The 57,671-nt window shown below is 35.5% G+C and carries 55 protein-coding genes (2 of these 55 running past the window's edge); 12 read left to right on the top strand and 43 right to left on the bottom strand.

Features of this window, described 5'->3' with window-relative positions:
• From F0362_RS03580 to F0362_RS03565, 4 genes are all read right to left on the bottom strand, one after another.
• Positions 1-128 carry the start of a class A sortase gene (locus F0362_RS03580; protein WP_001041715.1) on the bottom strand. The gene continues 505 nt to the left of window position 1, outside the view, so only the first 128 of its 633 coding nucleotides appear in the window; it begins with the start codon at positions 126-128; its stop codon lies off the left edge, out of view.
• 116 nt (positions 129-244) lie between these two features.
• Entirely contained in the window at positions 245-718 is a 474-nt protein-coding gene (locus F0362_RS03575) for a hypothetical protein (protein WP_001081109.1), read from the bottom strand.
• Positions 711-929 carry a helix-turn-helix transcriptional regulator gene (locus F0362_RS03570; protein ID WP_000154014.1) on the bottom strand — a complete coding sequence of 73 codons (219 nt, stop codon included), beginning with the start codon at positions 927-929 and terminating at the stop codon, positions 711-713. Before F0362_RS03570 ends, F0362_RS03575 begins: the two co-directional genes overlap by 8 nt.
• A 112-nt stretch (positions 930-1,041) precedes the next feature.
• Complete coding sequence (locus tag F0362_RS03565) at positions 1,042-2,304, bottom strand: 3D domain-containing protein (RefSeq protein WP_001105800.1); 1,263 nt, start codon at positions 2,302-2,304, stop codon at positions 1,042-1,044.
• Between the two features lie 220 nt (positions 2,305-2,524).
• On the opposite strand from F0362_RS03565, the gene F0362_RS03560 reads away from it, so the two are divergent.
• The 3 genes from F0362_RS03560 to F0362_RS03550 all read left to right on the top strand — a co-directional run bounded on the left by F0362_RS03560 (position 2,525) and on the right by F0362_RS03550 (position 4,880).
• On the top strand, positions 2,525-3,469 hold the full coding sequence (locus F0362_RS03560; RefSeq protein WP_000495005.1) for a methyl-accepting chemotaxis protein: 945 nt from the start codon (positions 2,525-2,527) through the stop codon (positions 3,467-3,469).
• A 132-nt stretch (positions 3,470-3,601) separates the two neighbouring features.
• The gene (locus F0362_RS03555) at positions 3,602-4,414 is read left to right on the top strand and encodes an undecaprenyl-diphosphate phosphatase (protein WP_000434781.1); all 813 of its coding nucleotides are present in this window, start codon (positions 3,602-3,604) and stop codon (positions 4,412-4,414) included.
• Between the two features lie 178 nt (positions 4,415-4,592).
• Positions 4,593-4,880, top strand: coding sequence for an antibiotic biosynthesis monooxygenase (locus F0362_RS03550; protein WP_000471244.1), 288 nt, complete (start codon positions 4,593-4,595; stop codon positions 4,878-4,880).
• An 86-nt stretch (positions 4,881-4,966) separates the two neighbouring features.
• On the opposite strand, the gene F0362_RS03545 is transcribed toward F0362_RS03550, so the two are convergent.
• On the bottom strand, positions 4,967-5,170 hold the full coding sequence (locus tag F0362_RS03545; RefSeq protein WP_001268335.1) for a hypothetical protein: 204 nt from the start codon (positions 5,168-5,170) through the stop codon (positions 4,967-4,969).
• Positions 5,171-5,342: 172 nt separating this feature from the next.
• Here F0362_RS03545 and F0362_RS03540 point away from each other — a divergent pair, with 172 nt between their 5' ends.
• Entirely contained in the window at positions 5,343-6,494 is a 1,152-nt protein-coding gene (locus tag F0362_RS03540) for a VanZ family protein (protein ID WP_000128034.1), read from the top strand.
• A gap of 7 nt (positions 6,495-6,501) precedes the next feature.
• Here the strand turns inward: F0362_RS03540 and F0362_RS03535 are convergent, their stop codons facing one another.
• The 6 genes from F0362_RS03535 to bdhA all read right to left on the bottom strand — a co-directional run bounded on the left by F0362_RS03535 (position 6,502) and on the right by bdhA (position 12,789).
• Entirely contained in the window at positions 6,502-7,815 is a 1,314-nt protein-coding gene (locus tag F0362_RS03535) for a D-arabinono-1,4-lactone oxidase (RefSeq protein ID WP_000948670.1), read from the bottom strand.
• Positions 7,803-8,975: an amino acid deaminase/aldolase gene (locus F0362_RS03530; protein WP_149889655.1), complete on the bottom strand. Its 1,173-nt coding sequence runs from the start codon at positions 8,973-8,975 to the stop codon at positions 7,803-7,805. The genes F0362_RS03535 and F0362_RS03530 overlap by 13 nt, the downstream gene beginning before the upstream one ends.
• Before the next feature lie 106 nt (positions 8,976-9,081).
• Entirely contained in the window at positions 9,082-10,083 is a 1,002-nt protein-coding gene (sph, locus tag F0362_RS03525) for a sphingomyelinase C (protein ID WP_000837526.1), read from the bottom strand.
• Between the two features lie 73 nt (positions 10,084-10,156).
• The gene (gene cerA, locus F0362_RS03520) at positions 10,157-11,008 is read right to left on the bottom strand and encodes a phospholipase CerA (RefSeq protein WP_000731002.1); all 852 of its coding nucleotides are present in this window, start codon (positions 11,006-11,008) and stop codon (positions 10,157-10,159) included.
• A 264-nt stretch (positions 11,009-11,272) separates the two neighbouring features.
• Positions 11,273-11,617: a potassium channel family protein gene (locus F0362_RS03515; protein ID WP_000947914.1), complete on the bottom strand. Its 345-nt coding sequence runs from the start codon at positions 11,615-11,617 to the stop codon at positions 11,273-11,275.
• 119 nt (positions 11,618-11,736) lie between these two features.
• Positions 11,737-12,789: a (R,R)-butanediol dehydrogenase gene (bdhA, locus tag F0362_RS03510; protein ID WP_000645824.1), complete on the bottom strand. Its 1,053-nt coding sequence runs from the start codon at positions 12,787-12,789 to the stop codon at positions 11,737-11,739.
• A 226-nt stretch (positions 12,790-13,015) separates the two neighbouring features.
• Between bdhA and F0362_RS03505 the strand changes: the two genes are divergently transcribed.
• Positions 13,016-14,170 carry an MFS transporter gene (locus F0362_RS03505; protein ID WP_000873273.1) on the top strand — a complete coding sequence of 385 codons (1,155 nt, stop codon included), beginning with the start codon at positions 13,016-13,018 and terminating at the stop codon, positions 14,168-14,170.
• 18 nt (positions 14,171-14,188) lie between these two features.
• Here the strand turns inward: F0362_RS03505 and F0362_RS03500 are convergent, their stop codons facing one another.
• The 12 genes from F0362_RS03500 to F0362_RS03445 form a co-directional block, all read right to left on the bottom strand.
• Positions 14,189-14,518: a hypothetical protein gene (locus tag F0362_RS03500; RefSeq protein WP_149889654.1), complete on the bottom strand. Its 330-nt coding sequence runs from the start codon at positions 14,516-14,518 to the stop codon at positions 14,189-14,191.
• A gap of 16 nt (positions 14,519-14,534) precedes the next feature.
• Entirely contained in the window at positions 14,535-14,822 is a 288-nt protein-coding gene (locus F0362_RS03495) for a hypothetical protein (protein ID WP_225988027.1), read from the bottom strand.
• Between the two features lie 375 nt (positions 14,823-15,197).
• A complete protein-coding gene (gene inhA2 / locus F0362_RS03490; RefSeq protein WP_149889653.1) occupies positions 15,198-17,597 on the bottom strand; it encodes a M6 family metalloprotease immune inhibitor InhA2 in 2,400 nt (799 codons plus the stop codon).
• Positions 17,598-18,041: 444 nt separating this feature from the next.
• Positions 18,042-18,689 (bottom strand): fructose-6-phosphate aldolase, encoded by a 648-nt coding sequence (gene fsa, locus F0362_RS03485; protein ID WP_000667666.1) that lies wholly within the window; start codon positions 18,687-18,689, stop codon positions 18,042-18,044.
• Between the two features lie 34 nt (positions 18,690-18,723).
• Entirely contained in the window at positions 18,724-19,650 is a 927-nt protein-coding gene (rbsB, locus tag F0362_RS03480; RefSeq protein WP_149889652.1) for a ribose ABC transporter substrate-binding protein RbsB, read from the bottom strand.
• Positions 19,651-19,664: 14 nt separating this feature from the next.
• Positions 19,665-20,600, bottom strand: coding sequence for an ABC transporter permease subunit (gene rbsC, locus F0362_RS03475; RefSeq protein ID WP_001074641.1), 936 nt, complete (start codon positions 20,598-20,600; stop codon positions 19,665-19,667).
• Positions 20,601-20,602: 2 nt separating this feature from the next.
• Complete coding sequence (rbsA, locus tag F0362_RS03470) at positions 20,603-22,087, bottom strand: ribose ABC transporter ATP-binding protein RbsA (protein ID WP_001217695.1); 1,485 nt, start codon at positions 22,085-22,087, stop codon at positions 20,603-20,605.
• Between the two features lie 18 nt (positions 22,088-22,105).
• Complete coding sequence (gene rbsD / locus F0362_RS03465) at positions 22,106-22,501, bottom strand: D-ribose pyranase (protein ID WP_000716145.1); 396 nt, start codon at positions 22,499-22,501, stop codon at positions 22,106-22,108.
• Positions 22,498-23,394, bottom strand: a complete 897-nt coding sequence (gene rbsK / locus F0362_RS03460; protein WP_001132876.1) for a ribokinase — start codon at positions 23,392-23,394, stop codon at positions 22,498-22,500. Before rbsK ends, rbsD begins: the two co-directional genes overlap by 4 nt.
• A 13-nt stretch (positions 23,395-23,407) precedes the next feature.
• Positions 23,408-24,379, bottom strand: coding sequence for a ribose operon transcriptional repressor RbsR (rbsR, locus tag F0362_RS03455; RefSeq protein ID WP_000104025.1), 972 nt, complete (start codon positions 24,377-24,379; stop codon positions 23,408-23,410).
• Positions 24,380-24,516: 137 nt separating this feature from the next.
• Positions 24,517-26,130, bottom strand: coding sequence for an MDR family MFS transporter (locus tag F0362_RS03450; protein WP_149889651.1), 1,614 nt, complete (start codon positions 26,128-26,130; stop codon positions 24,517-24,519).
• Positions 26,131-26,149: 19 nt separating this feature from the next.
• Positions 26,150-26,608, bottom strand: coding sequence for a MarR family winged helix-turn-helix transcriptional regulator (locus F0362_RS03445; protein WP_001132370.1), 459 nt, complete (start codon positions 26,606-26,608; stop codon positions 26,150-26,152).
• 271 nt (positions 26,609-26,879) lie between these two features.
• Between F0362_RS03445 and glpT the strand changes: the two genes are divergently transcribed.
• Complete coding sequence (gene glpT / locus F0362_RS03440) at positions 26,880-28,229, top strand: glycerol-3-phosphate transporter (RefSeq protein ID WP_000466380.1); 1,350 nt, start codon at positions 26,880-26,882, stop codon at positions 28,227-28,229.
• 128 nt (positions 28,230-28,357) lie between these two features.
• Here the strand turns inward: glpT and F0362_RS03435 are convergent, their stop codons facing one another.
• From F0362_RS03435 to F0362_RS03420, 4 genes are all read right to left on the bottom strand, one after another.
• Entirely contained in the window at positions 28,358-28,474 is a 117-nt protein-coding gene (locus tag F0362_RS03435) for a DUF4027 family protein (RefSeq protein WP_000834733.1), read from the bottom strand.
• A 208-nt stretch (positions 28,475-28,682) separates the two neighbouring features.
• Positions 28,683-29,105: a universal stress protein gene (locus F0362_RS03430; RefSeq protein WP_000277986.1), complete on the bottom strand. Its 423-nt coding sequence runs from the start codon at positions 29,103-29,105 to the stop codon at positions 28,683-28,685.
• 65 nt (positions 29,106-29,170) lie between these two features.
• Positions 29,171-30,622, bottom strand: a complete 1,452-nt coding sequence (locus F0362_RS03425) for a SulP family inorganic anion transporter (RefSeq protein WP_000487907.1) — start codon at positions 30,620-30,622, stop codon at positions 29,171-29,173.
• Positions 30,623-30,776: 154 nt separating this feature from the next.
• Positions 30,777-32,027, bottom strand: a complete 1,251-nt coding sequence (locus tag F0362_RS03420) for a cell wall-binding repeat-containing protein (RefSeq protein ID WP_149889650.1) — start codon at positions 32,025-32,027, stop codon at positions 30,777-30,779.
• 175 nt (positions 32,028-32,202) lie between these two features.
• On the opposite strand from F0362_RS03420, the gene F0362_RS03415 reads away from it, so the two are divergent.
• Positions 32,203-32,880: a response regulator transcription factor gene (locus F0362_RS03415; protein ID WP_000565472.1), complete on the top strand. Its 678-nt coding sequence runs from the start codon at positions 32,203-32,205 to the stop codon at positions 32,878-32,880.
• Between the two features lie 11 nt (positions 32,881-32,891).
• Positions 32,892-34,283: a sensor histidine kinase gene (locus tag F0362_RS03410; protein WP_000822530.1), complete on the top strand. Its 1,392-nt coding sequence runs from the start codon at positions 32,892-32,894 to the stop codon at positions 34,281-34,283.
• Positions 34,284-34,296: 13 nt separating this feature from the next.
• Here F0362_RS03410 and F0362_RS03405 read toward each other — a convergent pair whose 3' ends face one another.
• Positions 34,297-34,818, bottom strand: coding sequence for a dihydrofolate reductase family protein (locus F0362_RS03405; RefSeq protein WP_000085758.1), 522 nt, complete (start codon positions 34,816-34,818; stop codon positions 34,297-34,299).
• A gap of 75 nt (positions 34,819-34,893) precedes the next feature.
• Between F0362_RS03405 and F0362_RS03400 the strand changes: the two genes are divergently transcribed.
• Positions 34,894-35,880 (top strand): helix-turn-helix transcriptional regulator, encoded by a 987-nt coding sequence (locus tag F0362_RS03400; protein ID WP_149889649.1) that lies wholly within the window; start codon positions 34,894-34,896, stop codon positions 35,878-35,880.
• 51 nt (positions 35,881-35,931) lie between these two features.
• On the opposite strand, the gene F0362_RS03395 is transcribed toward F0362_RS03400, so the two are convergent.
• From F0362_RS03395 to F0362_RS03325, 15 genes are all read right to left on the bottom strand, one after another.
• Complete coding sequence (locus tag F0362_RS03395) at positions 35,932-37,356, bottom strand: DUF4367 domain-containing protein (protein ID WP_149889648.1); 1,425 nt, start codon at positions 37,354-37,356, stop codon at positions 35,932-35,934.
• Positions 37,322-37,879 (bottom strand): RNA polymerase sigma factor, encoded by a 558-nt coding sequence (locus tag F0362_RS03390; protein ID WP_000869268.1) that lies wholly within the window; start codon positions 37,877-37,879, stop codon positions 37,322-37,324. The genes F0362_RS03395 and F0362_RS03390 overlap by 35 nt, the downstream gene beginning before the upstream one ends.
• Before the next feature lie 179 nt (positions 37,880-38,058).
• Positions 38,059-38,493, bottom strand: a complete 435-nt coding sequence (locus tag F0362_RS03385; protein WP_000388979.1) for an HIT family protein — start codon at positions 38,491-38,493, stop codon at positions 38,059-38,061.
• A gap of 61 nt (positions 38,494-38,554) precedes the next feature.
• Positions 38,555-38,932: an OsmC family protein gene (locus F0362_RS03380; RefSeq protein WP_000778840.1), complete on the bottom strand. Its 378-nt coding sequence runs from the start codon at positions 38,930-38,932 to the stop codon at positions 38,555-38,557.
• A complete protein-coding gene (locus tag F0362_RS03375) occupies positions 38,907-40,334 on the bottom strand; it encodes an amino acid permease (RefSeq protein ID WP_001187119.1) in 1,428 nt (475 codons plus the stop codon). Before F0362_RS03375 ends, F0362_RS03380 begins: the two co-directional genes overlap by 26 nt.
• Before the next feature lie 205 nt (positions 40,335-40,539).
• The gene (locus F0362_RS03370) at positions 40,540-41,184 is read right to left on the bottom strand and encodes an amino acid ABC transporter permease (protein ID WP_000345979.1); all 645 of its coding nucleotides are present in this window, start codon (positions 41,182-41,184) and stop codon (positions 40,540-40,542) included.
• Positions 41,185-41,841 (bottom strand): amino acid ABC transporter permease, encoded by a 657-nt coding sequence (locus tag F0362_RS03365; protein WP_001112673.1) that lies wholly within the window; start codon positions 41,839-41,841, stop codon positions 41,185-41,187.
• A 102-nt stretch (positions 41,842-41,943) separates the two neighbouring features.
• Positions 41,944-42,771 (bottom strand): glutamine ABC transporter substrate-binding protein GlnH, encoded by an 828-nt coding sequence (gene glnH / locus F0362_RS03360; RefSeq protein ID WP_000916471.1) that lies wholly within the window; start codon positions 42,769-42,771, stop codon positions 41,944-41,946.
• Positions 42,772-42,783: 12 nt separating this feature from the next.
• Positions 42,784-43,512, bottom strand: a complete 729-nt coding sequence (locus tag F0362_RS03355; protein WP_162861747.1) for an amino acid ABC transporter ATP-binding protein — start codon at positions 43,510-43,512, stop codon at positions 42,784-42,786.
• Between the two features lie 137 nt (positions 43,513-43,649).
• Positions 43,650-45,110 carry an alanine/glycine:cation symporter family protein gene (locus tag F0362_RS03350; protein WP_000387486.1) on the bottom strand — a complete coding sequence of 487 codons (1,461 nt, stop codon included), beginning with the start codon at positions 45,108-45,110 and terminating at the stop codon, positions 43,650-43,652.
• A 159-nt stretch (positions 45,111-45,269) separates the two neighbouring features.
• On the bottom strand, positions 45,270-46,241 hold the full coding sequence (locus F0362_RS03345; RefSeq protein ID WP_097859426.1) for a phosphotransferase enzyme family protein: 972 nt from the start codon (positions 46,239-46,241) through the stop codon (positions 45,270-45,272).
• 205 nt (positions 46,242-46,446) lie between these two features.
• The gene (locus tag F0362_RS03340; RefSeq protein WP_000023361.1) at positions 46,447-47,046 is read right to left on the bottom strand and encodes a TasA family protein; all 600 of its coding nucleotides are present in this window, start codon (positions 47,044-47,046) and stop codon (positions 46,447-46,449) included.
• Positions 47,047-47,298: 252 nt separating this feature from the next.
• Positions 47,299-51,540: a S8 family serine peptidase gene (locus tag F0362_RS03335; protein WP_149889647.1), complete on the bottom strand. Its 4,242-nt coding sequence runs from the start codon at positions 51,538-51,540 to the stop codon at positions 47,299-47,301.
• Between the two features lie 403 nt (positions 51,541-51,943).
• Positions 51,944-52,585 (bottom strand): response regulator, encoded by a 642-nt coding sequence (locus F0362_RS03330; RefSeq protein WP_000590661.1) that lies wholly within the window; start codon positions 52,583-52,585, stop codon positions 51,944-51,946.
• 1 nt (position 52,586) lies between these two features.
• Entirely contained in the window at positions 52,587-54,419 is a 1,833-nt protein-coding gene (locus tag F0362_RS03325) for a GAF domain-containing sensor histidine kinase (protein WP_000648902.1), read from the bottom strand.
• 406 nt (positions 54,420-54,825) lie between these two features.
• Between F0362_RS03325 and gerKA the strand changes: the two genes are divergently transcribed.
• The 3 genes in view from gerKA to gerKC are tightly spaced (each overlapping or abutting the next) and all read left to right on the top strand, a layout consistent with a single transcriptional unit that may run on beyond the window.
• A complete protein-coding gene (gerKA, locus tag F0362_RS03320; protein WP_000139267.1) occupies positions 54,826-56,328 on the top strand; it encodes a spore germination protein GerKA in 1,503 nt (500 codons plus the stop codon).
• Complete coding sequence (locus tag F0362_RS03315) at positions 56,309-57,415, top strand: GerAB/ArcD/ProY family transporter (RefSeq protein WP_000185800.1); 1,107 nt, start codon at positions 56,309-56,311, stop codon at positions 57,413-57,415. Before gerKA ends, F0362_RS03315 begins: the two co-directional genes overlap by 20 nt.
• A protein-coding gene (gerKC, locus tag F0362_RS03310; protein WP_149889646.1) for a spore germination protein GerKC crosses the window boundary here: on the top strand, positions 57,396-57,671 show its beginning. The gene runs 849 nt beyond the window's last position; 276 of the gene's 1,125 nt are visible here — the first part of the coding sequence; the start codon lies at positions 57,396-57,398; its stop codon lies beyond the right edge, outside the window. The genes F0362_RS03315 and gerKC overlap by 20 nt, the downstream gene beginning before the upstream one ends.

Raw genomic sequence — 57,671 nt, 5'->3', positions numbered from 1 at the left:
ACAGCTTGCACATTTTCAGTCTGTTTCTTTTCAGCCTTATATCCATCATAAAATGGCTTTCCAATTAAAACCCCACCTACAACAAATAGAAGGATTGCTACTATACTATAAATTCTTTGCTTATTCATATACAATTCCTTTCCCTTACAAAATCTTACTCTATATAAAATGATAAAATAATATTGCTATATGTACAAGTATAAGCTGAAAAGAAACCTTCTTGCCGATGCAAGAAGGTTTCTTTTTAAGCAATTTTATTTCGATATAAAGACACGTGAAAAATCGTCATCTGAATAAAGAAGATACTAAATGCAATATATATCGGATATGCAGGAACATATAGAATAACAATTGGAGAAAGAGTTAAAAACCCAACCGCACAAGGCAACACATACCATAATGACATAAATGTAGTACGACAAGCCTTTTCTGTAATTGCCTTTTCACGCTCATCTTCTTGAGGAAATAATAGTGGAAACATCCAATACGAGAGCTCTTTATATTTTTTCTTTTGAATTTTATAAAGAACCGTCGATACAATACCAAATGTTAAAAGTAATCCGAGCGGTATTAAACTTATTGAAACTTCAAATGGTACTCTCTTCGTTTGAATAAAATTAGCGACTTCAATAGTAAAATAATACAACTCAATAAAAGCCCAACCTGCTAATACCATTAAAAGTACATTTAGCATATAAGAAAATACAAGTCTATTCATCCTCTTTCCCCTCCTTATTTAAAACAAACACATCTTCCATCTTTAACTGGAACACATCACAAATCGTAAGTGCCAATAACAACGAAGGAACGTAATCCCCTTTTTCAATTGCAGCAATTGTTTGTCTCGTCACTCCAACCTTCTCTGCTAATACACTTTGCGAAAAATTGAAGCGAGCCCTTAATTCTTTCACTCTATTTAAAATGGTCAATTTTACCACCTCTCACCATCATTGTATGCTATCCTTAACAAAATGTAAACTCAACTTAACATAATTTTCACAAAAAAATCCAACTTTACGTATTGTAAAGTTGGATTACGTGTTAGTTTAAAATTGTAACTTTAACATTTTTTCTGCCCCAATTACTAGATGAAGCTTTATCAGGCATTAAAACATCGATTTTGTGACCTTTAATTGCGCCACCAGTGTCTGCTGCAATTGCTTGTCCATAACCTTCAACATATACAGTAGAACCTAATGGAATAACACTTGGATCTACAGCAATTAATTTCATTCCTGGGTTTGCAGTTAGATTATAGCCTCCCCATGCAGAATACACTTGTTGGCCTGGTGCATAACCATTTTCAGCTGGATCTGCTGTATAAGCTGTTGCATGTACATATATTTCTCTTCCACCAGCAGTTGGCTTCGAAGGTTGTGCAGGTTCTACCTTCGAATTATTATTCGCAACAGGTTCAGCTGGTTTATTAGCTTTCTCTTGCTTTTGTTTTTCAGCAATTTCTGCTTGTGCTTTCACTAAAGCTTCTTGCTCAGCCTTTGCAGCCGCTTCTGCTTTTGCACGCTCTTCTGCTGCAATTCTTGCTGCTTCTTGCTCACGAGCAATCGTCTCTTGTACTGCCTTCATATTTGACTCAATTTTAGCTTTTTCTTCTGCTGCTAAATTAAGTTGGCTTGCAATCTGATTGTATTTAGCTTGAACTGTCTGTAAGTTATCTTGACGTTTTTTCAAGTTATCTTGCAAATCAGCTTGCGCTTTTGCTAATTTTTGTTTGTCTACTACTAAAGATGCTTCTTTTTCGTCAATTGTTTTCTTATCTTCTTCAATTTGACGAAGATCTTGTTCTTGTAGACGTAAAATTTCTTTATCAGCTTCTAAAATAGTAGAAACTGCATTCATACGTTGTAAGAAATCTGCAAAGTTTTTTGACTCTACAACAACTTCTACTACTAAACTTGTATTTGAACTGTTTTGAACAGAAACCATACGTTTTCTCATAATATCTTTACGAGCAAGGACTTTATCCTCTAAAACGACAATTTCATTCTTTTTTTGCTCAATCTGCTTATGTGTTTCATCGATTTTACGTTGAATAGCAGCTTGATCCTCTTTATTTTTTGCAATTGTATTATTTAAGTTATGTAGTTCGTTTTCAATACCTTGAATCTCTTTACTAACAGCTTGCTTCTCTTGCTCTTTCTTCTGCATATCTGCATCGTTTTGCTGCAATTGCTGTTGCATGTTGTTAAGTTTCTCGTCGTTTGACTCTGCTTTTACAGCGACTGTACTAGAAAGACCGATAATTCCTGCTAATACTAGACTACTGATTCGCTTAAAATAGTTCATAATCCGACTCCCTTCTTATACAGTTATACATGATTTATTTTACAGTTTGTTTACAATACTATTAAATACAGTTTATTTTTCATGACAAAAAATAGGGAATTATAAATAAAATGTAATAGATTCTTAAATATTTAACAATTCCTATATTTAAAAATTATAAAAGATGCTAAAATCCAAATATAGAGAAAATATAACTTCCAAAGGCGGTTGAAATAAATACATGTTTACTCAAAAGAAATCACTCCAACATAAAATTGATCAATTAGAAGATCGTATAAAAGAATTAGAGGCAGAATTAAAACAAAAAGATATTGAAAAACAAAATATGATTTCTTCTATCCATGACCGTGTGCAAAACGTCGTTCAAGAGCATCAACTTGTAAATAACCAGCACCATACACTCCAAAATTTAATTCAGCAATTAAACTCGTGTTTTGAAAATGTTTCAACACGTACAACAAATTCTAATGAATTAAATAGTGAAATGTTACAAAAAGAACAAAGCTTAATTCAGTCTATTGAAGAGATTATTGACTGCTCTAATGAAGGAAAAGAATCTGTTCACCGTTTACTTATTGTAATTAATAAATTAGGTGAACAATCTCAGCGCACGTCTAACAGTATGAATCATTTAAGTGAACGCTCAAAAGAAATCGAACAAATTGTAGAAGTCATTCAAAACATTGCAGCACAAACAAATTTACTTGCGCTAAATGCAAGTATTGAAGCAGCGCGTGCTGGAGAGCACGGTAAAGGGTTTGCGGTTGTTGCCAATGAAGTAAGAAAACTAGCAGAAAGTACGGCAGAGAGTACAAAGAATATTGGCAACTTAACGAAAAAAATTCAAGAAGAAATTGAAAAAGCATACGAAAACACAAAAGATAATTTACATTTAGTCGATGAAGGTGTAGAAATGAGTGCCGATACAAACGCTAGAATCGAAAACATTTTAATTATGATTCAAACGTTACAAAATGGTGCTACAAATGTTATTCAAGCAATTGAAAACCAAAAATCTTGTAATGATGATATATTAAGAGAATTTGCAAACACTCAACAAATGTTCCAAAAATTAAATACTACTATTATGAACCATATTCATGATGCAGAAAAAGTCGATGTTCAATTGACTAATGGTCTTCAAGAAACAGTATCTTCTCATTAACAATAAAAACCCCTTATATCGCTATAAGGGGTTTTTATTATATTTCGAATATTTATTTCTTCCCAATATTCATCTATATCTTTGTTATAATGGGAAAGTTGTTTCTTTAGACTAATTAACAAGGAGGATGTTATGGAACAATTTTACTACATTTTAAAATACTTAATTCTTGGTCTGTTCCAAGGACTAACAGAACCAATTCCGATTTCTTCAAGTGGTCACCTCGTTTTAGCACAACATTTGCTAGGACTAAAAATAGAAGGATTTAGCTTTGAACTACTTGTTAATTCAGCTTCATTACTAGCTGTATTACTTATTTATAGAAATGATTTAATTCGTCTAACAAAGAATGGTCTATCTTATATATTTACAAGAGCAGAAGATGCAAAATCAGATTTCTTCTTCATTATTTACCTTGTAATTGCAACTATTCCAGCAGGTGTAATTGGCGTTTTATTTAAAGATTATATCGACCAGTACTTAAAAGGCGTGAAAATGGTTGGGATTTCCCTTCTTATTACCGCTGTCGGTCTTTGGATTATTAGAAACTTACGCGGGCGTAAAAATGATGGTGACCTTTCTATGAAAGATGCAATCATTATCGGATTAGCTCAAGCTTGTGCACTTATCCCTGGAATTAGCCGATCTGGCGCTACAATTGTAGCAGCGATGTTACTCGGTATGAAGCAAGAGACCGCTCTTCGCTTCTCATTCTTACTATATATTCCTGTTAGCTTAGGTGGGTTATTGCTAAGTATTACAGATATTGCTAAAGATCCTAATTTAGACACATTATTCGTACCATATATCGTTGCGTTTATAGCAACATTTATCATGACATATATTTCATTAAAATGGTTTATGAACATTATGGCAAAAGGAAATTTAAAATATTTCTCTTTCTATTGTATTATCGTAGGGGTACTTACTATCATTTTCTTATAAAGTAAACTTACAAATTTAAAGCGAGTCATTCTACTACACTAAGATGGCTCGCTTTTTTATACTTCTATTAAGTTGAAGTGCCTTATTTACTTTAAATTTTCAGAATAGTATAATATTAATTATATTCCTACTAATAAAAATCCGTCTTCTTTACTACTATTATAAAAGAGGTGTTCCTATGTTTATTGTTACTAAACTAATTCATATTAAATATGGCTATGAGAATGATTTACTATATTCACTTAAACAATATTATCCATCAACTGGAACAAATGGTTTTATTAACATAGAATTTTCACATATGCATCGTACAGATGATGGAGCAAAATATATGGTCCGTATGTTATGGAAAACACAACAAGATTACCATGCGTGGCTTTCTCAAAGAAACGAAAATGAAACTTGGAAGCACAAAATGCAAAACTATATCCTTTCTTCCACATCCAATGCTACTTATATGCATTAAACTTCACTCGATATTCCTAAGGAGCTTTTCCTAATATAAAATGATAAAACCCTCTTACCTTTTCTCATCCAGTAAGAGGGCTTCCCTTATTTATAAACTTTCTTTTCTTGACAATACAAACGAATAACATGTTTATTTTGTTGAAATACATCATGCGTTAGGCGGATAATAATAAAATTTCGTTTTGTTTGATCATCATGAACAAAAACCTGTTCTCCCTCTTGAAAACGCCACACACTTTCAAAAGTTGTAATATGATCCCCACTTACAGAAAAAAGCTCATATCGCATATCTTGTACCCTCTCTCAACTTATAATAATCACAATATCCTTATATTAAATTTAGTATAACTTAATTCCATTAAAATTTATAATTTTTTCTATTTCAAAATATTTTAATTTTGTTTTAAGGTTCTTTTAACGTTATAATGATAAACGAATTTTCATTGAAAGGAGCCTCATTTTGACTGCATATTTATTTCCAGTAAAAACAGCATTTATTTTATTTCCTTTTTTAGCAATGTTTCTCTTAATACCTTTTTTAATATTTAACTACCGAAAGTATGGTTATTTAAATAAATGGCGTTCATTTATTTTGTACTCATTATTACTTTACTTATTAAATGCCTATTTTCTTGTGATTTTGCCGTTACCACAAACATATGATACTTGTAGCCTACAACCGGCTAATACGCAGCACATGCAACTATCACCATTTTATTTCATACAAGAAATTAGTAATCATACTTCGGCAATTTTAACGAAACCAGCTACTTATTTCTATTTATTAAAAGAATCTGCGTTCTTACAAGTAGCATTTAACGTTCTATTAACCGTTCCATTCGGTGTTTATTTACGTTATTATTTCCGACGTAGTTTCTTACAAACAGTTTGTATTTCTTTTTGTCTTTCACTATTTTTCGAACTGACACAGGTAACTGGACTATACGGTATATACAATTGTGCATATCGCTTATTCGATATCGATGATCTATTTTTAAACACATTAGGCGGCGTAATTGGTTTTATCATTGCACCAATATTTACGTACTTCCTTCCGAAAACAAGCGAATTAGATAGTCATATTGATTTAGAAACGAAACCAGTTGGATTCGTTCGTCGTCTTATCGCTATGCAAATTGATTGGCTGTTCTTATCTATCGTCGTTCCTGTCATTAAAAATAAAGGAAACTCTCTATTTATTTCTAATATCCAATCTTACACAAATGTATACGAACTCCTTTTCATTACATGTTCAATCTTTATTTACTTTATTATCATTCCATACTTTACAAATGGAAGAACGATAGGAAAAGCGTTGCTTCGTATTTACATTAAAGGAAAATCAGATCGTATTACGATGAAGGAACTATTCATCCGTTACGGTATATTCTATTTCGTTTTAGGTGGAATCAATTATATTCTTTCTAGTAGCTCTATCTTAAATCTTACAGAGCCTTTAGTATTACTAGTTATACTGTTATTCCAATTCGTAATTAACGGCATATTTATTATTCATGTTTTCTTACATGTATTTAGCCGTGATAAGTTACTATTCTACGAGCATATTAGTCAAACAAGAAATGCGATTATACTAAAAAAAGCTGACAAGTAATACTTTGTCAGCTTTTTTTCATAATCGTAAATAACTTTTCTGTATAAGGGTTTAAAAACATTCCTGTTTCATCTAGTGACTTCCTCATTTTTAGAAACGAATGCAATTCTGGATATATGTTTTGTAACTTTTCGTATGTTAACGTATGCATTTTTCCCCAATGTGGACGACCTTCATATTTCAGAAAAATTTTCTCCACTTCACCAAAATAAGCAGCATACTTCATACCTTTATACATATGAACAGCAATGTATGCCGAGTCTCTTCCATACGCTGGACTAAGCCATATATCATCACCTTTCACGTAGCGACATTCAATCGGGAAGTGTACCTTATACTTTTTCTTTTCAATGAGACTTGAAATTTCTTCTACAACAGCTCTCATATACTTTGAAGGGACACTGTACTCCATTTCATAAAATGGAACCGTACGTGATGTAGCGAACACCTCATAGCTTGGGCCGATTATTTTTGTGTTTGGTACAGCCTTAGCTGATAATCGACTTACTCCTTTACTTATGGAAGGAAACCATTTGCACCCTTTAGATAACAAAGAGAACATCCTATTTTCAAGTAACTCCACCTTTAGTTTATGCCATTTTAAATCAGTTCCTTTACTCGTTGTTTCATTTGTAAACTTCACTTGTACTTCATTTGAATAAGGAAAAACGAAAAACTCAAAATGACGATTCTTCTTATATTCTTCTAACTTGTTCATTACAGTAGATAGTGACTGTTTTTCGCTTTCATAAACGAGCGAATATGATGGGATAATCTTTAATTTTATCTTTACGATAATACCTAGCATTCCAAGCGATAACTGAAATGCTTTCCAATATTCGACGTTCTCGGTTTCTGAACAAACTATACTCTCACCTGTTGATAAAACTGTCGTAATCTCTATAACTTGTGTTGATAAACTCCCAAAGTTAACACCCGTCCCATGCGTCCCCGTACTAATTGCTCCTGCAATAGATTGTGAATCAATATCCCCTAAATTTTCTTGTGCATAACCTTTTTCTTCAAGTAACTTCCCTAGGTCATGTAGCTTTGTTCCTGCCCATACTTCGGCAACCATCTTCTCCGCATCAATATTCACAATGCCCTTCAATTCGTCTAAAGAGACTAAAATTTCTTCTGTTTGCACGAGAGGCGTAAACGAATGCCCTGAACCGACAACACGAATTTTCTTCCCTTTTTTTTGTGCAAGCTCTACAACTTCTACTACATCTTGTATAGTTTCTGGATACATCGTATAATGCGGCGTTCCTTCTACATTCCCTGTCCAATTTCTCCATTTTTTCCCCTCTATAGAAAGCATTGGCCATCCCCCCGATATGTTGAATACTCCCCAATAATCTTCCCTTGTTTCACACGATACAGAATTGGAAAACGCTCACATAATTCTCCAGCTTTACTATGACGAAACAATATAGAATCTCCTATATCCACTCGCTTCTCGCCGTTATAATGAACGGGAGTTTGTGCTTCACCAGCACCTTCTAAATCTAATAGTTTTGCACCATCTGGTCTCCAAACCTCAGGCTCTTTATCTTTACCAACTGCGCCTGAAGCAATATATCCACCACCTAGGCAAGTATAGATAAACGGAGCTGGTTTACGTACAACTGGTAAAGCAAATCCGACAGCTGGATGAAATTGTACTTCTTTATAATAGTCAAACAGTCTAGGGGCATAAAAAGCAGAACCTACTGTAATCTCTGAAACTGAGTTATCTTGCTCAGTTGTTTTTATACTTCCTGTTCCCCCCCCATTTACAAACCTAAGTTCAATACCAAGGTTTTGTATTTCTTTCACGATACGTCCTCTTCTTTCTTTAACTTCTAACACTGATTTCTTCTTTAAATAAGAAATTACTTTACTTTTTATCCATTGATTCGGTATATAATCTCCAACCCCAGCAATTTGAGCTTCATATCCCATTACACCATCTAGTATTAAAAATGATGAGTCCTTCACTTTTTCTACTATTTCCAGAGCGCTCCGCACATCTTTTACCGGGGATCTTTTTACACCAAAATGAAATTGAAAAAAACGGCTACTCATATCAATATCCAAACAAACACGAAAACACCCTTTAGACTTCTCAGCAATTTTTTCTAAATAAACAATATGGTCTTCACAGTCCACCATACAAGTTATAATAAGCCCTTTCTTTGTTAGCAAACTAATTTCATATAAAGCCCTGTCATCATAAGCTGGATATCCTAATAATAAATCATTAAATCCTTGTTCAATTAAAAACAAAGCCTCTCTAGGTGAAAAACACATAATACCTTGAAATCGGTTGTTTGTAGCTAAAATCCGTTTCATAATTGGAACGGATCGTAATGATTTACTCGCTATTCGAATCTTTTTATCGCCACTTAGCTCTATAACCGATTGAATATTTCTTTCTAAAGCTACTTCATCTAAAAATGCACACGGTAATGGAACTTCTTTAAAAATTCCTCGATCCACATTTTTCGCTCCTCTTCTATATATGTCTTATACATATTGGAAAGAAAGAGTGATTTTCCTGTTTGCAAATAAAAAAAGTTTCTTCTTTACGAAGAAACTTTTTTGACTACTTCATAGAAATAGTAGCCTCTACTGGATAATGATCAGAGTAATCATTATACGTATATTTTTTAAACCATGATGTAACAGTCCATTGTGGAGATTTCGGCTGTAACACTTTATTTTCTATATGCGATGGGTTCGCATGATCTTTACTTGCAATAATATAATCTAAATACTCGGCAGGGCTATCGGGGAAATTGTATTTCGCAATACTGTTTGTCGTCGCATCCCAAGTCGCTGTATGTCCAGTATAAGATGGAATAGAAGCATGTAATGTTTTAAACATAGATGCATACTCTGAATCACTATTATTCTCAGCGTTTATTTTATTTACGTTCATATCTCCACCAATTAACACATACTCGTTATTTGGTATATTTTTATTTTTAATAAATTCTTGAATTTCTTGTAGCTGTTTTGTACGTACAGATGCAGGTGAAGTTTTTCCACACATACTATCTTCAGCTTGTAAATGCGTCCCAATTACATGAACAAAACTATCATTTCTCTTAATTTTCGTGTATACAAATCCTTTATTTGATAAATTATCTGGTCCGCAGCCTTTTTCGAATACATATTGAATTTTTTCAACGATTGGCCATTTACTCACAATCGCAACGCCCCCATCTTCAGGAGTCGAAGATGAATAGTTCCCTAATGTTTTATCCCATTCGTTTCCACTACTACGACCTAATACCGCCGTTTGATTTGGATATTCTCTCTTCAAATTTCCTAACAAACGATCTGAGGCGCTATTATCAAACACTTCATTTAATATAACAACGTCCTGATTCTTTATATAACCTGCCGCTCCAATTAAATCAGCACGCTCACTTTGTCCCCAATTCGGATATAAGTTTGTTGATAGCATGTACACGTTATGCGTCATTACTTTTAATGTATTATTTTGATTTGTAGGCGTTTCTGCTTGAGCTGAAGATCCACTATATAAAGCTCCTAAACCAATTCCAAAGCTAAGTACACCTTTTAGCAATTTACTTTTCACGTTTCATACCTCCATGTGTATAGTGATAAAAAGGCCAAATACTCTATTCTGAGATTTGACCTTTTTTAAATACTTAACGATTTCCGTACGTATCAAACCAAAGCTGGATGTATCCAGCAGTAACACGTTGTGCATCCATTAAACGCTTACCTGTCATTGGTGTAACTTCAGCGCGCCATTTATCTGCATAATCTTGCGATACAGCAGCTCTCACGAACCAATCTTTCGTATTATCATTTACAATGCCAGCGTAATCCTGTTTCGCAGCTACTGCCGCTCCATGAATCCAATCTTCTGGATTTGTACCTTTCCAGTTCCAATATCCATTTCCATCCGTTACTTTGTAATTATCTTTTATCGTATCTACAAAGTTTTCATATTTAGAATGGAACCCTTGTGGATACGAAAGATTTGTAAAGTTTGCCGCATGCATCGGTTGGTTTACATCTCCTAAATAATGAAGAGATAATCCTAAATAGAAGAATGCTTGTTTCATATCTTTATTTTTGTATGACTCACCAGCTAATTTAAAATATTTAGCTCCAGTTTCCTTCGCCTGCTTTGCATATGGAATATACGTTTTCCCGTTATCAGGGTCATAGAAGTGTGAAGCAAATGTGCTATTATCATAATAAGGATTTTCATAATCAGCAGCATAAATACCGTTCTCTAACTCCGTACGCCATTCATTTAATAGTGCAACTCGCTCTTGTTTTACAAGTGTTGTATTACGAGACATAATATCCATTGCACGGTTTACAATCCATAAATGAGAGTTTACACCTTCTTTATGTTTATCTTCAGCAGACCAGCGCGGAATAACGCCTACTCTCTGTCCTCCATCGTTTTCATGAGCAAACGCAACACTTTGTAACGGTGCTACTAACGTAATAGCTGCTGCTAAGGCAAGAACTTTCTTTTTCATCTGAAATCCTCCATTTTATAATTAAATTATTGTAAACATTTTGCTAGGATCCTACGATGTCATCTGGTTAACCTATGACTAGAATATCCCACCTTTCATAAAAATTCTATCAATAAATTAAAATATGCAAATGTTCATATCATTATAATTTTATACATAGTGAATATAATGAATGAATGCACTTACATTGTAATAAATTATTGTTAAGCTACTGCAAATACTTGTCTAAACTAATGTAAAAAAAGAGTAAAGCAATTACATGCTTTACTCTTTTCTTCTATTCGATAATATACTTGGTAGTTGCACATTAACCGCCAACTTATGAATAAATCCAAACACTAATCCAATCCCGATAAATATGTATAGTATCGTAAATATCTTCCCAAAATCAGTTTGAGGACTAAAATCTTTATCGCCTACAGTTGTCAGTGTCACAACACTAAAATATAAAGCATCAAGGATACGTAATCCCTCCACTGTGCTATAAAAGATTGTACCCGATATTAAAGTCAAAATTGTTAATACGAATAAAACTTGAAATTCTTTATCCTTCCACGCTCGCAAACAGGCTCTTAGCATACGTTTCAATGTTAAAAAAAACGAAAGCATCCAACTTTCCCTCCCAAACAAAAGTACATTTAGTCAAAGGAAAGTCTATCACCTTTCCGTATAGAAAAAAAGTAGCCCTCTTCTATTTCTAGAAAAGGGCTACTTTTTTCAATTCTTTATTATTTAGGTGAAACAAGAATTTTCACTTGTGTTTTATCTTTTACAAGTGCTTCAAATCCTTCTTCAACAACTTGATCCACTGTAATTTTTTTCGTAATTAATTTCTCTGCTTGAATTTGACCAGAGCTAATTAATTTAATAACAGCTGGGAAGATGTGACGGTATCCAAGAATACCGATAACTTCTTTTTCTTTTAATACAAGGTTGTTCGGAGTAATTGTTGCATCTTTTTCCCATACACTAACAATTACTGTTTGTCCTTCGAAACTTGTACTTTCAATTGCTTGACGTAGTACAACTTCAACACCTGTTACTTCAAAACTAACATTTACACCTAAACCGTTTGTTAAGTTACGAATTTCTGCTAATACATCTTGAGTTGCTGGATTTAATACGTAATCCGCACCTGCTAATTTCGCTAACTCTTGACGTTCTTTAGAAAGTTCAACTGCGATAACAGGAGTTGCTCCTGCTGCTTTAGCTGCTTGGATAACAAGAAGTCCAATTGGACCACAACCAAATACTGCTACAGCTTCCCCTTCTTTTAATTTACTTTGACGTACTGCATGAACTGCTACTGCTGCTGGTTCTACAAGTGCACCTTGTTCATACGTCATTTCATCTGGAATATGATGAACCATATCTTCTGGTACTACTGTATATTCAGAGAAACCACCACCGTCTCCACCAAGACCGTGGAAAACAAGCTGTTCACAAACATTGTAATGTCCATGTTTACAAGCTTCACATTTACCACAAGAATAAATTGGTTCTACAACAACGCGGTCTCCCACTTTATGAGATGTAACTCCTTCACCAATCTCTATTACCTCACCACTAAACTCATGACCTAAAATAACAGGTGCTTTCACATGTGTTAATGGATGTTCTTCTGTTGGAATAAAAATAGGCCCTGCTAAATATTCATGCAAGTCTGTCCCACAAATACCACACCATTTAACTTTGATTTTCACTGTTCCTGGTTTGACTGTTGGTTCTGGTACTTCTTCTACTCGTACATCACGTTGATTATGCCAAAGTAGTGCTTTCATTTTATACATCCCTCTCTATGTATATACTTAACCTGGTGAAGTTTACAATTCTATTATAATACTTCTATCCATATATTTCAAAAAAAACAATCACATTCCCACTAATTTTTTACAAATAACGTTCAATATTTTGTCACTTTGTACTTTTTTCCACATCTGTTAATTCAATTTCATTGCAGGTGAAATTAGCATTGTGCCATAATAGCATAGGAGAGGTGAATATCGCTTGAAATATTTTATTTACTTTATCGTTATCGTGGCATTTTTAGATACATTTTCACAATTACCTATTATGAGTACTTTCGCTCAAAGTCTTGGAGGAACCCCTCTTATTATCGGGCTAGTTGTCGGTATGTACTCATTCGCTAATATGATCGGTAATATTATTGCTGGAGCCGCTGTCGATAAATTTGGTGCAAAAAAAATCCTTTATATAAGCATGGGAATTACGAGTTTCATAGTCTTGTTATACACCGTTGTTCAAAGTGGTGAACAACTATTAGTTGTTCGCTTTATGCATGGATTTAGTGATGGCTTTTTAATTCCTGCTGCCTTTACATTTTTATCAAAACAAACAAATGCAAAAAGACAAGGAAAAGCAATGGCTCTATCTGGTGCTGCTGTTGGAACAGCGGCAATCGTAGGACCTGCTTTCAGCGGTATTATGAAAGCAACAGCTGGTGTAGAATGGGTCTTCATTACTATCTCTATTTTAATGGCTCTTGGTACCATCGTATCTCTATTCTTCTTACCAAATAACGTATCAAGAAAAGATACATCAAGAACGCAAATGATGAACAAAGAAGATATGGTTGAACTTTTAAAATCAGAACCGTTATTACAAGCATATATTGGTGCTTTCACATTAATGTTTTCACAAGGGATTGTCACTTATATGTTACCAGTAAAAGTTGAGGCATTAGCGCTTAAAGCATCTACAACAGGCATGATGTTAAGTGTATTTGGTATTACTGCTATCCTCTTCTTCTTGCTTCCAACAAATCGTATTTACGATCGATTTAATCGTTCGAAACTAATGCTAATCGGAATTGCAGTTATGGCATTCGCATTATCTTTACTCGGATTATTTGCTACAAAAGGTATGCTCTTTATCGTAATGATGATTTATGGAATTGGATTCGCAATCCTCTTTCCGTCTATTAACGCTTTACTCGTTGAAAATACTACAGACGATAATCGCGGAAAGGCATTCGGATTATTTTATGCATTCTTCTCATTAGGAGTTGTTGCTGGTTCCTTTACAGTTGGAGCAATCGGGGCATCACCTAGCGTCAGCTTCATTATCGGAACTGCATTCTTATTAACCTTTGCCAGTATGATTTACGTAAGAAGCAAAGTAAAAAAGACAATGATGGGTTAATTCCATCATTGTCTTTTTTTAAGATGCATATTGATATAACCCATAATATAACGGCAAAGTTGGGATCACACCAATTAATTTGAATATAAAAGGTAGCGGTTCATCCTTCTCTTCATATAAACGTAAAATAAAAACGGCACTCAAAGTCCAAATAATGCTAAACACGAAGATGCATTTCCAAACGATTGAGGTTAATATTTCTACATCGAAGACAAAACCAAATAGCCCTATCCACGTAATAATGGACACTACAAAATCAAATTTTTGAATTGGTGTTTGAAACATCCCTCTTATTAATGAAGTAATAGTTAATATCGCTACAATTACTAAATAAATTTTCCACAACATAATGATAAGCTCCTGTTCAATTTTTCACTTTCAATAAACCATACTTAATAAATAAGCTGGCATTATATTTTTCATAGAAATAATACAACGGATAACAAAATAAGAAGAAAATAAGTACGGTTGGTACATTGTCTATAATAGAAAAATATTTTCCTAGCAATTCTTTAATGCTCTCACCAATCATAATAAACAGTGGGATTATACAAATTGCCGCTAATATTAAACATGGCGTTATCCTTATTTCTTTCAGCTTCACCTTACAATGTGGACACCTTAATGAAAAAAGATGTGGGATGTCGATAATATGTTATGCAGTAATATTTCCTTCACACTGTGGGCATACAATTGTTTCTTTCATTTATAACTTCTCCTTTCTACTCACAAAAAAAAGCTCTATCGAATAGAGCTCTTTTTTCGCCTAATATAGATTACTTTTGCGTATAACCAAGTAATACTGTAAATAAGCTTATGTATAAAAGCAATACTACTTTCTTCCTTAAAAAAAGAAACTGAATAAATACCGACGATACTTCGACAATTTCCTCGGAAATATTTCCTTTCCCCACATAATTTGATACACTACATATGAACAGACACTTGTATTACATAAACTAAAATAATAACTTACTGTACAAATTAAAAAGCACATTCTTCATATGAAGAATGTGCTTTTATTTTATTAACGCTTAATCCAAACAGCACCTGCAGACTTATCCTCTGCTTGTCCAACAACTTGGAATTTAAGACCAAGATTTGGCACTTTTCGTCCTGCATCAGCAATTTGCTTGTTACTGTATACTTTTGAATCATCAAATGTTGTAACACCTTGTAATCCAGCATAATTAAACTGTCCACGTGTTAATGAATTTACACTCCATACTGGTGTTTGATCAAATGAAAATGCAGCGTCTGCAATTTGCATGCCTGTATTACCGTACGCTGGTTTCCCGTTCAAATTACCAACAAACGCTTCTGGATGAGAGTCTACAACCCCAAGGAATCCTTCACCTGGATGCACCCCAACCCAGTTATCTTTGAAACTATCATCTGCATACCAAACGACAAGACCTGTATTGTATACCGGACCTCTTCCTGCTTTTAATCCATTATCTGATCCAGCGTAGTTTCTCCACTCTAAATAATAATAATGAGCTTTCTTCTCTGTCCCATCAGAAACAACGAATCCATTTAACTGCATTTTTGACTGTCCTTCTGCATCATCAGAAAACACATCTTGTCCATCAACAGTTACACTTACATTATCCATCGCGAAACCTTTATATGTTACAGCTGGATCTGTAATGTAGTCGAATTGTAGTTTCACTTTCTTCCCTTTAAATTGACTTAAATCGTATGATTTATCAATCCATTTCCCATCTGTTGTATCTTTATCTCCTTGTACTACTTTTTCTCCAAGTCTATCAATTAATGTTTTTGTTCCATCTTCTGTTACTGCATGTACTTCAACAAAATCGCACTCTGCTTCTAACTCATAATTTGCTTTATAATCGAATTTTGCATTTGTTCCTTTTGTTAAATCAAAGAATGGTGTCTCTAGTGTTGTGTGCATATCATCTCCTCTTGTACTATAATATGCATGCTTTCCAAACTCAGGTTTAATCGTTTCAACACTCTTACCTGGCAAATTAACACGTACAACACCTGGACGATTTGATTTCGTAACACTTTGATCAATATATGTAGGAATTCCTACACCACGCTTAATTTTATCGTAATCTACTTCTAAAATTTTCGCCCAGTTGCCACCCATATTCTTTTGTAAGAAGTCTTTATTTTGTGGTGAAAAACTAGTCGGCTCTGTTCCTGCAATTTTTCCTGTCCAACTGCCTCCACTCATTAATGACCAAGCTTCAACAGGTGAACCATTTCCAGTATATTTCGTATCATATTCATCCGGTAAACCAAGGTCATGTCCAAATTCATGTGCAAACACACCTACAGCGCCATCTTCTGGTTCAATTGTGTAATCATGCGCTGCTACTTTTCCACCAAAGTAATCTACCTTTGATTTTGTCCCTTCAATCGCTACTGGATCTGTAGCTAATTTTGAACGATGTGACCAAATTGCATCATCACCTAATTTACCGCCACCAGCTTCTTGACCAACACCAGAATGAATTACCATTAAATGATCAATTACACCGTCAGGTTCATTTTGATTCCCATCGCCATTTGTATCATATCTATCGAATTGATCGAACTGAGATAAGTCTAACCCTTTCTCAGCAGCTGCATGTAAAGCTTCCTTCACTAAATCACGTGCACCTTTTGGTCCTTTATTATCGTGACCACTGCTACCATCAGCTCCATAATCAGATGCTTTTCCTGGAACAGTTAGCCACTCCGTTACATATCCGTCTGTCGTATAGCTACCGCCAGACTGCTCTTCATAATATTGTTTAAACGTTTTTACTTTCGAACCATCAAATAATGTATAAGGCTCATTACCAAACAACATCTTTTGATAATGTTCTCTACTAAAGTCTTTCGAATACATATAACCTGGTGTTTGATCAATATTATTATGTTTATAATCACTAAATTCAACGAGTAGCACTAATACTTTATCAGATCGAACAGATCCCTTATATGGAGCTTGCTTTGCCTTAGAAGTTGGAACTTGTCCATTCAATTGCTTTTTATTTGGTTCCGGCTTTTGCTCAGGGCTAACATTTTTTTCAGCCTTCTTTACGTTCTCCTTTTCTTCCATCTTCTTCTCTTTTACCTTTTTCACGAAATCAGATGCTTCTTTTGCCGTATCCTCTGGAAGAATTTCTTTATTCGCTTGATCTCCTTGCTTCTTTTCAATATACTGCTCGACAGCTTTTTTCGTCTCTTCTTTAGAAGATGCTGGATTAATTGTTCCTCTTTCTTTCAGCGCTTCCGCTAAACGATCTTCTTGAATTAAATTGTAATCAATTGGTGTTGTAGACACATTATCTTTTTCTTTCGCTGGCGTTTCTGCGTATGCTAACGGAGCACTCATTACAGATGTACATCCGATAATTGCCGCAATTGCTAACGTTGATAGTACTTTAAATGGAGCTTTTCTTTTCATCCTCTGTCTCTCCTTTTATAAAACTTAAAATTCAGATAAATAAGTGCATTTAAATCGAAATCCCCGCTTTCTACCCTCCCTATATAAAAAGGCATAATTCTATAAACGTTAAGCTTTCTGTTATAGAATCATGCCCTCCAGTTTTCTGGTCAGACCCTCTATCTTTTTATCCCACTATTTGCTGGGCAGTAAGACTCCCACCTCAAAATTCGACGAACGCGAGGAAGTTAGGCGGGAGATAACTTCCCGTAAAAGCCCGATGGGGGATGACCCCCCCACTGATTAAAGTTTTACTTTATATCGAAATATAAAAAACAAAGAGTGATTTGTATATATTAAATAGCTTATATTAAAAATTTAAAAGACAATATGCAAAATTGCATGAAAATTCCTTCAAATAAAAAAAGAACCCTAGTCAATTAAACTAGGATTCTCGATTTCATATTATTTCTCTTGTGTTTTTTCCCAATCAGCTAAGAATTTCTCAATCCCTTGATCTGTTAATGGGTGCTTCACTAATGAAGCAATTACGTTTGCTGGGATTGTTGCAATATGTGCACCATTTAGTGCTGCGTCAGTTACGTGAACGCTGTGACGTACAGATGCTGCAATGATTTCTGTTTCAATGCCGTGAATTGCAAAGATTTCTGCGATTTGGCGAATTAAGTCCATACCGTTATGACCGATATCATCTAGGCGACCTAAGAATGGTGAAACGTATGTCGCACCAGCGCGAGCTGCAAGTAATGCTTGAACTGCTGAGAATACTAATGTAACGTTTGTACGAATTCCTAAATCTGAAAATGCTTTTACTGCTTTTAAACCTTCCGTTGTCATCGGTACTTTTACAACAACGTTTGGAGCAATCTTCGCTAATTCTTTTCCTTCTTCAATCATTTTATCAGCTTCTAAGCTAATTACTTCTGCACTTACAGGTCCTTCTATAAAGCTGCAAATTTCACGAATACGCTCATGGAAATCTACGCCTTCTTTTGCTACAAGTGATGGGTTTGTCGTTACTCCAGCTACTACGCCTAATGCATTTGCCTCTTTAATTTCGTTAATGTTTGCTGTATCAATAAAGAATTTCATTTGTTATTCTTCCTTCCTAATTTTCATTTTATATTTATTTATTTTTTTTAATAAGCTCTAATTCAATCGGAATAGATTTGTCCACTTTTTTACCTTGTGTTATTTCTTTTGCTGTTTGCATCGCCTTCTCTCCGATTAATTCCGGTTTTTGAGCGACTGTTGCAGCCATACGCCCATCGTTAACCGCTTTCACAGCATCGTCTGTTGCATCAAATCCAACAACTACTACATCCGTTTTCCCAGCAGATTTTAATGCCTCAAGTGCCCCTAATGCCATTTCATCGTTATGAGCAAATACCGCTTTAATATCGCTATTCGCTTGCAAAATATTTTCCATAACAGATAAACCTTTTGCACGATCGAAATCAGCTGCTTGTTTTGCTACTACTTTTAAAGACTTATCAGCTACGTTATGGAATCCTTTCCCACGCTCACGAGCAGCTGAGGATCCAGGGATTCCTTCTAACTCAGCAACGTTCGCTCCCCCGCCAACTAATTCACGAATGTAATCACTAGCCATTTGACCACCTTCGATATTGTTAGAAGCAATGTGCGAAACAACTTTACCTGAATTCGCAACGCGGTCTACTGTAATAACAGGAACATTCGCTGCATTTGCCGCACTTACTGCTGAAGCAACAGCATCTGAATCGGTTGGATTAATAACAACTACGTCCACACCTTTTTGAATTAAATCTTCAACATCGTTCGTTTGCTTTGCTGCATCGTTTTGTGCATCAACAGCAATCAATTCAATGCCACTATCTTTCACTTTCTTTTCTGCACCTTTTTTCAAAGTCACGAAAAATGGATTGTTTAAAGTTGAAACAGAGAATCCAACTTTAATAGTTTTATTTCGACCTTTATCGCTAGAATCCTTTGCCCATTCTGGTGGTTCCATTGAACAACCAGCAGTAATGACCATAATACATGCAACGAGTATAAGTAACCATTTCTTCATGAACTGCCCCTCCATTACGCTTCTTTTCGACGATCAATTAATACAGCTAGTAAGATTACAAGTCCTTTTACAACTTGTTGGAAGAAAGAAGATACACCTAATAAATTTAAACCGTTATTTAGTACACCGATAATAAGTACACCGATGAATGTACCAACAATCCATCCTCTTCCTCCAGAAAGACTTGTCCCTCCTAATACAACTGCTGCAATTGCATCTAATTCGTAAGAAGTACCCGCAGTCGGCTGTGCTGAATCTAATCGTGATGTTAAGACAATACCTGCAAGCGCTGCCAAGATTCCGGAAAGACCGTAAATCATTACTTTAATTCTCGTAACATTAATACCTGATAGTGCTGCTGCTTCTTCATTTCCACCAATTGCAAATGTACGGCGACCAAATGTCGTTTTCTTCAAAATGAAGTACAGCACTGCGAAAGCGATCATCATTGTAACAGCTGGTACCGGAATACCAAGAAAATAACCGCGGCCAAACATTTGGAACATTAAATGATCACCAAGACCAGTGATCGGACGTCCGTCCATATAAACAAGCGTCAACCCACGAAAAATAGTCATTGTTGCTAAAGTCGCAATAAATGGAGCTACTTTTCCTTTCGCAATGATGATACCGTTTACAATTCCCATTACAAGACCAGCAAGTAGTCCAACTGCCATTGCAAGGAACGGGTCCATGCCACTTGCCATCATTCCAGCAACAAGTGCACTTGATAATGCTAAAATAGAACCTACCGATAAGTCAATACCCCCTGTTAAAATTACAAAGGTCATTCCGAATGCAATAAGCGCATTAATCGATACTTGACGCAGTATATTAAATAAATTTGGAATTTCAATAAATGCTGGATTTAAAGCTGTAATTACGACAATAATTAATACTAAACCGATTAAAGAACCGAGTTGTTGTAATACATTCCCCTTCTTAGCCATCCTTACTCTCCCCCTGTAGCTAGTGCCATTATAGACTCTTGTGATGCCTCATCTTTCCCTAAAATACCGCCGACTTTTCCTTCATGAATAACAAGAACTCGATCGCTCATCCCTAAAACTTCGGGCAGCTCAGATGATACCATAATAACGGCATCTCCTTGTTCAGTAAGCTTATTCATAATAGAGTAAATTTCTTTTTTCGCTCCAACATCCACACCTCTTGTTGGCTCATCTAAAATGAGTAACTGCGGATGAATACCTAACCATTTCGCAATTACAATCTTTTGCTGATTTCCACCAGAAAGAGATTTCACCGCTTGCTCTCCACTAGATGCTTTCACATTAAGAAGTTTCATCATGTCCTCTGTAAACTGTTGTTCTAGTTCGTTACTAAGGACACTTCCCTTTGAAAGACTTTCTAAATTCGGTAACGCTAAATTTTCTCGAATTGAGAAATCTAACACTAATCCTTCAGACTTTCTATCCTCTGTAATGAAAGCAATTCTTTGTCTAATTGCATCTATCGGACTATCAATCTTTACTTCTTGTCCGTTTATAAAAATTTGTCCAGAGTCTAAAGGTTCATATCCAAATATCGCTTTCATAATATCTGTGCGACCAGCTCCCATCAAGCCAGCTACACCAAGAATTTCACCTTTTCTAACTTGAAACGAAACATTTTCAAATTTCCCCTTTTTCGTTCCGTTACGCATTTCAAAAATCACTTCACCAATTTGACTATTTCGCTCTGGGTAACGTTCACCAATGCTGCGCCCCACCATCATACTCACTACTTCATCAAATGACGTTTCCGGAATTAATCTTTTCCCTACATATTCTCCATCACGCAAAATTGTAATAGCATCACATATTGAGAATATTTCTTCCATGCGGTGTGAAATGTAAACGAATGAAACCCCTTCTTTACGTAACTTATTTATAACTGTAAAGAGCGTTTCAATTTCACGATCCGTCAGTGCCGCAGTTGGTTCATCCATAATAATAACGCTTGCGCTTGTCATCAATGCTTTCGCAATTTCAATAATTTGCTGTTGTCCAACTGATAGCTCTCCTGCTAACATAGCACCTTTTACATGTAATCCTAGCTCCGCCAATTGCTGCTGCGCAATCGCGTTCATTTGACGAGTACGTAAAACACCTGTTTTCCCATACATTAACTCTTTACCGAGAAACATATTTTCAGCTACTGTTAAATTTGGCAATATGTTCAGTTCTTGATGTATAAATGCAATGCCGTACTCTTCCGCCTCTTTCGCATTTTTAAAAGTGCGTTCTTGCCCATCAATCGTGACTGTTCCACCATCTTTTGTATATACACCTGTTAAAATCTTCATGAGCGTCGATTTACCCGCTCCATTTTCCCCCATCAATGCATGGACTTCTCCTGCTTCAATCATAAACTGTGCATTTTTCAAAACAGGATTTCCACTGAACGCCTTTGAAATGTTTTTCATTTCAATACGCATTCTCATCACTTCCCTTTATTAAAAAATCACGCCTGCATGCAAAATTACATTGGCATAAGGCGTAGCCTCTCCTGTACGGATAATTGCCTTCGCTTTTTTTGTATTTTCTTTAAATTGTTCATGTGATACATATTCAAATGCTGGTTCTTTTAATTGCAGCTCAATCTCTTTATTTACTTCCGCATTATTGATAATGACTTCTTCTGCTAACGTCACTTTTTCAATTGCCATATCATCAGCTACAACTTGTAATACATCTAAAAAACTCGGCTTTCCAAGTTCAACAGCTAAATCAATTCGCTTTACTCCATCAGGAATCGGTAATCCGCAATCAGCAATTACAAGCGTATCTGTATGTCCGAGTGAAGCCAGGACTGCCGCAATCTCACTGTTTAATACACCGTGCTTTTTCATCCGACAATCACCTGCACTTCACGTACTCTATCTCTCGTCGGCATACCGCCTTGTGCCCCAAGTTTTGTTACAGAAAGGCCTCCAGCAATATTCGCAAAACGAATTGCTTTTTGAAGCGTTTCTCCTTCAGAAAGTGCAACTGCTAACGCACCATTAAATGTATCACCAGCTCCAGTCGTATCCACTACATCAACAGCAATGCTAGGAATATGTAGAATCTCCGTACCATTATGGAAACGAACACCGTTAGAACCTTCTGTCATCAATAGTTTATTTGGATATTTCGCCAGTAAATCTTCAATTGGTGATGTAAAATCATCTAATACAATGCGGCACTCATGTTCATTTGGCGTAATATACGTTGCCTTTTCTAATATGTCTTCTGATAACACTTGTGCTGGCGCTGGATTCAACATAACTGGAATTTTATGTTCTTCGCAAATAGATAGAACATACTTTACTGTTTCAAGCGGAATCTCTAATTGTAGAACAACCATATCAGCTTTTACGAGAAGATCTTTTGAACGATTTACAACCGATTCATTCACAAGAGCATTTGCTCCTTGTACGACAACAATACTGTTATCCTCTTCTGCTAAAACGATATGAGCAATTCCTGTCGTTCTATCTGTAACCGGTACCACATAGTCGATAAAAACACGTTCGTTCTCTAAATTTTTTCTAACTACTGTTCCGTAATCATCATTTCCTACTGCTCCAACCATTGCTACATTGGCACCTAATCTAGCTGCAGCAACTGCTTGGTTCGCCCCTTTCCCTCCTGGGATCGTATGAAATGCTTCACCAATTACTGTTTCTCCTGCTTTCGGCCGTTTCTTTGAAACAGCCACTAAGTCCATTGAAATACTACCTACTACTGCAATATTTGGCATCTGTTTCATCTCCTTACTTCGTTGTATTTCTTTCTATAATTTTAATCGGTAAACGATAGTGTTTCTCTTCCAATGCATTTCCTTCCATTTGCTCTAACAACAACTCTGTTGCAATTTTCCCCATCTCATATATTGGCTGTGCAACAGTTGTAATAGATGGATACATCATTTCTGTTAAAGAAATTCCATCGAATCCGATAATTTGTAAATCGTCAGGAATAGCCATTCCTTTTTGAAGTGCAGCCTTTACAATACCAATTGCAATTAAATCATTCCCAGCAACAATACCATCAATATGCGGGTATTCTTCTAATAATTCCATTGCTACACGCTCACTATTTGCTGGGTCAAATGTACTCTCTGCAATCATATATGAAAGATTATTTTGCGTAATGATATCTACAAAACCTTCAAAACGCTCATTCGCTGTACTTACATCACGTGGTCCACGAATATGTGCAATATGTTTGCATCCTTTATCTATTAACAACCTTGTCGCATCCTGACTTCCTGCATAGTTATCAGCATATACAGTAGGAATACGCTCATTAAACATACGGTCAATCGCAACGACTGGAACTGATAAATTCATGTAATTTATACTATTTTGTGGATTCGTTGCTACAATAAATCCATCTACATTATTTTGTCTAAGTACATCAATGTATTGTTTCTCTTTTTCTAAACTTTCATCAGAGTTACAAAGGACAACTGTGTAACCTTGTTTATGTGCTACATCTTCTACGGCACGTGCAACTTCTGGAAAGAATGGATTCACGATATTTGGAACTACTAACCCAATTAAACGAGATTTTTTATTATATAAAGAACGCGCTACTGTACTAGGTTTATAATCTAGCATTTCAATTGCTCGTTCTACTTTCTTTAACGTATCCTCATGAACATATCCATTTTTATTTAACACTCTGGAAACGGTCGCAACAGATACTCCCGCTAATTTCGCAACGTCTTTAATCGTACTCATTCTCTTTTCTCCTCATTTCATGTAACCGTTTACAGAAAATAATATAACGCATTTATAAAAATACGTCAATCATTTCTCACAAAAAAGCTTTTAAGGTTATACTCAAAAAAGCATCGCCTAATGGCGATGCTTTTTCATTACGAATATGATACAGTTTTTTCTTGTTCTTCTACAGCAGGCTTTTCAGCATCTTTTTTACGATCCGACAGTTTAATTTTCTGTAAGAAAACCGTAAAAATAGCGCCTACTACGATAAATACTAATCCTGTTAAGAATACAGTATGAAGTGAGTCTACTAAAGAATTTTTCAAAATTGGTACGATACTGTTAGCAAATGCTTCTGGCATTTGTTTTAATGCCTCTGGACTAAATAGCATCGAATATAAACCTTGTGGGTCTGTATGAATCATATCTTTAAATTTTGTTACCATTTGTCCCGCTTCTTTCGGGAATGTATCTAATACAGGTACTAACTTATTTGTTAATGTTGTACCTGACGTGTTATTCATAATTGATCCTAAAATTGTAATACCGAATGTCCCACCGATTTGACGGAAAAACTGACTTGATGATGTTACGACACCAAGGTCTTTTTTCGGGAAGCTTTCTTGTAACGCTAATGTTAATGTCGGCATTACAAGGCCCATTCCTAAACCGATAACCATCATATAAGAAGTTGCAGTCAGTTTAGTTGTGTGCATATCCATCGTTGTTAATAACCAGAAACCACCAGCCATAATAAGCATACCTGCGATAATTTGTGGTTTTACACCGACTTTTAATACAAGTTGCCCACCAATAATACTCATAACAATCATTGTAATCATCATCGGTGTCATAATCGTTCCCGACTCAGCAGCACTTACTCCTACAATACCTTGCATGAAGAATGGTACGAACATAATCGCACCGAACATTCCGATACTCATAAAGAATCCAATCGCATTAAGTATTGTAAACGTACGGTTTTTAAAGAAATGCATCGGTAAAATTGGTTCTTCAGCTTTCGTTTCAACGATAACGAAACTAACGATACCAATTACAGCTAGTGCAAATAAACCGATAATTTGCCAAGAATCCCATGCGTAATCTTTTCCGCCAAACGTTAACGCAAGTAATAAACTTACAACACCAAGAATCATCGTAAAGATTCCAGCGATATCAATTTTAATTGGTCCCGTTTGTTTATGTGATTTTAATCCCATTGCGATAAAGATTGTTGCTAAAATACCGACTGGCAAGTTAATGTAGAATACCCATCTCCAGTTCACTGCGTCTACAATCCAACCACCAACTTGTGGTCCAATTACAGAAGCAAGACCGTATAACGCACCAAAAATACCTTGCCATTTCGCACGTTCTTTTCCCGTGAACATGTCTCCAATAATAATCATAGCCATCGGCATCATAATACCGCCACCAAGACCTTGAATACCACGGAAAATAATTAATTCTGTCATACCATTTGCCATACCACATAACGCTGAACCAATCATAAAAATAACTAGCCCTGTTATATATACGTTACGACGCCCAAGTAAATCCGCTAATTTACCTGCAATTGGTACGACTGTCGTTGATGTTAACATATAAGCTGTTGTTAACCATGTCATTAAGCTTAGTCCGCCAAGTTCACCAACGATACGCGGCATCGCTGTACCAACGATTGTTCCGTCTAACGCAGCAAATAGCATCGCAATTACTAAACCAATTAACAACAACTTTCTATTTGTATTGCCTTGTTGCTCCATGTAATCTCCTCAATTCCTCTTATTTATTCTCTTTTTTCTCTTGTGTCCCGCAAATAATGGTTTCTAACTTTTCAAAGAGGCGCAACAAATCTTCTCGTTCTTGTAATTCTAATTGTGAAAAGTATTTTGCGATATGCTCATTACGAGCTGCCATCGCCTCTTTTACTGTATTTTTCCCCTTTTTCGTTAGCTCAATGACAACAACACGGCGATCATTATCATCGTGATAACGCTCTACTAACTCATGATCAATTAAACGGTCGATCATTACTGTAATGGCGCTCGGTTTTACATACATTTTCTCCGCCAATTGTGTCGCTCTTGAAGCTCCGTAATGATCTAAAATCTTTAAAATATAAAATTGCGGTGGTGTAAGTCCTGATGCTTGCATTTGTTCCAATAGCTCTGTTTGCATTTTCTTTCCTATAGCGAATGTAAGAGCTTGAATCTTATCAATATGAGTCATATCATTTGGCATGTTATCCACCTCTTATTTAAACAATAAAATATTTAACGTATTTAAATATTAATCCCACGAACAAAATCCGTCAATACCTTTTATTCATAAAAACGTTTACATTTTTGTCACAAAGTTGTATAATTTTCGTCGAAGTTAATATTGACAGTCACGGAGAATCGGAGTATACGGCTATGAATCATAAAAAAGGGAACTTTTTTATATTTCATGGCCTTTTTATATTCTCTCTGTCTTAAACGCTTCCAATTAATTAGGGGAGGATTTTCATTTTATGTTTTTCACACAATTATTTAAACCTGCGCCCCATGCAGAACGCTTACCAGCTGATCGCATTGATAGTGAATACCGTAAATTACGTTTACAAGTATTTTTAGGTATCTTCATCGGTTATGCAGGTTACTACTTTGTTCGAAAAAATTTTTCACTAGCAATGCCATACTTAATTGAACAAGGCTTTAGTAAAGGGGAACTTGGGGTTATCCTTTCAGCAGTATCTATCGCTTACGGATTAAGTAAATTTCTTATGGGTATCGTATCCGACCGTTGTAATCCTCGCTACTTTTTAGCAGCTGGGCTATTTTTATCAGGTATCATTAATATTATTTTCGGCTCATTTTCTTTCATTACAACGAGCATTATACTTATGTTTGTACTTCAATTTTTAAATGGATGGGTACAAGGGATGGGATGGCCTCCTTGTGGTCGTACGATGGTTCACTGGTTCTCTATTAGTGAACGTGGTACAAAAATGTCTATTTGGAACGTCGCTCATAACGTCGGCGGCGCACTTATGCCTTCTCTCGTTACATTAGGCTTATACTTCTTTGCAAATGACTGGAAAAGTATATTTTACTTCCCAGGTATTCTTTCAATTTTAGTTGGTATTTATGTATTAATTACGATGAGAGATACACCCCAATCTTGTGGATTACCTTCTATTGAGGAACATACTGGCGAATATCCATCAGGTGAAAAAGTGAAAGATCGCGAACGCGAACTTTCGGTAAAAGAAATTTTATTTAAATACGTACTAAACAATAAATTTTTATGGTACATCGCTATCGCGAACGTTTTCGTATATTTCGTACGTTACGGCGTTGTAGACTGGGCTCCTACTTATTTAGTAGAGGAAAAAAGCTTTACTCATAGTAGCTCACGTACAGCTTACGCTCTATATGAATGGGCTGGTATTCCAGGTACACTTCTTTGCGGATGGATGAGTGATAAACTATTTAAAGGACGCCGCGCACCTGCTGGTATTTTATTTATGGTCGGTGTATTCATTGCCGTTCTTGTTTACTGGCTAAATCCTGCTGGTCACCCAATCATTGATAGTATCGCACTTGTTTCCATTGGATTTTTAATTTACGGACCTGTTATGCTAATTGGTCTTCACGCACTTGACTTAGCACCAAAGAAAGCTGCTGGAACTGCAGCAGGCCTAACTGGTTTCTTTGGTTACCTAGGCGGAGCTACTTTTGCTAGCGCAGCTATGGGCTTTATTGTAGATGCATTCGGATGGGATGGCGGATTCATTTTATTACTTGTATCTTGCGTACTTGCAATGTTCTTCCTTGCCCTTACTTTAAATACAGGATCTGCAAAGTCAAAACAAGCTTAAACAAAATATAAATATGTAAACAAACATAAAAATAGCTCTTAGCGTTTATTCTATACGCTAAGAGCTATTCTTTATTTACAGCACTTTTCTTACTAGCTATAACAATCAATTCCTTCCCTACTATAAAATTAAAAAATTTGATGAAATACCTTTATTAATACAGCTAACGTAACAGATGCAGCAAATCCCCCTAAACAAATTAAGCTTACCCCTTGACTATATGATAAATTTTGAAATGATTTCATACCTTCCATCCTCCCTATCTCCCCTTTGATACTTTTATTTTACCAATGGGAAAATTTTCATAACATCGATTTTCCTAACAACAAACTTACAAATTTGTAAGTTAACATCTTTTCAACTTATATATCTAGTATTTCCACAAAAGGATGTCATTTATACATAAAAAAAGACCTCGGGTATCCCAAAGTCTTAGTTACGTGCTATTTCATTTTATTTTATAATCATTACTGGACATTTCACTCGTTTTGCTATTTTATGACTTACGCTACCAAGCATCATTTCTTGTAATGTATTTAATCCTCTGCTCCCAGCAATAACAAGATCTATATCCCCTGTATTTACATATTGAACGAGCGTATCACCAGGATCACCATGCAGAATCGTAAATTTATAAGAAATCTTCTCTTCCTTTAATAATCCTTCAATCTCTTTTAATTTATCTTTCCGACTAGCTGATATTGTTTCAAAATCTGTTTGTCCGTGTATAATATCTGATTTTGCTGTTCTATTATCTACGACATATACAATTTCAACATTTGCTTCTTCACTACATTTCGCAATATGTATTGCATGCTCCGCTGCCCGAAGTGCATGTTCAGAACCATCACATGCTAATATAATTTGTTTGTACATATGCTGAATCCCCTTTTCGTTATCCTACTCGTATTATATAATAAAGCCCCCTAAAAAGGAGGCTTTTAACTAGCAATTCTTTTATTATAAGTTGCTAAATTTGCAACAAGTTTTGAGCTACGTTCATTTAATCCCGTTATACTTACTTTCACACCACTTTGTTCATACTTCATGATAACTTTATCAATTGCGGCCACTGCTGAATCATCCCATACGTGTGCATGAGTAAAGTTCATTTCAATTTCTTTTACATCTTCATCAAATGAAAAAGCATTTATAAAATCTGCCGTAGATGCGAAGAATAGTTGGCCATGAATTTCGTATATTTTCTTATTTTCAATATATAAATGTTTCACGTGAATCTTTGCCATGTTGAATGCAAATAAAACAGCACTAATTACTGTCCCGATGATCACGCCTAATCCTAGATTGTGGGTGATAAGAACAACGACAACCGTTACGATCATGACGAACGCATTTCCTTTTGGCACTTTATGAATCGTCGCTACAGAGTTCCAATCAAATGTTCCAATTGAAACCATAATCATAACTGCAACTAAAGCTGCCATCGGAATATGAACAACATAATCACCTAAAACAAATAGTAATACGATTAAAAATCCGCCCGCTACAAATGTTGATAAACGCCCTCGTCCACCTGACTTAATGTTAATAACAGATTGGCCAATCATTGCACATCCTGCCATTCCTCCGAAAAATCCAGCAACAATGTTCGCAATCCCTTGTCCACGTGCCTCTTTATGTTTATTACTTTCCGTATGCGTCATATCATCTAAAACTGAAGCTGTTAATAATGATTCTAGTAAACCGATAATTGCAAGCATAACTGCATAAGGTAAAATAATCCCTAATGTCTCAAGTGTAAAAGGCACGTCAGGAATACTAAAGAACGGTAATTCTTTCGGCAGGCTTCCCATATCTCCTACTGTTTTCAACTGTAATCCGCTCATAAGTGCAATACTCGTCACAATAATAATTGAAATAAGCGTAGACGGCACAGCCGTTGTAATACGTGGAAATAAATATATAATTGCAAGTCCTAATATAACGAGTGCATACATTTGCCAAGTTGCATTTTTAAAATGTGGCAATTGCGCTGTAAAAACTAAAATTCCAAGTGAATTTAAAAAACCACTCATAACAGATTTCGGAACAAACTTCATAAATGAGCTCAGTTTGAACACGCCAAAAATAATTTGGACAATACCTGTTAATATTGTTGTAGCAAATAAATATTGCAAACCATGATCTTTAACGAGCGTTACCATTAATAATGCCATTGCACCTGTTGCAGCTGAAATCATTCCAGTTCTTCCGCCAACAAATGAAATGGTAACTGCAATACAAAAGGCGGCGTATAGTCCAACTGTCGGATCCACGCCTGCAATAACAGAGAAGGCTATCGCTTCAGGGATTAATGCTAAAGCAACGACAATTCCTGATAACACGTCCCCTCTCACATTAGAAAACCAGTCATTTTTTATCGTTTGAAACAAAATACCACTCCTCTACTCCTTTATAATTTGATTTTCTCCATAAGAAAATCTAGCCGACTGCACGAAGGCTATTATATAACGAGTAAAGGATATTATGCTATGTAAAAGTTTCCTAAAAAAAGACGCTATCTTCATAGCGTCTTTTCTCGTTTCATTAATGTCCACCGTGACCTTGACCACTCTCTTGGATAATCTCTAATCTCTCATCTAATATTCCTTGTGTTTCAAATGAAATATTACTCGTACTACCTAAAAGGAAGCCATGGTTATATGGTCCCAGTGTTGGGTCATCTTTAAACTTCGGCTGAATACTAGCAAGGAAGTCATAAACTGGTTGTGAAGCTTTACCTTCCCCCAGCAAGACAACAGGTGCGTGTTTACCCATATGTGAAAAAGGTGCTCCTGCAATTGCTAAGTCTGGTGTTTCGCTTGAAACAAATGACAAACCGTGACCTGGTTTTGTGAATCCCCAGCCGAATTTTGTTTTTTCATCTTTAAACTTCGCAAATGCGATAGAATTTTCTACTGGTGTCTCTCCACTAATACGCGTTACTTTCCCATATTTACTTAACTCTCGTTCTACTTCTTTTGAAACGATTTTCTCTGGTCCTAACACATATATATTCGCTTTATCTTTTCTCATCTTTAACGCCTCAATTGTCGCTTCTGGCACTTTATTCTTTTCTGTATAGAGTAGTGGCTCTGGCATATGAGAAATCCAGTTTACAGCTGGTGTTGTATACAAACGTCCTTCTTCTTCAGACGAACCGACAATAACGCTATTTGGATAGCTTCCTGTTATATCGGCATATTCTTTATCAACATCTTTAGCAAATATAGCTGGATCCGTTTCTTTTATTTGCTTTACTTTATATTCTTTTAATTGCTCAAGGATAGATGCACCTACATCCCCCATCACCATAATTTGTGTTCCATCTTTCGTTCCGAGCGGATTTAATCGTTTTATTTCTTTTAACGTCATTTCAGGTACCTTTTCTTTTTCTATAAATAAAATCGGCCCATTATTCGGATGGTGAATAAGATCCGCACTCGCAATACCTAATTGCCACTCATTTACTGGTACTAAAATAATAGCGCCTGGCTGATTCTCTTTATGCGTTGCTGGCCATATCGTTTGCGAAGTTAGTACTGCCATTTGCAATGGATCATTTGTATTTAATCTCGTTATATTTTTTAAACTTGTTGTTAATAAATCATTAGATGCCCCTTTATTCATTTCTTTCGGCGCAGTTACCTCTTGATTCATTTTCATCTCTTTTTGCTCTGTTTTCTTCTCTTTTGTAGATTCATGATTTTTATGTTCCATATCATTCGTTTGCCCACATGCTGCAAGACCAACCGCTGTAATTATTGTTATCCCAAAAACTCGGGTCACTTTTTTCACTATACCGCCTCCGTATCAATCGTTTTCGAGCCAATATGATTACCTAAATTAGAATTTCACCTTTACAATAACAAGCAATTCTGAAGAAATTATGCAGATGCATGATAATCTGCACCATTTCTTCATGATTTTGCATTACACTTTAAGTAACGATTATAAATATGGAGGGCTCTCTATGATTGATATACTGCTCGTAGACGATGAACCGAGAATGCTTGAATTATTAACGCTTTATCTTACACCAATTGGATATAACTGCGTATGTGCGACTTCAGGAGAAGAAGCTATTTTACATATAGAAAATCGAAACTTTAAATTTGTTTTACTCGATATTATGATGCCAAAGATGGACGGATGGGAAACGTGCAAAAAAATCCGCTCATTTAGTAACATTCCTATTATTATGGTTACAGCTCGTGATCAAACAGTAGATGTTGTTCAAGGATTAAAAATTGGAGCCGATGATTACGTAACGAAACCTTTCCATGAAGAAGAACTTTTCGCAAGAATTGAAGCCGTTTTAAGACGTACAAATGAACATAAACAAATCCAATATCACGGTATTGTATGGGATGAAACAAAACACTTCATTTCTGTCCATAATGAAGAACTCCTTCTCACACCAATTGAATTTTCTTTACTCGGATTATTTTTACGCCATGTGAACTACGTATTAAACCGTGATCAGCTCATCGAACGAATTTGGGGGTTAAACACAAATACAGAAGATCGCACAGTCGATTCACATATTCGTAATTTACGTGATAAATTGCGAAAAGCAAATTTCCCTATTGATCATCATTTAAAAACCGTGTATGGAGTAGGTTATCGATGGATTGATACTGAACAGTAAGGGGCAAAACGATGAAACGAATTTCAATTCAATTCGGATTTTATTTTTTAATTGTTACACTTTTAATTGAAAGTGTTCTCTTTATTTTGCTCTATTATAGTCTTGTAAACACTAGAGTAAATGAAGAAATGACAGCTTTATTAAAGCGAGGAAATAGTCATCGAGATGTACTTGAAAAATATTACGATGAGCAAACCATCTCTCACGTAGCATTAATGGAATCTGAAGCTGAAACAACTGTCGTTATTACAAATGCAAATAAAGAAATACTAGCTAAATCTAACGAAATAAACACGACTATAAACGATCATATTAGTAAAATGCAAACTCGAACAGACCATAATGGAGAGATTATAGAAAATCATTGGAAAACATCTAATTATATATGTACAGTTAGCCCCATTGTAGTAGATGGAAAACATGAAGGCTATGTATACATGTTTCTTGGAACAGAATCAATTGAAAAGTTAGTTAATGGATTAACGAAACAATTCATTATTGCTGGTGCCATCACGTTTCTACTCACAGTCATCACAATTTTCCTATTATCACGTTTATTAACAAAACCATTGTTACACATGAAACATGCAACTGAAAAAATGAGTAAAGGCGATTTGTCCGTTTCATTAACGACTACTCGAAATGATGAAATTGGTGAACTAGCATCATCTATTCAAACGCTCGCAAATGATTTACATTATATGAAAACAGAGCGAAGTGAATTTCTAGCAAGTGTTGCTCACGAATTACGAACACCGTTAACATACGTAAGAGGTTATGCTGACATTGCTTTAAAAGAAAGCACCCCTTCTGAACAACGTTTGCGATATTTATCAATTATAAAAGATGAGTCTGATTACATTACAAACTTAGTTCAAGATTTATTTTCACTCGCACAAATGGAACAACATAACTTTTCTATTCAAGTAAAGGAAGTGCATTTACACACCTTCCTTACTCGCATAGCTGAAAAAGTAAACGCCATGTATAAAGAAAGATATATTAAGGTTTCTTTCTCTTGTCCTCCTACACTGCTAGTAAACTTAGATGAACAGCGATTTGAACAAGTTATAGTAAACATTTTAAATAACGCTTATAGACATTCAAAAGAACATTCTCATATAAACATTTCTATTACAGAAGAACATAAACGTATCTCCATTACAATTGAAGATGAAGGCGAAGGTATTCCACCTGAAGACCTCCCTCACATTTTTGACCGCTTTTACCGTGTCGATAAAGCAAGAACACGATCTACAGGCGGAACTGGTTTAGGGCTATCTATCGTAAAAGAAATTGTAGAACTACACGGCGGAAATATTATTGTAACGAGCGAAGTCGATTACGGGTCTTGCTTTATAATTTCATTACCATCTATAAAGAAACACGACTACCATCAATAGTCGTGTTTTTTTATCACTTTACTTTATAATATAAATTTACAAATTGCCCAAAACGTTTCGTATCCGTTAAAGTTAAATTAATTTCCGGATTCTTCGCTTGAAATAACGGAACTCCAGAACCTAATATGTGAGGGGTAATCGTGACAACATATTCATCAATTAGATTATTCTTAAAGAATTCTCTCAGTAGACTCCCTCCACCGACCATCCATATTTTAGACCCTTCTTGCTCTTTCAACCTTTTCGTAAACTCCACTACCTCTTCATTTACAAAATCCACGTGTTCATTTGAACCTTTTTCTGAGTTAGAAAAAACATAACATTTTTTATCTACATACGGGAATGTTTCCATATGCTCTACTACATAATCATACGTTCTTTTTCCCATAATTATTGTATCAATCGTTTCGTACATTTCTGTATAACCGTTATCTCCCTCTCCTTCCGTTTCCATTAACCACTCTAAATCATCATCTTCTTTCGCAATATATCCATCTAAGCTCGCCGCAATAAATAAAACTATTTCACGTGACATATTTTTTCCTCCTTACATCTCATCTTGATAACATTATGATGTAAACAATATACTAACAATAAAACACGACAATTTATGTCATGTTTAAAAAGAAAAAAGGTGATACATTTGTCAAAAGCTAAACGCTTATTAGATATTCTTATATTTGCTTCTGCGAAAAAAGTATTTACAGCTCAAGAAATAGCTGATGAATTTAATATTTCTGTTCGTACTGTCCATAGATACATTTTAGATTTAGGTGATATGGGATTACCCATTTACGCTGAACAGGGTCGCAACGGAGGATATAAAGTATTAACGAATAGAGTAATTCCGCCTATTTTATTTACCGAAGAAGAAGCAGTCTCCATCTTTTTTGCCTTTCAATCTTTAAGCTACTACAGAGACTTGCCTTTTAATACAGAAATCAATTCTGTTACTCATAAACTATATAGCTCTCTACAAAATGAGGCGAAAGCGAAAGTTGATAAAATACGTTCTTATATCGCCTTTTGGAATCCGAAGAGAACAATTGAGACACCACTTTTAAACGAAGTGTTAACAGCGGCTATTGAAAATAAAAATTTACACTTTCAATACGAATCTAAATCGGGGATAAAAACAAAACATGTTCATCCTATCGGTGTATATGCTCATGATGGGCTATGGTACTTACCGTCCTATGACTATGACAGGAAAAAGGTATTACTGTATCGCATCGATCGTATTCTTTCTATATTATCAACGGAAGAAAATGAGGATACATTCATGAATTTAGAAGAGTGGTTTGCCTCTAACTCTAACTCTAACTCTAACGTAGTACACAGTCCTACTCAGTTACATGTTTTACTGACAACAGAAGGCGTACGCCAATGTAAAAGCGTTCCTTATCTTGAGGAATTCGTTGAAGTAAACGAAGATGGGACAGGATATATACATTCAACAATTGATAAAGGTGAAATCCATTTTATTACGCCTTTATTTTATAGACTGGGAAAAGATGCACGAGTTTTAGAACCGAGAGAATTGATAGATGGTTTACGTATACGTGCGAAAGAAATTTTAAATATGTATGAAGACTAAAAAGCTGCTAAATATAAGCAGCTTTTTAGTCTAGTTATTCCTATTGTTTTATTATTGACGAATATCGAACCACCAACGATTTTTCGCATTCATATTCTCCGTCCCACTAAACCCACTGTAACGGAAAGCATCAAGGAAGATTGAATCTAGCTTATCCTCATCTACAAAATAACCTAAGTTAACTTTTACCGTTTGTCCTGGTCGGATACTGCCAATATTGTAAAAACTTTTTCCGTCTCCATGAGGTTCTAAATAATCAACTTCACCCGTCATAATATTTCTTTCTGCAACTCCATCTTTCCCAGCATAATTCCATACATTACCTTTAGATTTAAGCACTTGTATGGATGGAGTCATATAAATTTCTTCTGTTGCCTGTTTACCTATATTTTTCACTGTTGTTGTCAGGTAGACAAATTTAGGATGAACTAATTTTGACTCTACTAATTGATCAATTGAATCTTTACCATTTCCAAATTTATATTTATCCCGTCTATATGGTATCAATTGTCCAGCTTGATCCAAAGCTTGATTCTTGCTTAGTATCCCTAAGCCCATTTCATTAAAGTTCTCTTGTTTAAAATCTTTGATTGAATCAAAGACTTCAACTTTTTCTATCACATATTCAACTTGGCTGTCATCCATCGTTATCGTGACTGGAACTTTTTTCCCTATATGAAATAGCCGTTTGCTATCTTTTTTCAAAGGAATCACCTTAGTTTTTTTAGGTTCATCTGCTTTGCTAAAACGATTTTCATCATATTCTACTATATGTGATGCCTTTTCTTTTGACGTAGGCTCAAGTGAAATGCTCCCTAACACTTCCATCATTTGTTCTTCGTTTATATCGGATCCAATATAACTCTCTAACATAATCCCTTCTTTCTCAAAAAAGAGAAAGACCTTTCTGTCAAACATTACATTGTTGTTTCCTGTTTCTTTATGGACAATTACTGCTTTCCTACCATTTATCTCTTTTTCTTCATAACTTTTCGAATACAGAGTTTGAAAATCTGTATTTTCCCCTACCCTCCGAAGAGCGAATGAAAATCCCCCCATTGCGTAGTTATCTTTAAATGAATATTTCATAGCACTATCATCAATTGCTTCCATATTTTCTGGCAATTTACCAATCTTCAACTTATACCACTTATCACTCTTTTTCGAATCCTTATTTGTTACTGAAACATTTACTTCGTAATTTTGTTTTTGGACAATCATATTATAGACTTTCACTGCCCCAAAAACTGTTGTCGGCATGCCAATCAATAAGCAAGCAGCAGCGATTAACATACGATGTTTTTTACGCTTTTTCTGCGGTTGTCCATCTTTCAGCTGCATTTCCTCCATAAACAATTTCTTTTTGCGCGTATATGTATGTGAAAATTCATGCTGTTCTTCGAGTTTATCAAAATCATCTAAAGCAATTTTTTCAGCAAGTTCATATATTTCTTTGGAGTTCTTTGAATTCGTCATGTTGTATACCTCCTATCATATTTTGAACTCGTTTTCGAGCGCGTTCAAACTGCTTACGGACATTGGCCTCCGTTATCCCCATGACACTTGAAATTTCTTGATACGTTAAGTTATAGAAGACTTTGTACTTAAACACCTGTCTGTTCGATTCATTTAACTCTTTTAGCAATGTATCAATTTGAACCTCAGACATTTTACGTTTTTCCCACTCTTCAATATTTTCATCTACTGCTTCTATTGATTCTCTTTCATATTCTTCTAAAAATGTTTCATGTCGTTTATTTTTCCGGTAACTATCAATCGCCTTGTTTTTCGCGATCCTCAAAATGTAGCGTTTAAGCTCTTGAGTAGCCAAGCTATGGAGCTTTTCCAAGTTCTTATAAAGAGTAATAAACGTCTCTTGAACCGCATCTTCAGCCTGCTGAATATTATTTAAAATAGAATAAGCCACATAATAAATTTTTTGTTCGTACAACTCATATAGCTCTTCCATCTTTTCATAATCGTTGTTTGTAACTTTCATATAATTCCTCCTCTCATTCTATATAACGAATGAGCGATATACTTTGTGACACTGCAGCATTCTTTAATAGATAAAATTTAATAATAGAATAAACAAAAGCCCAATTTCTCTATTTTAACTGAGAAATCGGGCTTTTGTTTATTAGAATTTTCCTGACTGTCCCCTTAAGAATATCACTCTTACGCCTTTTCGGGATGCAGTATGTTCTCTATCGCTTCTTTTAACAATGTCTTTGTTTCTTCAAAGTTATGATTCTGTTTTTCTCCAGGTTGTACCGTATAAAACTCGGCAAACGAGCGCTCTTTATATCTCGGTACGACATGCATATGGTAATGCGTTAACTCATTAAAGATTCCACCATTTTGACAAATTGTAACTCCATCTGGTTTATATAATGACTTAATCGCTTTTACAATAAGCTTAGAAGCATCCATAATCGATTTTGCTACAACATCATCTAATTCGTCCACTTCTACAACATGATGCTTTGGCACAATTAAAATATGTCCTGGATAGAAAGGGGCATGATCTAAAAAACATGTTACATATTCATTTTCATATACTTTATATATTTTTTCCTCTTTGTTTGCTAATTTACACCCTAAACATTCCATTAAATTTCTCCTCTTTCTAAAACATAAAAACGTGAGAGCCGTAGTCTCACGTTTTTATGTTTCACCCTATTAATTCAATCGTTTCCGTAACCTTTATACTATCTTTTACAGATTGAACAATCGTACAATTTTTCACTGCAAGTTGCAGCGCCTTGTCCAACTGCTCTTCTGTAATGTTTTGTGCTTTGATTTTATAGTGCAAATGAACACTTTCAACTGGTTTTGATAAAGCTTCACTTCTACCAATTTCGGTTTCAATTGTAAACGTATCGTATGTAATACGTTTCTTTTCTAAAATTGTTCGGAAGACAATTGCACTACATCCTGCGATAGAAGAAACGAGTAATTGTAACGGTGAATACCCATTTTCTTTTCCAATCGCTAATTGACCGTACGATAAATCTGCTTCTATATCATCGTGTTTGATTGTTAGTTTCATTTGTTTTTTCCATCTCCACTTTCATCGGTTTCTTCCGTTTCTTACTCATATAATAATATATGTAGCAGAAAATGATAAATGGAATACCACAATATAACGCCATTCTTTGTTCAGGAATAAACGCTAAACTAATAACAACGATGCTATTTGTAATTAAAGCTAAAATTGGAACAATCGGGTATAGTGGTGTTCTATACTTTAAGTCCTCTAATTTCCCTCCGCCTTTTATATACTGACTTCTAAAACGAAGTTGCGATAGCGCAATAATGATCCAACTTGAAACAGCCGATAAACCAGCTATCGATAATAAGTACATGTACACTGTATCTTCTGCAAGGAAACTTGTGAATAGAGATAATCCAGCTACCGCAATCGTTACGACTAGCGCTGTAATTGGAATACCGCGTTTATTTACTTTCTTGAAAGAAGTTGGTGCCATTCCTTCATTTGCAAGTGACCATAATATACGCGTTGCTGCATATAATCCTGAATTCGCTACAGATAATAAAGCAGTAATAATAACGAAGTTCATAATATCAGCTGCATACGGAATACCGATTTTATCAAATACAACTACGAATGGACTTTCAATTACGCCTGCTTCTTTCCAAGAAATTAATCCTACTAAAATCGTCATTGTTAAAATGAAGAATAACATAATGCGCCATACTGTATTACGAATTGCGCGTGGAATTGTTTTTTCTGGATCTTTACTTTCTCCTGCTGCAATCCCGATTAACTCTGTTCCTTGGAATGAGAAGTTAACCGTAATCATTGTAAGTAATACGGCAGCTAGTCCATTCGGGAATAACCCGCCATCGCTTACGAAGTTAGAGAAAAGAGGTGCCGCTTCTTTTCCGTCGTATGGTAAAAATCCTAGTAATGCACTACCACCAAGTAGAACGAATGCAATAATTGTAACTACTTTAATACTAGAGAACCAAAACTCTAATTCAGCGTAACTTTTCGCTGAGATAGCGTTTGAAGCATATAAAATAACTCCGAATACAAGACACCATACCCAAACATCAACAGTTGGAAACCATCTTTTCATCATTAAACCGATCGATGTTAATTCCAGTCCTACTGTTACTGCCCAGCCAAGCCAATATAGCCAGCCGATCATAAAGCCTGTTCCTGGTCCAATAAACTTCGTCGCATACTTTTGGAAAGACCCTGAAACTGGCATTGCTACCGTTAGTTCTCCAAGACAAAGCATTGTTAAATACATAATAAATCCGCCCACTAAATATGAAAGGATGGCCCCCCCTGGTCCAGCCTGATTAATAGTGTAACCTGAACCTAGAAAAAAACCAGTTCCGATTACACCACCAAGTGCGATCATAAATAAATGTCTACTCTTCATCGTACGATGTAATTTCTCATTTGTTGGTTGCTGCATCTTAATCCTCCCCCTACAAGTACCCCTATCTCTTTTTAAAATTTTCTGATAATAAAAATATACACGAAAGCGATTACAATTTCTATATAAAATTAACACTTTTCTGATAAAATAATATAAAAAATCGAATTATTGCAAGATTTAGATACTATTTAGAGGAAAATAAGGAGAAACAAGGAAAAAACCCTTACATATATTGTAAGAGTTAACGAAGCTCTAATCTTCTCGATAAAATTGATAAACTATAATTCACTATAAAATACATACAAGCCACTACTATAAAAGTCGGAATCATATAATTTACATTTTGCCCGCTAATAATTTGAGCATTATGCATAAGCTCTGGCAATGATATAACAACTGCGAGCGACGTATCTTTTAGCAATGAAATAAACTGACTAACAAGCGGGGGGACCATTCTTCTTAATGCTTGCGGCAAAATAATATGCCAAAGCGCTTGCACATACGTTAATCCTGAAGACCTTGCAGCCTCAATCTGCCCTTTTTCGATAGATAATAGACCGCTTCGAACAATTTCAGATATCATTGCCGCTTCAAATATTGTTAAAGCAACAATTGTAGCTGTTATAATTTCTAACTTCAATCCCGCTTCTGGAAGTGCAAAATACGTAAAAAATATAATTAAAAGTAGCGGTAAATTTCGAATCACTTCCACGATAACTCCTAATATTTGTGAAACGACAGGTATTTTCGTATAGCGCAATATTCCTATTACACTACCAATAATAAAGCTAAGTACAATTGCTACGAGCGCTACCTCTAACGTTATAAGTAATCCTTTTAACAAAAAGAGGATATGATCCCCTGTTATAGCTCCCTTAAAATCCATTTACACCGCCTCCTTTGCCAAGCGTTTTTCTAAATAACGCACTAGCATACTGAGCGGAATTGTTAATATTAAATAAAACATCCCGACAAATATATAAACATCAAACGTAACAAACGTCTTCGTTGAAATTAAATCTCCTTGATACATTAAATCAGCACCAGCGATAATTCCGAGTATGGAAGAGTTTTTTACTAAATTAAGAAATTGATTTCCTAGAGGAGGGATTACGATTTTCATCGCTTGAGGTAAAACGACATGGTACATCGCTCGCGTATAAGTCAATCCTGAGGAACGCGCTGCTTCCATTTGACCTTTCGCGACTGATAAAATACCAGCGCGAATAACCTCGGCAATAAACGCTGCAGTATATACCGTAAGCGTAAGTGTTCCTGCTACAAAACCATTTAAAGTAACTCCTATTACAGGTAAAGCGAAATAAAATATAAATGCAATTAATACGAGTGGAATATTTCTTACAAACTCCACAAAAGCTGATCCTATCCAGTTTAAAATACGAATCGGTGCAATACGCATTACTGCCAAAATTACTCCTAAAATAAAACTGCCTATTAACGCAATTACACTAGACATAACTGTATACTTAAAGCCTTCTAAATACATATCAATGTTATTCGTTAATATAGAAAAATCAGGCACATATTCTCCCCTCTTTCTTTACAAGAAGAGGATGAGCATCCCTCATCCCCTCACTCTTACTATTCACTGGGATTAAGCCCCACTAATTAAAGTTTCACTTTACTACTCTTGTTTTTGGCCAATCCATTTTTCATACAGTTTGTCGTACTCCCCACTCGCCTTCATATCTTTTAGTAAGCTATTAATCTCTTTCGTTAAATCATCTGCACCTTTTTGCACAGCAATTCCGTACGGCTCATCCGTGAAAATTTTCCCTACAACTTCATAATTTGAATCTTGTTTTGCCATTCCGTAAAGAATTGCATTATCTGTCGTTAAAACATCGCCTTTCCCTGCTTTTAACCCCGTAAATGCCTCACTATAATTTTCAAATTCTAATACAGTCGCTTCTGGTGACTTTTGACGAATGTTATTTGTAGATGTTGAGCCTTTTACGGCTAATACTTTCACACCTTGTTTTATATCATCAATACCTTTAATATTGCTTCCTTTTTTCACAAGTAACGATTGCCCTGCTTTAAAATATACATCTGAGAAATCAACTTCTTTTTTACGTTCTTCCGTAATTGTCATTGTTGCGATAATTGCATCAATATCACCATTTTTCAATAGTGGAATACGCGTTTTAGACGTTACTTCTTTTAATTCTAGTTTCTTTTCATCTCCGAGAATTTTTTTCGCAAGTGCCTTTGCAACATCAACATCAAATCCTTCTACCTGCCCTGTTGAAGGGTTTTTCAATCCAAATAAATTCGTATCATTCTTCACCCCAACTACTAATTTCCCACGCTTCTTAATTTGCTCTATGGCTCCGCCTTGCTTCGTATTCGTTTCTTTCGCCTCATCTTTTTTACTTCCGCACCCGGCAACGACAAGTACGAATAAACATGAGAATACGATTAAGGTAAACAACTTTTTCATTTTAAGCATGAAATTCCTCCTTTAATGATTTAACACTCGGCTTAAAAATAGACGCGCCCTTTCTTGTTCTGGGTCTGCAAAAAATGCTGCTGGTGTTGTATCCTCAATAATTTGGCCCTCATCCATAAATAAAATCCTATCTGCTACTTCTCGCGCAAATCCCATCTCATGCGTGACGACAACCATCGTCATCCCTTCTTTAGCTAACGTTTTCATAACGTCAAGCACTTCTCCAATCATCTCCGGATCAAGAGCAGACGTAGGCTCATCAAATAGCATAATTTCAGGCTGCATCGCAAGTCCCCTAGCAATCGCTACCCTTTGCTGTTGACCTCCGGATAATTGATGCGGGTATACATTAGCCTTTTCCGGGATTCCTACTTTCTCTAAATAAAACATCGCTGTTTTCTCAGCTTCCTCTTTTGAAGCTTTATTTACTTTAATAGGCGCTAGTGTAATATTTTGAAGAACCGTTTTATGTGGATATAAATAAAAATGTTGAAAGACCATCCCGATATCTCGGCGTAATTCATTCATATCCGTTTTCTTATTGTGTACCTCTGTATTTTGTACAATTAATTCTCCATCTGTAATTGTCTCTAATTGATTTATACACCGAAGCAATGTACTTTTCCCTGACCCTGAAGGTCCAACAACTACTACCACTTCACCCTTTTGTACTTGCAGATTAATATCTTTTAAAACTTGAAAGTCACCATAATATTTATTTACATTACGAAACTCAATCACCATACTCCCCCCTTCCTCTAACAAAGCATGTACATTCTTTTTATATTCAAAAATAGGCAAAAAAATAACTTTCAGCTTCATTTTGTCCATAAAAAAAGAGCAAAGGTCGTTCCCTTTGCTCCTTCGTTCCTATCCTATTAAGATACTTCTTCTTTTTTATCTTTCCCATATTCATGCTCCCAGAAATCAGCATTTTTAATTCCTAATTCCTGCGGATCAAATACTGGATCTTTCCCTTCTTTCTTCTGCTTTTCATAGTCTTTTAAGGCGATCAATGCTGGTTTTTGTAGTAGTAAAATCGCGATAATGTTAACCCATGCCATAATTCCTACACCGATGTCACCTAAAGCCCACGCTGTTGCAGCTGTTTTTACACAACCATAGAATACGACTCCTAAGAATACAAACTTTAGTACGATGGACATCCAAGGACGGTCTTTATCACGATTTAAGTATGCAATATTCGTTTCTGCAATGTAGTAATACGCCATAATTGTTGTAAATGCAAAGAATAATAGCGAGATTGCGACGAAACCGTTTCCAAATCCAGGGAAAACAGATTCTACTGCTGCCTGTGTATAACCAGGACCCGGCTGTGCACCGTTTAATTTATTGACGATAAAGTTTTTTCCGCTTGCATCAAATACGTTATACATGCCTGTAATAATCATCATAAATGCTGTTGCTGAACAGACGAATAATGTATCAATGTAAACGGAAAATGCTTGTACTAACCCTTGTTTAGCTGGGTGTGATACTTCAGCAGCTGCCGCCGCATGTGCCCCAGTTCCTTGCCCTGCTTCATTGGAATAAATACCACGTTTTACTCCCCAAGAGATTGCTAAACCAATAATCCCACCAAAAGCTGCTTCTAATGCAAATGCACTTTTTAAAATTAACATGAAAGCATCTGGTAACTTTTCAATATTCATAGCTACAATTACACAAGCTACTAAAATATAACCAAGTGCCATAAACGGCACTACAACTTGTGCTACGTTAACAATTCGCTTAACTCCCCCAAAAATAATAAGCGCTAACGCTGCTACTAATACCGCTCCAGATACAGAAGTATTAATACCGAAAGCTGTTTCCAAACTTACAGCAATGCTATTTGCCTGAACACCCGGTAACAGCATCCCCGTTGCAAGAATTGTTGCCGCAACGAATACTAATGCATACCATTTAACTCCTAGCCCTTTTTCAATGTAATAAGCCGGACCACCACGGAATTGCCCTTGATGCTTCGTCTTATATATTTGTGCAAGTGTTGATTCTACATAAGCAGAACCTGCTCCTAGAAAAGCTACCGCCCACATCCAAAAGACAGCTCCTGGACCACCAAATGCAACAGCCGTTGCAACACCCGCAATATTTCCTGTTCCAACGCGCCCTGATAATGAAAGTGCTAACGCCTGGAAAGAAGAAACACCAGCATCCGATTTTTCTCCTTGAAATGTAAGCTTCACCATTTCTCCTACATGCCTTACTTGTAAAAACCTCGTTCGAATAGAAAAATATAAACCTGCTCCTAAACATAAATAAACAAGTGCTGGACTCCAAACAATATTATTGATCCAACTTACGATTGCTTCCAACATTCCCCCTCCTCATTTTTAAAGAATATTCAGAATATACATAAAATTATACGTGCATACCGAATCTATAACAATATTATTTTAATAAAATAAACATATTTTTGTATAAAAAAACAAAGTATATATTTATTTTATATACTTTGTTTTAATATGAATGTATTATATATTCACAATCGCTTCTCTTTTTATAATTCTTTCATAGAGTTGTTCAGCTAATTCTCTGAAATGATCTGGCATATCTTTCCCTTTAAATTTCTTTTGGAGCGTGCCATACAAACCTATATCACGTAAACGTAAAAATAAAGGTAACGATTCATACCAACTATCCGCTAGCCTGTGCTCATATTCGTACCCTTTTCTTAACACTTGTAACTGTTTACGAGCGAATGTCGTCTTTTCTTCCACTGTCCATGGTGTAAAAAGAACAGAGTAATAAAGAACCATTGCCAAATCATGAATGAAGTAATTATAGGCCACATCATCAAAATCAAAGATTGTTAACTCTTTTCCATCATAGTGAAAATTGCCTGGATGAATATCACCATGCATAAGGCCGAATGTTTCTCTTTCAATTGGAAGAGCATTTATTTCCTCCATTAATACAGCTGCAATTTCTTTCACGTTCTCATCTTCTAATTCATTAACAATACTACTTTCATCCTCTTCCCACGTATCACGGTAGTCAGTTTTAGGGTAATTCATTGTAAGGCGGTGCAATTGTCCAATCGCTTTTCCCCACGCTTCAAAGTAAGCATTTCCCCAATATGGCGATCCTTCTCCTTTTACTTGCTCACCTTTTGCGTATGTAAATAAGGAAGCAAAAAAGAAAGTTCCATCCTCTACTACAATTTCTTCTACAAGATTTTGAGATGTTGAGTAAAGAGGTCCCGCTACCTTTGCACCGTTCTCCGCAACATATCGTAAAAAATCTAGTTCAGCCTCTACCTCTTTTTTAGAACGATGGGAAGAATGCGTTAAACGTAATACGTAATCTTCATCACTATCACCCTTCGCCTTAAAAATGTAATTTTCAAAATCTCCAAGTGGCTTTTCTTCCACCGTTACATGAAACAAACTTGCAGCTCTTGTTAAAATCTCCTTTGTAAAAACTCGTTCTACAGCTATTTCCATATGTATCCCTCCTATATATCTTCTTAATTCGACATAAATGTTAGAAGTACTGCTATGAATGTGAAAAGCTCTGTTATGACTACTATAAAAATGCGACCCCTACACATAAAAAAATCTAAAAACAAAAAAGGTTGATTCACTAAATCAACCTTTACACTATTAAAAATACTATTTCTCAATTCATTCTTATATATAACATTTACCTTTATTTCTCTTCACCGTTTGTCTGCATTGAATTGAAGGTCCAATTTAATTTCAATGAATCTCCTTGAAATACATTTTGTTCTTCATCATTATCTACAAATGTAAACATTACATAGAAAGTATCATCATCACCAGGAGCAAGTCCATTTCCTTCCCGGTCTACAACACCTTTTTGTACAAGATCAGGAATACTTCCATTTTGCGTAGCTACCTTTAACTCAGATAATGTAGTAGACCAAATTGGAACCTCATTTTTATCCAAATTCCATAAGAAATCAACACGGATATGATCACCAAAATCAGCATTTCCATTATCTCCTTTAGCATCAATAACACTATAATCTGTAAGAAGTTTCACGTCTCCTATCGCTAAGGTTCCTTTGTTAACTAATTGAAAACCGCGCTCCATTTCATCACCCGGTTTAATATTGTCGACATTAATAACAACTTCAGGATTAACACTCAAATCTAAAGTACCCGCTGCAAACGCGTTTTGTGATACTTCTTTATCACTAAAATACGCATATGTTCCCCCACCAATTAAAGATAGACCAAGCGCTGCAGTTACAACACCCATACCAAGTTTTTTCTTAATACTCATTTCACAAGCCCCCCTATTTTAAAGTTCAAACAACAACCTTATTTTCATCCCACAAACAATATTAATTAAGCAACTACCTTGCCCCATAACGAAAGCAAACTAGCTTTAAACTATTTTCTTCATGTACTCAAAAAGCTATTTTTTAAATAACCGGTAATGTTACAGTAAATCATTACCGGTTCGTTGTTAGCAAAAACCATTTTTTCTGTGTTCATTGCTTTATCGTTTAGTTTCCCTTAGAAGTGTATCCCCTTATTTTTTTGGCTCTAAACCAATCGAGCGTAAGATTTTCTCTAACGTCACTGGCCCTACATTTTCTTTCGGTTTCTGATTTTCTTTAGCATCTGGACCCTTTTTCAAGAAGTTTTTCTCAATAAAACGAATATCTGTTTCATCTACAACACCATCTTGATTTATATCTCCATCTTTTACAGATACTTTTCCTTTTCCATACGATAAAGCTGCTATTCTAGCATCTTGAATATCTACCATTTTATCGCCGTTTACATCACCTGCAAGGTTATCATCCATGTCAGCTCTAAAGTTTTGTCCCACTAATTCTCCATCCTGCATTTTCCCTATTTTTGTTGTTAATTTACTATTTAAATGACCTGGCATTTCTACGAAAATATCATATTCTTTATCGCTTACTGGGACACTATGAATTTCAAATTGCCCGTTATCACCAATCGTTCCTGTATATTTCTTTCCATCCTTGCCAACTGCGTACACTTTTGCTCCTAGTTTTGTATAGTCTTTCTTACCTAAATACCCCTCTTCATTCAAGAAAGCTTCCGGGCCAATATATCCTGTAACCGTTGAATGTTTCGAAACAATAGCAAAAGATTTATCTTTAAACGCAGGAATCTCAATGCCTTCAGATGCACCAGCTTTTGTATAAGAGAACTTATCTACTCCAAATGCAGTTAAATCATTAAAGTATTCATCGTTCGCCATCTCGAATGTAACATCTAAAAATGGTGTATCTCCATCTAATCCTTTAAATTCTTTTCCTTCCAATGATGCGCCAACTTTCACCTTGTTTTCCCAAGCTCCTTCTTCACTTATCTTCGGATCTTCTAATTTAAGGTTCAGTCCATGTTGTTTTACATATTCCGTAAGTGCTGGATTTGGTTTCACATCTGTAAATTTAAATAGCTGCTTGTAATAAGGAATTTCAAATGTACCTGACATAAGCTGTTTTACATTATTAAGATTCAAAGTTAACGTAATTTTCTCTCCTAATTTGATTTTATCTTTGTCATAACTTGGAACAGCGTATTCTGTCCCTTCCTTTACAAAGACGTAATCTTTATATCCAGTTGCCATATTCCCTGCAGTTGCAAGATCATATCCAAATAATTTTAGATTTAACGGCTCGTTTATTTCCTCTGGAAGTACTCCAAATTTAAAATCACCATTTGCTTGAATTGTATTCAGCCAACCTGATGGAAAGGCTGAGTTTTGATAATATACAATTTGGTTCGCTTTTTGATCATACTGCAAGCCTTTTGCCTTTAATGCATCTACTGTAGAATCATAAATATTACCATGCACCCATAATGCACGCTGGCCGTCTTCTTCTTTAAACATAGAATCATTGACTTCGTGTATACCAGGTTGTACATCCTTAAATTTCATTTCAGGTATTACATTATCAATGATAATGCTATCGCCTTTTGTATAAGATTTTCCTTCTTTATCATATCCAACGAAGTTCAATTCGTAATCTCCATCAGGCAACATAACAGGTTTATCCGCAATTGGATGAGCTGGATCTCCTGTGAATGGAAGTACATACCCTCCCATACCAGAAAACATCATATATTCAACATTCGGTGTTAGACTACTTGCATTAAGTGTACCAACGACTCCTAATGCCTTCCCTGTCTTTCGATCCTTCACAACTGCATCAATGGTTTCAAGAGGACTATTTAATTTAAATGTCAACGGCGAACTTGGTCTTTCCATAAATGGATGGAATTTAGAAGCATCTGTTGCCATTGTATCTCTCAGTAAATCTACAGACGCAATCCCTTTTTCTGTGAATTTAACTGCAAATGGTACTTGATATACTTCTTTTTCATTGTTTTTATTTGAAATATGAATATAGCCCTCATATCTACCAAACTCAGCGTTTTCTGGAATGATAATTTCAGGACTAATTTCCTCTGATGCACCAGGAGCTACTTTAATAGAATCTGGTACGTTTAGCTTCACACCATTCTTCGCTGCATCTTGCACACCTACACTTGTAGGTGAAAATTCCACCTCTAATTTAAACTCTTTCCCATCTGTTTTACTGCTGTTCTTAATTAAAACTTTTCGACTATCTTTAATAGGCCCATTTTCAATTTGATTTTTATACCCAAATGCAATAGAACCTGTTTTTTCTTCAATTTCTACTTCTTCATCACCTACAACGTTTGATGTTTTATCAACAACCTCGATAGATGTATCTGCATGAACTGCACGATATGCATCAATTCGCCCTGAGCCCACCTCAAATACAGAACGCTCTTCTTTTAAGTCAACTGCGGTATTCATGAGTGCTTCTTTTACTTCAAATGGACTATAGTTTGGATGTTCTTGTAAAATGAGTGCCGCTACCCCTGCAGTATGAGGAGTTGCCATAGAGGTACCTGACATACGTCCATACGCTACCGGATAATTTTCTCCATCTTTTGGATCATTAATATATTCAGGAACAGTTGAGAAAATAGACACACCTGGTGCTACAATATCTGGCTTAATATCATCTGTCTTAGTTGCAGGACCACGGGAGCTGAAATCAGCTAAGTGATCTCCCTCTGTTTTTATATTACTTAGTTCCCCAAACGCTAACGACACATCTCCTTGTACAGCTTTTGCTTGTAATTTCTCACCATCTACTTTTGTTAGGCGGAACGATGGAATAGATGAAGTACTTCCCCCAAGATAACTTGTAATTTCACCATCTACATTGTTATATACGATTACCGCCTTTGCGCCTGCTTCCTTAGCATGCTTAATTTTCTCATCAAATGTAATCTCACCGCGTTGGATAAGAGCTAATTTTCCTTTTACATCTTTTCCTGTAAAATCATCTGATTTCCCGAGCCCTGCATATACAACTGATACGGATTGACCTTTCAAATCTTCAATCTTATCAGTAAAGCTTTTTCCAAGTAGCATCATCTTATCCACATGTAAATCACCTGCATCGACGGAAAACGTTGGGATCTTCATTGCAGCGTCACTGGCTCCAACTGTAATTGGAAGTGCCGCTGCACTAGGTGATCCAATGGTACCTTCTTCCGGACCACTATTACCTGCCGCTACTACTGTAACAACACCAGCTAACATCGCATTGTTTACTGCCACAGAAGTAGGATATAAAGGATCATTAATGGACGCACCTAGTGATAAATTGATAACATCCATATCGTCTTTTACTGCTTTATCAATCGCAGCAAGAATACCGCTTGTTTGTCCACTTCCATATGGACCTAATACGCGATATGAATATAAATCTACATCTGGAGCAACTCCCGTAACCGCGTAATCAACATTATTCTTTTTGTCTGCAGCGATTGTCCCAGCTACATGCGTACCATGGGATGTATAATATGCACTCCCCTCATAAATCTCAGGATATCCTCCAGAATTTTGCCAATCCTTATACGTTGTCTCCATTGGATCAGCATCATTATTAACAAAGTCCCATCCTTTTATTGAGTTCGGATCTATTTTGCTTGGATCTTCACCTTGCTTTGCACGATATCCTTTATATGCATCTTTCAAATCCGGGTGATTGTAATCAATACCTGTGTCCAGTACACCTACCTTAATTCCTTTACCTGTTATTTTTTCATCATGCAGCTTGTCTACACCAATTTGCGGTACACTATCTGCCATTTTTGGTTCAACAGCGGTCTTAGCTGTTTCTTTCGGCAAATCAATTTTAACCTCATGATCTTCCCATACACGCTTAACGATACCGGTACGAACTAAGTCTTCAATCATGTTCGCAGGTAACGAAATCGCTACACCATTAAAAGCATTCTTATATTCTCTTGTTATTTTTGCAGATTTTAAATTTGTCCCTTTCTCTTTATTCTTTTGAAGCTGTTCAAGCTCTGCTTTAAACCCTTTATGTGATGCCTCTACCTTTTGTTCCGCATTTGAAAGAGCTACCTTTTTCCCTTTAGCCGCTTGTTTTAATACCTCAATTTTGCTAGGTGCTTGCTTAAACTCTATAATCACATTCACATTATTAGGACTTGCTGTATTGATACCTGGCGAAATAACAAAACCTGGTTTTGTATCTAACGTTTTTAAGGCATTACGTTGTTCCTTTGTAAGACCTTTCAAGATAGCATTTGCATCATCAATTCCAGTTAAAGTAGATGTATTTACCTCTTCAGCTAAGACGTTATATGGAATTCCTTGAGACAATAACATTCCAGCTGTTAACGTTCCAATAAGAATCTTTCCAAATTTCCCTCGTTTCATATTGCATCTCCCCATTATTAATATTATTTTTTGAAACAAATTGATTCTTAACTTCCTATTTAGCATTGGAAACTCTATTAATCTTAATCTTGTGTATCATGAAAGATTTCCATCACTACTACCATCCCCATACCTCATATAGCTAATTACTCACTTTTCTCTTTCTATAAGAGCCCTCCATCATTTATTTCCAACAAAGGATTTTCACGAAATGAATTATTAACACGATTAAAATGTAATTCTATTTTTATTATTTCACATTTTGATTATTCTGAAAATTGAACAAAAGGAGTATCTTTTCTCTAAGGATTCTATACCTACATAGTACAAAAGAACTATCTTGCTATTTATTCTTTGTAATAAAAAATAAATAAACATGATAGTTCTTTTAAACATTTCCTATTTAATCCAACGGAACCAATTGATTTCGAACAGCATAAATCACCGCTTGCGATCGACTTTTCACATTTAGTTTTTTAAAAATTTTATTGATGTGAATTTTAACTGTTTTATCACTAATATATAGAGCTTCAGCGATTTCTTTATTACTAAGTCCCTTTACTAATTCAAAAAGAATTTCCTTTTCACGTTCCGTCAGTTCATTTTCATTTGATTCTAATTTCATTTTTTGCTGATGATATGTAATTAATTTTTTAGTCATACGCGGATGAATAACTGAATCCCCTCGATATAACATCCGAATTGCTGCTACTACCTGCTCCGATGATGAATCTTTCAATAAATAACCATCAGCACCAGCCTGGAGTGCATCCATTAAATATTCATCATGCTCATACATTGTAAACACAAGTACTCGGCAATTCGGATAATTTTTTTTCACCAACTCTGTAGCTTCAATCCCATTTTTCCCCGGAAGATTAATATCCATCAAAATACAATCTGGTCTGCATTCTTCTACTTTTCCCAATACTCCGTCCCCAGAGCTAGCTTCTCCAACCACTTTCATATCAGATTCATCCTCTAGTATGTTCCGAATTGCGTCTCGTAAAAAAGCATGATCATCCACTACTAATATTTTAATCATTTTACGCACCCCTTGTTTGTGAATCTGGAATTAATAGTGTAATTTTTGTCCCTTTCCCTACAGAACTATCAATCTGTAAAGTAGCCCCTAATTGTTCAGCTTGTTCATTCATATGTAATATACCATAATGTGGCTCATTCTTCGTTTTAACCATAGACTCAAATAGTGAAAAGCCAATCCCATTATCCTTAACCCTTAAAAGCACGTGCTCACTTTGATAGCTAAGTAAAACATCAGTCTTGTCTGCTTGTGCATGTTTTACAATGTTTTGCAAACTCTCTTGTAATGTATCAAAAATAACCCTTTCTTTTGAAAAGCTAAGCGCACGTGCATGACCTCTTTCATGATATGTAATATCTAGTTCATATTCTTGTTTTAAAGATTTTATTTTACTTGCTATCGCCTGCTTTAGCCCTAATTGTTGTGTCGGATATGGTTTTAAAGCATAAATAGAATAGCGAACGTCTCCTAAGCTTCCTCTTAAATCTTTTATACTTTTCTCTACTATTTGCTGCATATCTTTTGGTTTATCACGGTATTTTTTCTGCGCGGATTCTAGTTGGAATATCACCCCGGCTAATGTTTGCGCAATACCATCGTGAATTTCACGGGCGATTCTATTTCTTTCTTCTAAGATCATTCTTTTTTCCTGTTCAGAAATCAATATCCTTGTTTTAACAACGTTAGCTAATTGGTTAGAAAATGTAGCTAACGACTGTACATCTTCCGGAAAGAAACCCGCATTTCTACTTTTCCCTGCAACAAACATTCCGACTAATTCATCATTTACTATAAGAGGAAAATATACAAGTGAGCGTATAACATTATCAAATATTTCATCTCCAGGAGCCGTACCAATTTTCCAATCATTAAATACAAGATTTTTAGAAAGTTCCTCAAACGCCCCATACTTTTCTGAATCATCAGATACATCTAGGCGGACTTTCCCATCTTTTAATAGAATATTCCAGTTCCCATCATCTTTTGTCCATATTACATATGCTTGTATGCCAAAAAAACCTTTAAGTGCTTGTTTAATATGTTTCAAGTTTCCTCCGGTTAATCCTCGACTAATTTCGGTCGTAATAAGAAATAACTCATATAATCGTTCCTTCTCCATCCTTATCCGTACAGAAAAAGAACTAATAACGGAAGTTGCTACAAGTGGAAAAAAGAAAAACAGTACTGTAATCTCGTTTACTTCCACACTATATGTACTAATTAATACGTGCATCAGTGCCGCATAAGAGAAACCAAAAGTTTCGCAAAGAAATACCGTTACAGTTTTTTTATACCACTGATAGATTAAATATGGCTGCGGAAGGAGTATCATTAACAAATCGTAAAAACGATTGTTGAAAAAACAAAAAAACACGCAAAATAATAACAAAGATATTAAATTTCCATACAGAACTGATATATCTATTTTGTTAATTAATAAGGACATACATTTGTTTGAAAACCATTCGGCCAAGATTAAACTAAGTGCATGCTGAGTACTATTAAATAACATTCTTTGTATCGGTGAACGGCGGTGCAGGTGAATAATTAGCGTAACGAGTACAATAGAAATAATAGTTATATGGATTCCAAACTGCCAACTCATAGCGTAAATTATCGGAAAGGTAAGCGAGCTAGTCCCTCTCCAAAATCGTACAGGAAAATACTCTGCAATCCCCATAAATATTAATAACAATATTAGTATTGTTGGATGAGAAGGGATTTTAATTTCAAGTAAAGATATAGTTATAGTAATCAAACCAAGAAAAGAAATAAAATAAAGATAAGAACTAGCAATCTTTTCTCTCATAAAGATAGAATTTACAGCTTTCAAAACAACCCCTTCTTTCTTTATAGAACTTTATTTTCTCTATTATCCAATAAAAAACCGGCACTGGCAAAATGGAAGAACCTCCACTAGCCAATCACCGGCTGTGTACTGCACCTAAAAAGGCAAGACACAATACTAATAGTATAAATTGCCTTTCATAAATTTCCTATTCATCGAATGATGTAATTATTTATACCGCTAGGCTTATCCTCTATAGTACAAAAGATTTATATCAACACCGCTAATCTAATATATACTTTCTTTCCATCCCCTACTTCTCATTTTCTTTAGTTTAAAAGATGACGTAACGTAACTTTCAAGCTACTTATTTTCAAATAATACAAGCATAAATTTCTCACAAAAAGCAAAAATTAACAGAAGCGACTTTATTCTAAAAGAGGTGGAAATTATGACAGAGCAAAAAGAACAACAAAAGAGTGAAAATCAAAAGCATATGTTTCCATCGCTTCCGGAAAATATTAATTACATTGAAAATAAACTCTGTCATTCAGATGATATAAAAAAATTAGATATCCCTTTTCAAAACGGAAAAGGAACCATTATATATCTCGAATCTTTAGCAGATCCAAATTTAATTCATCAATTAGCTCTCGAGCCTTTATTAACACGGTCGGATTTGGCTTTAGATAAAGCTTTTTCCACATTAAATATGAAAAAAGAAACGAATTTAAATTATGGGGTGCAGCTTTTATTACAAGGAAAGTCATTATATTTTCATGAACATGTTGATAGTTTTTGTATTTTCGAAACAGCTCTATCTTTAAAAAGAGATATAACAGAGCCGGATAATGAAGGCATTGTACGTGGACCACATACCGGGTTTGTAGAAGATTTAGCAACCAATTTAGCTTCTATTCGTAAACTCATAAAAAGTCCAAATGTCGTCGTTAAATATTTCACACTTGGTGAAGAAATGCACACGAAAGTGGCAATTGCTTATATTCAAAATATAGCTAATGACGATCTCGTTGCAGAAGTAAAAAGAAGATTGGAAATGATTAAGACAGACGCACTCATGCCACCAGGCTACATACAGGAATTTATAGAAGATACATCTTTCTCACCCTTCCCGCAGCAATTAAATACAGAACGCCCAGATAGAACCGCCGCTAATTTAATGGAAGGACGAGTTGCTATTTTATCTGACGGAGATCCAACAGCGCTCATCGTACCTGTTACGTTATTCGCTTTCTATCAATCACCTGATGATTATAATAATCGCTGGATTGTCGGTTCATTCGTCCGAATGATTCGCTTAGTGAGTTTTTTAATAGCCTTTCTCTTACCAGCTATATATATCGCAACAGTTGCTTTTCATCCTGATGTGTTGCCACTTGAACTCGTTTATACAATTAAAGCTTCATTAGAAAAAGTACCACTTCCCCCCATTTTTGAGGCTCTCTTAATGGAGTTAATTTTCGAGTTATTACGGGAAGCTGGTATTCGTCTGCCGAGCCGCGTTGGACAAACAATCGGTATTGTAGGCGGTTTAGTAATTGGTGATGCGATTGTAAAAGCCGGACTTGTTTCTTATACGATGATCATCGTTGTAGCTTTAACTGCAATCTCATCTTTTCTCGTTCCATCAAACGATATGAGTTCAGCAGTTCGAATTCTTCGTTTTCCATTAATGATTCTTGCTGCTATATTCGGATATGTAGGAATATCATTCGGTCTAATTATAACTTTCGTTCACCTATGTCAGCTCCATTCTTTTCATACACCTTACCTTTCTCCCCTTGCACCAATGCGGCTAAAGGATATGAAAGATTCTTTTGTAAGACTCCCAATTTGGTCGTTTTGGGAACGACCTCATGATCCAAAGCCGAAAAAAATGCAACGACAACATGTAACGAGAGAGGATGAGAACGGTGACAAACACGCAAAGTAAAATTTCACTTGTTCAATTTACTTTTTTCGTTATTCAATGCCAAATCGGGGTTGGTATCCTTTCTCTACCAAATCGTCTTCACCCGATAGCGAAAGGCGGTGGCTGGATTTCTGTTCTCATCGCTGGTTTTGCGATTCAACTCATTATTTTACTTATGTGGCTTTTCTTAAAACGATTTCCTGATGCTGATATGTATGAAAGTGTTTGTATGCTATTTGGTAATAAATTTGGAAAACTATTAGGTTTTGCTTATGTTTTTTATTTTACCCTTATCGGTATGACGGTTATGTTAAGTGCTTGTAATGTCATTAAAGTATGGATATTACAAGCAACTCCTTGGTCTGCCATTCTCATACTATTTACAATAGCTTGTTGCTATATAGCCTATAACACATTTAAAGTCATCGTACGGTTTTATGTCATGGCCTCTATTCTTATTTTCCCAATGGCACTGTTAATTGGACTTGGGCTCTCACGGGCTGACTTTTCTTATATTTTTCCCATTACAGAAGCTGGATGGTGGAATATTATTCAAGCATCAAAGGAAACAATTACAGCTATGTATGGTTTTGAAATTATTCTTATCGCTTTCCCAAAAGTAAATGGGACTGCTGTGGCAAAACTAAAGGCAATTTCTATCGCTAATGGATTTGTGACTCTCTTTTATACTTTTACTGTTTGGATTTGCTTTATCGTATTTAGTCCAAAGCAAGTTGAGCTTATTCCAGAACCAGTTGCTTACTTATTGCGCTCTTTACATATCGGGATTATAGACCGAACTGATTTACTATTCATACCAATTTGGATGATAACAGTTGTAGCTTCTATTGCTAGTTATTATTGCGCCGCTTCTATCGGAATTGGACATATATTCAATCTTGCTAATCATAAACAAGCTGTTCCAATCGTTGGAGTTATTGCATTTAGTGTAGCCTTATTCATAGATACACCTGAAGAATTAAAAGTAATTGCAACTTTCACTGATAAGTTCACCTATATTTTCATCGTTGTCCTCCCTCTTTTATTTCTACTTTATTCAGTAATAAGAAAGAAGAAAGGAGAACAGTATGTTCAAAAAAAGAGTTAAATTATTTTTTATATTATGTACTAGTTCATTCCTTTCTGGCTGTTGGGATCAAGAACCATTAAGAGAAGCGAGATTAGCTTATAGTATTGGATATGATATTACGGAAGAGAATAAACTACAGCAAACGCTTGAACTCGTAAAAAGTTCAAGCGGAGAGCAATCTTCATTCGAGAATGAAATACATTCAGCAAACGGGTATAACATAAGGGATACAAGCGATGCCCTAAAAAAAAATGTGACTGGTAATATTCGCTAC

The organism is Bacillus sp. BS98 (genome assembly GCF_008432245.1).
GTDB classification, from domain to species: Bacteria; Bacillota; Bacilli; order Bacillales; family Bacillaceae_G; genus Bacillus_A; species Bacillus_A toyonensis.
The sequence above is the reverse complement of the archived record's forward strand: the minus strand, read 5'-3'. Positions and strand labels throughout refer to the sequence as shown.

Coding starts and splice junctions, on each gene's coding strand:
- rbsR (WP_000104025.1), bottom strand. CDS start 24,379: ATGAGTACGATTAAAGACGTTGCGAAATTAGCGGGAGTATCTGTTGCG.
- rbsA (WP_001217695.1), bottom strand. CDS start 22,087: ATGCGTATTGAAATGAAAAACATTTCAAAGGCGTTCAGTGGAAATCCT.
- F0362_RS03535 (WP_000948670.1), bottom strand. CDS start 7,815: ATGCTTTCTATAGAGGGGAAAAAATGGAGAAATTGGACAGGGAATGTA.
- F0362_RS03560 (WP_000495005.1), top strand. CDS start 2,525: ATGTTTACTCAAAAGAAATCACTCCAACATAAAATTGATCAATTAGAA.
- F0362_RS03370 (WP_000345979.1), bottom strand. CDS start 41,184: ATGGATTTTAAGGGAGCTATAACAGGGGATCATATCCTCTTTTTGTTA.
- F0362_RS03330 (WP_000590661.1), bottom strand. CDS start 52,585: ATGATTAAAATATTAGTAGTGGATGATCATGCTTTTTTACGAGACGCA.
- F0362_RS03345 (WP_097859426.1), bottom strand. CDS start 46,241: ATGGAAATAGCTGTAGAACGAGTTTTTACAAAGGAGATTTTAACAAGA.
- F0362_RS03340 (WP_000023361.1), bottom strand. CDS start 47,046: ATGAGTATTAAGAAAAAACTTGGTATGGGTGTTGTAACTGCAGCGCTT.
- F0362_RS03410 (WP_000822530.1), top strand. CDS start 32,892: ATGAAACGAATTTCAATTCAATTCGGATTTTATTTTTTAATTGTTACA.
- F0362_RS03445 (WP_001132370.1), bottom strand. CDS start 26,608: ATGCCAAATGATATGACTCATATTGATAAGATTCAAGCTCTTACATTC.
- F0362_RS03390 (WP_000869268.1), bottom strand. CDS start 37,879: ATGAAAGTTACAAACAACGATTATGAAAAGATGGAAGAGCTATATGAG.
- gerKA (WP_000139267.1), top strand. CDS start 54,826: ATGACAGAGCAAAAAGAACAACAAAAGAGTGAAAATCAAAAGCATATG.
- F0362_RS03435 (WP_000834733.1), bottom strand. CDS start 28,474: ATGAAATCATTTCAAAATTTATCATATAGTCAAGGGGTAAGCTTAATT.
- F0362_RS03375 (WP_001187119.1), bottom strand. CDS start 40,334: ATGCAGCAACCAACAAATGAGAAATTACATCGTACGATGAAGAGTAGA.
- bdhA (WP_000645824.1), bottom strand. CDS start 12,789: ATGAAAGCACTACTTTGGCATAATCAACGTGATGTACGAGTAGAAGAA.
- rbsD (WP_000716145.1), bottom strand. CDS start 22,501: ATGAAAAAGCACGGTGTATTAAACAGTGAGATTGCGGCAGTCCTGGCT.
- glnH (WP_000916471.1), bottom strand. CDS start 42,771: ATGCTTAAAATGAAAAAGTTGTTTACCTTAATCGTATTCTCATGTTTA.
- F0362_RS03450 (WP_149889651.1), bottom strand. CDS start 26,130: ATGGAGCAACAAGGCAATACAAATAGAAAGTTGTTGTTAATTGGTTTA.
- F0362_RS03415 (WP_000565472.1), top strand. CDS start 32,203: ATGATTGATATACTGCTCGTAGACGATGAACCGAGAATGCTTGAATTA.
- F0362_RS03575 (WP_001081109.1), bottom strand. CDS start 718: ATGAATAGACTTGTATTTTCTTATATGCTAAATGTACTTTTAATGGTA.
- F0362_RS03500 (WP_149889654.1), bottom strand. CDS start 14,518: ATGTTGTGGAAAATTTATTTAGTAATTGTAGCGATATTAACTATTACT.
- F0362_RS03565 (WP_001105800.1), bottom strand. CDS start 2,304: ATGAACTATTTTAAGCGAATCAGTAGTCTAGTATTAGCAGGAATTATC.
- F0362_RS03550 (WP_000471244.1), top strand. CDS start 4,593: ATGTTTATTGTTACTAAACTAATTCATATTAAATATGGCTATGAGAAT.
- inhA2 (WP_149889653.1), bottom strand. CDS start 17,597: ATGAAAAGAAAAGCTCCATTTAAAGTACTATCAACGTTAGCAATTGCG.
- rbsK (WP_001132876.1), bottom strand. CDS start 23,394: ATGCCAAATATTGCAGTAGTAGGTAGTATTTCAATGGACTTAGTGGCT.
- fsa (WP_000667666.1), bottom strand. CDS start 18,689: ATGAAATTCTTTATTGATACAGCAAACATTAACGAAATTAAAGAGGCA.
- rbsB (WP_149889652.1), bottom strand. CDS start 19,650: ATGAAGAAATGGTTACTTATACTCGTTGCATGTATTATGGTCATTACT.
- cerA (WP_000731002.1), bottom strand. CDS start 11,008: ATGAAAAAGAAAGTTCTTGCCTTAGCAGCAGCTATTACGTTAGTAGCA.
- F0362_RS03400 (WP_149889649.1), top strand. CDS start 34,894: ATGTCATGTTTAAAAAGAAAAAAGGTGATACATTTGTCAAAAGCTAAA.
- F0362_RS03335 (WP_149889647.1), bottom strand. CDS start 51,540: ATGAAACGAGGGAAATTTGGAAAGATTCTTATTGGAACGTTAACAGCT.
- glpT (WP_000466380.1), top strand. CDS start 26,880: ATGTTTTTCACACAATTATTTAAACCTGCGCCCCATGCAGAACGCTTA.
- F0362_RS03430 (WP_000277986.1), bottom strand. CDS start 29,105: ATGTACAAACAAATTATATTAGCATGTGATGGTTCTGAACATGCACTT.
- F0362_RS03385 (WP_000388979.1), bottom strand. CDS start 38,493: ATGGAATGTTTAGGGTGTAAATTAGCAAACAAAGAGGAAAAAATATAT.
- F0362_RS03555 (WP_000434781.1), top strand. CDS start 3,602: ATGGAACAATTTTACTACATTTTAAAATACTTAATTCTTGGTCTGTTC.
- F0362_RS03515 (WP_000947914.1), bottom strand. CDS start 11,617: ATGCTTTCGTTTTTTTTAACATTGAAACGTATGCTAAGAGCCTGTTTG.
- F0362_RS03545 (WP_001268335.1), bottom strand. CDS start 5,170: ATGCGATATGAGCTTTTTTCTGTAAGTGGGGATCATATTACAACTTTT.
- F0362_RS03380 (WP_000778840.1), bottom strand. CDS start 38,932: ATGAAACTAACAATCAAACACGATGATATAGAAGCAGATTTATCGTAC.
- F0362_RS03405 (WP_000085758.1), bottom strand. CDS start 34,818: ATGTCACGTGAAATAGTTTTATTTATTGCGGCGAGCTTAGATGGATAT.
- rbsC (WP_001074641.1), bottom strand. CDS start 20,600: ATGGCTAAGAAGGGGAATGTATTACAACAACTCGGTTCTTTAATCGGT.
- F0362_RS03395 (WP_149889648.1), bottom strand. CDS start 37,356: ATGACGAATTCAAAGAACTCCAAAGAAATATATGAACTTGCTGAAAAA.